Origin of the sequence: Nostoc sp. KVJ20, from assembly GCF_001712795.1 — a bacterium.
Classification (GTDB): domain Bacteria; phylum Cyanobacteriota; class Cyanobacteriia; order Cyanobacteriales; family Nostocaceae; genus Nostoc.
In genome coordinates this window covers 1-57671 of the sequence record NZ_KV757651.1, presented here as the reverse complement: position 1 = coordinate 57671, position 57671 = coordinate 1, and the positions used below count along the sequence as shown (strand labels likewise).

The 57671-nt window shown below is 40.7% G+C and carries 49 protein-coding genes and 4 tRNA genes (1 of these 53 running past the window's edge); 25 read left to right on the top strand and 28 right to left on the bottom strand.

Translation table 11 applies throughout. The features are described from left to right. The 3 genes from A4S05_RS23090 to A4S05_RS23080 form a co-directional block, all read right to left on the bottom strand. Positions 1-94: the beginning of a transporter substrate-binding domain-containing protein gene (locus A4S05_RS23090; RefSeq protein WP_069072129.1), read on the bottom strand. The gene continues 1097 nt to the left of window position 1, outside the view; only the first 94 of its 1191 coding nucleotides appear in the window; the start codon lies at positions 92-94; its stop codon lies beyond the left edge, outside the window. Between the two features lie 138 nt (positions 95-232). Then, the gene (locus tag A4S05_RS23085) at positions 233-1702 is read right to left on the bottom strand and encodes an aldehyde dehydrogenase family protein (RefSeq protein ID WP_069072128.1); all 1470 of its coding nucleotides are present in this window, start codon (positions 1700-1702) and stop codon (positions 233-235) included. A 460-nt stretch (positions 1703-2162) separates the two neighbouring features. Continuing rightward, positions 2163-4160 carry a zinc metalloprotease HtpX gene (locus A4S05_RS23080; protein WP_069072127.1) on the bottom strand — a complete coding sequence of 666 codons (1998 nt, stop codon included), beginning with the start codon at positions 4158-4160 and terminating at the stop codon, positions 2163-2165. 411 nt (positions 4161-4571) lie between these two features. Between A4S05_RS23080 and A4S05_RS23075 the strand changes: the two genes are divergently transcribed. Continuing rightward, positions 4572-5879, top strand: a complete 1308-nt coding sequence (locus tag A4S05_RS23075; RefSeq protein ID WP_069072126.1) for a glutamate-5-semialdehyde dehydrogenase — start codon at positions 4572-4574, stop codon at positions 5877-5879. Positions 5880-5942: 63 nt separating this feature from the next. Here A4S05_RS23075 and A4S05_RS23070 read toward each other — a convergent pair whose 3' ends face one another. Beyond that, the gene (locus tag A4S05_RS23070) at positions 5943-6395 is read right to left on the bottom strand and encodes a GNAT family N-acetyltransferase (protein ID WP_218107972.1); all 453 of its coding nucleotides are present in this window, start codon (positions 6393-6395) and stop codon (positions 5943-5945) included. Positions 6396-6533: 138 nt separating this feature from the next. Continuing rightward, the gene (locus tag A4S05_RS23065; RefSeq protein WP_069072125.1) at positions 6534-7949 is read right to left on the bottom strand and encodes an isochorismate synthase; all 1416 of its coding nucleotides are present in this window, start codon (positions 7947-7949) and stop codon (positions 6534-6536) included. A 310-nt stretch (positions 7950-8259) separates the two neighbouring features. On the opposite strand from A4S05_RS23065, the gene menA reads away from it, so the two are divergent. Genes menA through A4S05_RS23050 form a run of 3 tightly spaced genes read left to right on the top strand, consistent with a single transcriptional unit; the run spans position 8260 to position 11571 of the window. Next, positions 8260-9156, top strand: a complete 897-nt coding sequence (gene menA, locus A4S05_RS23060; RefSeq protein WP_069072124.1) for a 2-carboxy-1,4-naphthoquinone phytyltransferase — start codon at positions 8260-8262, stop codon at positions 9154-9156. Between the two features lie 46 nt (positions 9157-9202). Continuing rightward, entirely contained in the window at positions 9203-10192 is a 990-nt protein-coding gene (locus A4S05_RS23055) for an o-succinylbenzoate synthase (RefSeq protein WP_069072123.1), read from the top strand. Further along, on the top strand, positions 10177-11571 hold the full coding sequence (locus tag A4S05_RS23050) for a 2-succinylbenzoate--CoA ligase (protein WP_069072122.1): 1395 nt from the start codon (positions 10177-10179) through the stop codon (positions 11569-11571). Before A4S05_RS23055 ends, A4S05_RS23050 begins: the two co-directional genes overlap by 16 nt. Here the strand turns inward: A4S05_RS23050 and A4S05_RS23045 are convergent. From A4S05_RS23045 to A4S05_RS23035, 3 genes are all read right to left on the bottom strand, one after another. Next, positions 11564-12010: an acyl-CoA thioesterase gene (locus A4S05_RS23045; RefSeq protein WP_069072121.1), complete on the bottom strand. Its 447-nt coding sequence runs from the start codon at positions 12008-12010 to the stop codon at positions 11564-11566. The genes A4S05_RS23050 and A4S05_RS23045 overlap by 8 nt on opposite strands. Before the next feature lie 237 nt (positions 12011-12247). Next, positions 12248-12706 carry a type II toxin-antitoxin system VapC family toxin gene (locus A4S05_RS23040; protein ID WP_069072120.1) on the bottom strand — a complete coding sequence of 153 codons (459 nt, stop codon included), beginning with the start codon at positions 12704-12706 and terminating at the stop codon, positions 12248-12250. Next, positions 12703-12969 (bottom strand): FitA-like ribbon-helix-helix domain-containing protein, encoded by a 267-nt coding sequence (locus A4S05_RS23035; RefSeq protein WP_069072119.1) that lies wholly within the window; start codon positions 12967-12969, stop codon positions 12703-12705. The genes A4S05_RS23040 and A4S05_RS23035 overlap by 4 nt, the downstream gene beginning before the upstream one ends. A 300-nt stretch (positions 12970-13269) precedes the next feature. On the opposite strand from A4S05_RS23035, the gene A4S05_RS23030 reads away from it, so the two are divergent. Then, positions 13270-14409, top strand: a complete 1140-nt coding sequence (locus tag A4S05_RS23030; protein WP_069072118.1) for a ParA family protein — start codon at positions 13270-13272, stop codon at positions 14407-14409. 49 nt (positions 14410-14458) lie between these two features. Here the strand turns inward: A4S05_RS23030 and A4S05_RS23025 are convergent, their stop codons facing one another. From A4S05_RS23025 to A4S05_RS23015, 3 genes are all read right to left on the bottom strand, one after another. Then, positions 14459-14647 carry a hypothetical protein gene (locus tag A4S05_RS23025; protein WP_069072117.1) on the bottom strand — a complete coding sequence of 63 codons (189 nt, stop codon included), beginning with the start codon at positions 14645-14647 and terminating at the stop codon, positions 14459-14461. An 89-nt stretch (positions 14648-14736) separates the two neighbouring features. After that, positions 14737-14821, bottom strand: a tRNA-Ser gene (locus A4S05_RS23020). A gap of 131 nt (positions 14822-14952) precedes the next feature. Further along, complete coding sequence (locus A4S05_RS23015; RefSeq protein WP_069072116.1) at positions 14953-15873, bottom strand: TIGR04168 family protein; 921 nt, start codon at positions 15871-15873, stop codon at positions 14953-14955. Here A4S05_RS23015 and A4S05_RS42690 point away from each other — a divergent pair. The 4 genes from A4S05_RS42690 (at position 15853) to A4S05_RS23000 (ending at position 17359) form a co-directional block, all read left to right on the top strand. After that, the gene (locus A4S05_RS42690; protein ID WP_181927937.1) at positions 15853-16008 is read left to right on the top strand and encodes a hypothetical protein; all 156 of its coding nucleotides are present in this window, start codon (positions 15853-15855) and stop codon (positions 16006-16008) included. The two genes, A4S05_RS23015 and A4S05_RS42690, sit on opposite strands and share 21 nt — an antisense overlap. A gap of 14 nt (positions 16009-16022) precedes the next feature. Next, positions 16023-16997: a quinolinate synthase NadA gene (gene nadA, locus A4S05_RS23010; RefSeq protein ID WP_069072115.1), complete on the top strand. Its 975-nt coding sequence runs from the start codon at positions 16023-16025 to the stop codon at positions 16995-16997. A gap of 123 nt (positions 16998-17120) precedes the next feature. Then, a tRNA-Tyr gene (locus tag A4S05_RS23005) sits at positions 17121-17206 on the top strand. 81 nt (positions 17207-17287) lie between these two features. Further along, positions 17288-17359 (top strand) — tRNA-Thr (locus A4S05_RS23000). Positions 17360-17737: 378 nt separating this feature from the next. Here A4S05_RS23000 and A4S05_RS22995 read toward each other — a convergent pair. Further along, the gene (locus A4S05_RS22995) at positions 17738-18460 is read right to left on the bottom strand and encodes a group I intron-associated PD-(D/E)XK endonuclease (RefSeq protein WP_176727074.1); all 723 of its coding nucleotides are present in this window, start codon (positions 18458-18460) and stop codon (positions 17738-17740) included. Between the two features lie 68 nt (positions 18461-18528). Beyond that, positions 18529-18601: transfer RNA gene (locus A4S05_RS22990), tRNA-Arg, on the bottom strand. A gap of 357 nt (positions 18602-18958) precedes the next feature. Here A4S05_RS22990 and A4S05_RS22985 point away from each other — a divergent pair. From A4S05_RS22985 to A4S05_RS41895, 3 genes are all read left to right on the top strand, one after another. Beyond that, a complete protein-coding gene (locus A4S05_RS22985) occupies positions 18959-19618 on the top strand; it encodes an Npun_F0813 family protein (protein ID WP_069072114.1) in 660 nt (219 codons plus the stop codon). A gap of 141 nt (positions 19619-19759) precedes the next feature. After that, a complete protein-coding gene (locus A4S05_RS22980; RefSeq protein WP_069072113.1) occupies positions 19760-20611 on the top strand; it encodes a hypothetical protein in 852 nt (283 codons plus the stop codon). A 21-nt stretch (positions 20612-20632) separates the two neighbouring features. Next, a complete protein-coding gene (locus A4S05_RS41895) occupies positions 20633-21631 on the top strand; it encodes a helix-turn-helix domain-containing protein (protein WP_069072112.1) in 999 nt (332 codons plus the stop codon). Positions 21632-21718: 87 nt separating this feature from the next. On the opposite strand, the gene A4S05_RS22970 is transcribed toward A4S05_RS41895, so the two are convergent. Further along, the gene (locus tag A4S05_RS22970) at positions 21719-22660 is read right to left on the bottom strand and encodes an ADP-ribosylglycohydrolase family protein (protein ID WP_069072111.1); all 942 of its coding nucleotides are present in this window, start codon (positions 22658-22660) and stop codon (positions 21719-21721) included. Between the two features lie 394 nt (positions 22661-23054). On the opposite strand from A4S05_RS22970, the gene A4S05_RS22965 reads away from it, so the two are divergent. From A4S05_RS22965 to A4S05_RS22950, 4 genes are all read left to right on the top strand, one after another. Next, positions 23055-23594: a porin family protein gene (locus tag A4S05_RS22965; protein WP_069072110.1), complete on the top strand. Its 540-nt coding sequence runs from the start codon at positions 23055-23057 to the stop codon at positions 23592-23594. Between the two features lie 240 nt (positions 23595-23834). Further along, positions 23835-25751, top strand: coding sequence for a sulfite reductase, ferredoxin dependent (gene sir / locus A4S05_RS22960; protein WP_069072109.1), 1917 nt, complete (start codon positions 23835-23837; stop codon positions 25749-25751). A gap of 88 nt (positions 25752-25839) precedes the next feature. Continuing rightward, positions 25840-26568, top strand: a complete 729-nt coding sequence (locus A4S05_RS22955; protein ID WP_069072108.1) for a 16S rRNA (uracil(1498)-N(3))-methyltransferase — start codon at positions 25840-25842, stop codon at positions 26566-26568. Between the two features lie 64 nt (positions 26569-26632). Then, a complete protein-coding gene (locus tag A4S05_RS22950; RefSeq protein WP_069072107.1) occupies positions 26633-27706 on the top strand; it encodes a tetratricopeptide repeat protein in 1074 nt (357 codons plus the stop codon). 148 nt (positions 27707-27854) lie between these two features. On the opposite strand, the gene A4S05_RS22945 is transcribed toward A4S05_RS22950, so the two are convergent. Then, positions 27855-28379, bottom strand: coding sequence for a hypothetical protein (locus tag A4S05_RS22945; RefSeq protein ID WP_069072106.1), 525 nt, complete (start codon positions 28377-28379; stop codon positions 27855-27857). Positions 28380-28884: 505 nt separating this feature from the next. Here A4S05_RS22945 and A4S05_RS22940 point away from each other — a divergent pair. Then, positions 28885-29520 (top strand): esterase/lipase family protein, encoded by a 636-nt coding sequence (locus A4S05_RS22940; protein WP_069072105.1) that lies wholly within the window; start codon positions 28885-28887, stop codon positions 29518-29520. 62 nt (positions 29521-29582) lie between these two features. On the opposite strand, the gene A4S05_RS22935 is transcribed toward A4S05_RS22940, so the two are convergent. Next, a complete protein-coding gene (locus A4S05_RS22935) occupies positions 29583-30014 on the bottom strand; it encodes a VOC family protein (protein ID WP_069072104.1) in 432 nt (143 codons plus the stop codon). A 514-nt stretch (positions 30015-30528) separates the two neighbouring features. Between A4S05_RS22935 and A4S05_RS22930 the strand changes: the two genes are divergently transcribed. The 3 genes from A4S05_RS22930 to A4S05_RS22920 all read left to right on the top strand — a co-directional run bounded on the left by A4S05_RS22930 (position 30529) and on the right by A4S05_RS22920 (position 35110). Beyond that, the gene (locus A4S05_RS22930; protein WP_069072103.1) at positions 30529-31326 is read left to right on the top strand and encodes a TIGR00297 family protein; all 798 of its coding nucleotides are present in this window, start codon (positions 30529-30531) and stop codon (positions 31324-31326) included. Between the two features lie 350 nt (positions 31327-31676). Further along, positions 31677-32459, top strand: coding sequence for a peptidylprolyl isomerase (locus tag A4S05_RS22925; protein WP_069072102.1), 783 nt, complete (start codon positions 31677-31679; stop codon positions 32457-32459). Beyond that, positions 32408-35110: a type I secretion system permease/ATPase gene (locus A4S05_RS22920; protein ID WP_069072101.1), complete on the top strand. Its 2703-nt coding sequence runs from the start codon at positions 32408-32410 to the stop codon at positions 35108-35110. The genes A4S05_RS22925 and A4S05_RS22920 overlap by 52 nt, the downstream gene beginning before the upstream one ends. A gap of 190 nt (positions 35111-35300) precedes the next feature. On the opposite strand, the gene A4S05_RS22915 is transcribed toward A4S05_RS22920, so the two are convergent. Continuing rightward, positions 35301-35504: a hypothetical protein gene (locus A4S05_RS22915; protein ID WP_069072100.1), complete on the bottom strand. Its 204-nt coding sequence runs from the start codon at positions 35502-35504 to the stop codon at positions 35301-35303. A 1-nt stretch (position 35505) separates the two neighbouring features. On the opposite strand from A4S05_RS22915, the gene A4S05_RS22910 reads away from it, so the two are divergent. Beyond that, complete coding sequence (locus A4S05_RS22910; protein WP_069072099.1) at positions 35506-36183, top strand: SDR family oxidoreductase; 678 nt, start codon at positions 35506-35508, stop codon at positions 36181-36183. A gap of 1 nt (position 36184) precedes the next feature. Here A4S05_RS22910 and A4S05_RS22905 read toward each other — a convergent pair whose 3' ends face one another. The 3 genes from A4S05_RS22905 to A4S05_RS22895 form a co-directional block, all read right to left on the bottom strand. Beyond that, a complete protein-coding gene (locus A4S05_RS22905) occupies positions 36185-37240 on the bottom strand; it encodes an aromatic ring-hydroxylating oxygenase subunit alpha (protein WP_069072098.1) in 1056 nt (351 codons plus the stop codon). 284 nt (positions 37241-37524) lie between these two features. Then, positions 37525-37962, bottom strand: coding sequence for a secondary thiamine-phosphate synthase enzyme YjbQ (locus A4S05_RS22900; protein WP_069072097.1), 438 nt, complete (start codon positions 37960-37962; stop codon positions 37525-37527). A 269-nt stretch (positions 37963-38231) separates the two neighbouring features. Then, complete coding sequence (locus A4S05_RS22895) at positions 38232-39401, bottom strand: pyridoxal phosphate-dependent aminotransferase (RefSeq protein WP_069072096.1); 1170 nt, start codon at positions 39399-39401, stop codon at positions 38232-38234. A 792-nt stretch (positions 39402-40193) separates the two neighbouring features. On the opposite strand from A4S05_RS22895, the gene A4S05_RS22890 reads away from it, so the two are divergent. Further along, on the top strand, positions 40194-40709 hold the full coding sequence (locus A4S05_RS22890; RefSeq protein ID WP_069072095.1) for a hypothetical protein: 516 nt from the start codon (positions 40194-40196) through the stop codon (positions 40707-40709). 216 nt (positions 40710-40925) lie between these two features. Here A4S05_RS22890 and A4S05_RS22885 read toward each other — a convergent pair whose 3' ends face one another. The 5 genes from A4S05_RS22885 to A4S05_RS22865 form a co-directional block, all read right to left on the bottom strand. Continuing rightward, on the bottom strand, positions 40926-41144 hold the full coding sequence (locus A4S05_RS22885; protein WP_069072094.1) for a ssl0294 family protein: 219 nt from the start codon (positions 41142-41144) through the stop codon (positions 40926-40928). Further along, complete coding sequence (locus A4S05_RS41890) at positions 41134-41361, bottom strand: hypothetical protein (RefSeq protein WP_069072093.1); 228 nt, start codon at positions 41359-41361, stop codon at positions 41134-41136. Before A4S05_RS41890 ends, A4S05_RS22885 begins: the two co-directional genes overlap by 11 nt. A gap of 73 nt (positions 41362-41434) precedes the next feature. Further along, the gene (gene nrdJ, locus A4S05_RS22875) at positions 41435-44704 is read right to left on the bottom strand and encodes a ribonucleoside-triphosphate reductase, adenosylcobalamin-dependent (RefSeq protein WP_069072092.1); all 3270 of its coding nucleotides are present in this window, start codon (positions 44702-44704) and stop codon (positions 41435-41437) included. Between the two features lie 351 nt (positions 44705-45055). Beyond that, positions 45056-45877 (bottom strand): alpha/beta fold hydrolase, encoded by an 822-nt coding sequence (locus tag A4S05_RS22870; protein WP_069072091.1) that lies wholly within the window; start codon positions 45875-45877, stop codon positions 45056-45058. A 56-nt stretch (positions 45878-45933) separates the two neighbouring features. Continuing rightward, positions 45934-46326, bottom strand: coding sequence for a carboxymuconolactone decarboxylase family protein (locus A4S05_RS22865; protein WP_069072090.1), 393 nt, complete (start codon positions 46324-46326; stop codon positions 45934-45936). Positions 46327-46506: 180 nt separating this feature from the next. Between A4S05_RS22865 and A4S05_RS22860 the strand changes: the two genes are divergently transcribed. Then, positions 46507-46926: a (2Fe-2S) ferredoxin domain-containing protein gene (locus A4S05_RS22860; RefSeq protein WP_069072089.1), complete on the top strand. Its 420-nt coding sequence runs from the start codon at positions 46507-46509 to the stop codon at positions 46924-46926. 181 nt (positions 46927-47107) lie between these two features. Here A4S05_RS22860 and A4S05_RS22855 read toward each other — a convergent pair whose 3' ends face one another. The 3 genes from A4S05_RS22855 to A4S05_RS22845 form a co-directional block, all read right to left on the bottom strand. Beyond that, positions 47108-47770 (bottom strand): nuclear transport factor 2 family protein, encoded by a 663-nt coding sequence (locus A4S05_RS22855; RefSeq protein ID WP_069072088.1) that lies wholly within the window; start codon positions 47768-47770, stop codon positions 47108-47110. Between the two features lie 427 nt (positions 47771-48197). Next, positions 48198-53624 (bottom strand): trifunctional serine/threonine-protein kinase/ATP-binding protein/sensor histidine kinase, encoded by a 5427-nt coding sequence (locus A4S05_RS22850; protein WP_069072087.1) that lies wholly within the window; start codon positions 53622-53624, stop codon positions 48198-48200. Positions 53625-53798: 174 nt separating this feature from the next. Then, a complete protein-coding gene (locus A4S05_RS22845) occupies positions 53799-54335 on the bottom strand; it encodes a nucleotidyltransferase family protein (protein ID WP_069072086.1) in 537 nt (178 codons plus the stop codon). A gap of 194 nt (positions 54336-54529) precedes the next feature. Here A4S05_RS22845 and A4S05_RS22840 point away from each other — a divergent pair, with 194 nt between their 5' ends. Together A4S05_RS22840 and cobO are read left to right on the top strand one after the other, a co-directional pair. After that, complete coding sequence (locus A4S05_RS22840) at positions 54530-55798, top strand: plasmid pRiA4b ORF-3 family protein (protein WP_069072085.1); 1269 nt, start codon at positions 54530-54532, stop codon at positions 55796-55798. 819 nt (positions 55799-56617) lie between these two features. Next, on the top strand, positions 56618-57295 hold the full coding sequence (gene cobO, locus A4S05_RS22835) for a cob(I)yrinic acid a,c-diamide adenosyltransferase (protein WP_069072084.1): 678 nt from the start codon (positions 56618-56620) through the stop codon (positions 57293-57295). The last annotated feature ends 376 nt before the right edge of the window (positions 57296-57671 follow it).

Below are 57671 nucleotides of genomic sequence, written 5' to 3'. Positions count from 1 at the left end.
AACGCCTGGTTTTGTTTTTCCGGTCATATCTGCCAATTGGGGTTTTTCTCCCAGCTAGAAGTTGGCGAAATCTAGTAGCGATCGCATTTATCATCAGAATTGTTTTGGGGTTGTATGCATAATCTATTTATCATGCCCACCCCATATCAAATATCACAATTATCATCCCCCTAAAACTGATTTTTTTCAGATTTAGGGGGATGAACATGGTTAAAGCTAGATTCAAGTCGAACTACAATTTGATGGTAACGGTCTTAACTTCGGTATATTGCTGCAAGCCATATTCGCCGAGTTCTCGACCAATACCAGACTGTTTAAATCCACCAAAGGGTGCAGCAGCATCAAATACGTCGTAGCAGTTTACCCAAACAGTACCTGCTCGAAGATTATTCGCGATCGCATGAGCTTTGGTGATATCCTGAGTCCAAACCGCAGCGGCGAGTCCGTACATGGTGGCATTCGCCCGTTGAATTACTTCGTCGATATCTTTGAATTTGATGATGCTCATCACTGGGCCAAAGATTTCTTCTTGAGCAATCTTCATGTCATCGCGGACATCTGCAAAGACTGTGGGGGCGATAAAATAACCCTTGTCGCCGACTCGATTACCGCCACATAGCATCTGTGCACCTTCGCGCATTCCAGATTCGATATAGCTCATCACTCGATCAAATTGGTCTTTGTCTACTTGCGGCCCTTGTTCTGTGTTCGCATCGAAAGGATTACCGACAACTCGCACTCTCGCTCTTTCTACAGTTCTAGCAACGAACTCGTCATAGCATTTTTCTTCGACAAATAGCCGCGAACCAGCACAACAGCACTGCCCTTGGTTAAAGAATATGGCATCGTGGGAACCTGCGATCGCTGCATCCATGTCAGCATCGGCAAAGACAATGTTAGGACTCTTACCACCAAGTTCTAATGTGACGCGCTTCAGATTACTTTTGGCCGCCGCTTCCATAATTAGATGACCGACTTCAGTGGAACCAGTAAATGCCACTTTGTCAATATCCATGTGACGAGCGATCGCAGCCCCGGCGGTTGGGCCATATCCTGATAAAATATTCACCACACCAGGGGGGAAACCTGCTTCAATAATTAACTCACCTACCCGCAGCGCTGATAATGGTGTTTGTTCCGCTGTTTTAAGAACTACAGTATTACCAGTTGCTAAAGCTGGCGCTAGCTTCCACGCCTGCATCAATAGGGGAAAATTCCAGGGAATAATTTGACCAACTACACCCACAGGTTCATGGCGAGTGTAGCAGAAGTATGGGCCGTTAATCGGAATAGTTTTGCCTTGTACTTTGTCTGCCCAGCCTGCATAGTAACGATAGCAGGCGATGACTAGACCCAAATCACCTAATGAATCTTGTAATGGTTTGCCGTTGTCGAGAGTTTCTAGCTGCGCCAACTCATCGATATTTTGCTCAATTAAGTCAGCTAATTTGTAAAGCAACTCGCCGCGACGGGTCGCAGATATCTTTCTCCATTCCCCACTATTGAAGGCGTTGCGGGCCGCTTGGACTGCGTTATCTACATCTGGGGCGTCTGCTTCTGATACTTCGCAGATTACCTCACCTGTAGTCGGGTTGATTGTTTCAAATCGGCGATCGCTGACACTATTTACCCACTCATTGTTAATCAACAACTTGGTTGGGCCAATTTTGACCTGTTGTCCTGGTACTGTTGCTATAACCATCAGGCCCTCCTTAAGCTTTAAAAAAATTTGCTTAAATCGCTTAAATCTACTTATTATGTTTGTTGCTGCACAGCACTCTAAATGGATTTCTTTATCAATTCCTTATTTTAGGATAATAGTTAGAGGTTGAGATAGCTATATTGTGTCTAGTTGACTTTCTAGAAGTCGCGTTTGCAAGACAAACCTCTATGTTTGAGTAATAGTTTTGAGATCAGCTTTTAGCGTACAGTTGGGCTTAAGTAATCAGACAGAATTAATTACACAAGTTTTTCCCTGTAACCTGTAACCTGTTCCCTATCTCCACCAATGAATTTAATTGTGTCCGACTACTTAAGGGTTTCAGACATTACTACAAACTCGTATCACCATAAAAAAGCGGAGGCAGTTACGAAGAACCACCTCCTGACAAATTAAAGCTTGGATGGACTGAGAAATGCTTTGACAGCAGCCTAGAAATTAGCTATCTGCTGCTCAAAAACATAGTCAAGACCACTCCCAGGATAATCGATCCACCGCCAAGGATGAATGACCAGAAGCGATGGTAACTGTTGACAATGGTGCCATTTTCACTCTGGAGTTGAATCAGATCCATCCAAGGTGCAACACCTCGACGGAACCAACCTACAGCCCCAACTTGTTCACCAATTAAGCTTTGGACTCGCTTCATCCCAAACAAGAAATTACCAATGGGGCCAAAGCGTGAGGCGTAATGCAGATAAAGCATCCCGCTACGATCCTGAATTTTTAAATCTGAACCAAATTTATAACCAGCATCGCCACGACCAATGAGTTGACCTTCAAGTTTTGCTGGTTGTCCACGCAACGGACTGGCGTAGGGGTCTGACATTAAGGTGAGAATGTCGGTTTCTGGTGCTTGCTTGTAGTCAGGAAACATCACCAAGGCTTTGACCAGAATTCCTATCCCTAAGCCAATTAGTGGCGCACCTATTACCAAACCTGTGTTTGGAGAACTTGACCACAAAATTACACCCATTACCAAGCCAACAAAGAAACCAATTGTTTCAGCGCCATACAGTACAACATCTAAAAAGAAGTTGCCGTAAAGCCTACTTTTATTAAGATTTTTACCTTCTCCAATAACTCGCCCCATATCAAACTCAGTCGGTAAACCCAATTGTTCGGCATAGTTGCTTAATGCACGAACTCGTTTACCTGTCAATGGGTGAGTTGAATTTAACTCCATCCACCAGCCCCAAGGGTTAAACATATCCCACAGAAAGACACGACCAATTTTTTGGGTATCGGATGAAATGCGGTAGGCGGTTCCTGTGGAAGCGGCGGCTTTATGGTCATAGATACCCAAGGCGCGAGTCCCTTCAATTAAACGGCTGGGTTCTTGTGTGCGCGAACCTTCTTCTAAAATTCCGTAGGCAATCTTCACTAAAGCGCGGGATAATCCATTGGGATTACCTGTACTTTCGGCTGCAAAGTGGTCGGCAAAGTATTCTCGTGTGCGGGAGAGGTACAGCACTAAATATGTACCGATGACATAAAACACGTAGGCAACTAGACCAGCAGTTTGCATCGCATCTTTGATTTTGCTATCGCCACCGCCACGTCCCAATCTTCTGGCTGTAATGTAAATTAGATAGCAAATTTGCACTAAGGTAGAAGCTACTGTCATCACTGCAAAGTCCCAGTGGACGATGTGCCCCAGTTCGTGAGCGTAAACAGTAGCAATTTCATCGTCATCCAAGTATGTGAAAAGTCCTTGACTGACAACTAAACGGGCGCTGTTTGGCAACGAACCATAAGTAAAAGCTGTGGGGTTTTGGTCGTTAATGATTCCCAAACGTGGCATTTTCAGCTTTTTCTGCTCACAGATTTGGCGAATAACTTTAGCTGTCTCTGGACTGAGGGTTTCAACTTCTGCTAACTCTACCCAGCGAGTTTGGTAAAGCCAGCCTTGGGTTAAGTCCATGATGAATGGAGATATGAAAAAGGCGGCGATATTAAAAACTAGGGTAATACCAATGGCGATCGCTAATCCTTGGAGTGGATCATCGCTACCTATAATAAATACCAAGCTCAAACCTAAAGCCAACACCATGCCAAACAGCAAGGTCATGGTGACACCAGAAGCTAATGCCAAACTACCACCCACACCCCCCATCGCTAATTTCATCCCAGTGGTAGCGGCGCGACCAGCTTTTTGGCTGGCGTTAGACTGGGTTGCTGGCGTTTGACGGAAGGATTGACTAGCTTGTTCTGCCCAACTGCGAGCCTGTGGGTTTTCACTCATCATTAACTTTTGGCACAGGGTCTTGGCTTTTTCGGTTTCGCCTGTGGCTTGATAGGCTTTCATCAGCCACATCTGTGCTGAAAGATAATCTGAAGAATCGTGTTCTACACAATCACGGCAAAATTGTTCGAGTAATTCAACCGCTTCTTGATAACGTTTTTGTTTTAAAGCGTCTAACCCAGATTGCAATGACATAGGATCTCCCTAGTGAAGGAGTGGTATTTAATCTATCAATACTCAATAGATCCAGCGATTGTCACTGCAATTTCGTAAAAATTTAAATAATGACAGTATAAATTATCTACTTAAGTAAAAGACTAGAAAAACATAAATTATTATGTCTCTCTAGCCTAGGGAACGCATAAATCATATTTAAGACTTTCAGATATAGACCGTGATAATACTTAGAATATTGCTGGGAATGTAAATTTATTACATTTTACTTATCTGTGTTCAATAATCACAGAATAAATGTTTTGAACCAAGTCTTGCTTCACCCGATCAGAGTAATTATTGATTACCCAGATGGTTCACCCGATTGGAGGAAGACGAATGATGAACATCACCTGAGATTGATAAGATGAAGAAAAGGTAAAGATTTGTACTATGACTATTTTTGATATAGCTTCTCCCCTAATTGCGATCGCAGGACAAACCCGCCAAGCTGCAAGTAAGCTAGCGATTCTCTCCACTGAGGCAAAAAATCAGGCGATTGAGGCGATCGCTCAAGCTTTAGAATCAGCTAGAGATGAAATTTTACAAGCAAATGTTGCTGATTGTAAAGCTGCTACTGCCGAAGGTATTCCCCAACCGCTTTATAAACGCTTGCAGTTGGATGAACATAAATTAAGAGATGCGATCGTTGGAGTCCGAGATGTTGGTAAGCTAGCCGATCCAATTGGTAAAGTGCAGATTCACCGCGAACTTGACACTGGCTTAATTCTCAAACGCATCACCTGTCCTTTAGGAGTTTTGGGGATTATTTTTGAAGCCCGTCCAGAGGCGGCGATTCAAATTGTTTCTTTAGCAATCAAATCGGGAAATGGTGTCATCCTCAAATGTGGAAAGGAAGCGGTGCGTTCTTGCGAAGCGATCGTTAAAGCAATTAAACAGGGATTATCTCAAACTGCTGTTAATCCAGATGCAGTACAGTTGTTGACAACTAGAGAAGAAACTCTAGAACTTTTGAAATTAGATAAATATGTAGATTTAATTATTCCTAGAGGTTCTAATTCCTTTGTCAGATTTGTACAGGAAAATACACGGATTCCGGTACTAGGACACGCCGACGGAATTTGTCATCTTTATATAGATAAAGCCGCCGATATTTCTAAAGCAGTTCCGATTACCGTCGATGCGAAAGCCCAATATCCTGCTGTTTGTAATGCAATTGAAACTTTGTTAGTTCATCAATCAATTGCTACAGAATTTTTGCCAAAAGTTGCTGAGGCTTTGCAAGAACGCCATGTAGAATTAAGAGGCGATCAACGCACCTTGAAAATTTTACCTAACATTGTACCTGCAATAGAAACCGACTGGGAAACAGAATATAGCGATTTTATTTTGTCGATCAAGATTGTAGACTCTATAGAAGATGCGATCGCACATATTAACGAATATGGTTCTCGTCATACCGATGCCATTATCTCTGAAGATTTTGCATCTGTAGAAACTTTCTTTGGACTGGTAAATTCAGCCAACATATTCCACAATTGTTCTACCCGATTTGCTGATGGCTTCCGCTATGGTTTCGGTGCAGAAGTAGGAATTAGTACACAACAAATGCCTCCCCGCGGCCCCGTTGGTTTAGAAGGATTGGTGACATACAAATATCAAATGACTGGCGATGGTCATATTGTCGCTACTTACACCGGGGCTAATGCTAAAGCTTTTACTCATCAGGATTTAGTGTAAAATATCATCAAAAGTATATGCTCTAGTAACGCTAGAAATACACCGGATAAATCGGTGTATTTTTTATGTTAATAGTTTATCTAAGTTGTCAAAAGTTTTAATTGGGCCATGCCATCGATGATCGTTTAAAAAAACCTCGTTAAAAGCTCCATTAGTGTATTGACTAATTACCTTACCCCAAAAAGCTTGTGCGCCTAAGTTCAAAGCAGTTTGCCGTACCTCCCAACTGCCAGGAAACTGATCAAAAATGTGAGTAGCTACCTGTTTACCAATACCCTGACTTCGATACTTCTTGAGGATAAAGAACTCAGCAATAGACATCGCATTGTTATCTTGATAAAGGTAAGTTTGCTGATTAACAAGTACAAACCCTGCCAGTTTCTCATTAACTTTAACCAGAAATGGGTGTCGCTCTGGTTCTGTCCAATAGTAATCAAGATATCGATAGCCAAACAAGCCGCAGATATCTACATCTTTAGCTTCTATATCACTTAAGTCATATTGGTATAGTTCCATTATAATTACACAGCACTGACTTCTGTTGTTGAGTAGCTTTTACTACTTCTATTTTCATAAAGTATCTACGATACTGGAACTAAAAAATATCCTCTCATACAGAGAAATCTTTGGATATTTTTTTATTTGGAACTCTCTTTAAACTAATGCTTTCAATAACGCCTGAAGCTTAAGCTGCACCTCTGCAAACTCTTTGTCAGGATCGGAGCCAGCGACGATACCAGCACCAGCATACAATCTCGCGCGATCGCCATCAATTAATGCTGAACGAATTCCCACAATAAACTCGCAGTTTCCCTGAGAATCTATCCAACCTAGAGGCGCAGCATATAAACCCCTTTCAAAGCTTTCATAACGACGAATTTCGGCACAAGCTACATCTTGCGCTGCACCTGCAACAGCTGGCGTCGGATGCAATTGTCCGACAATCTTTAATGGGTGTATGTCAGCGGGAACCATAGCACTGATTGGTGTCCATAAATGCTGGATATTCGATAATTGTCGCAGTCGTGGTGCTAATATTTGCGGTAATAAACCTAACTGGCATAGTCGTTGTGTAATGAAATCAAGCACTAGGGAATGTTCATGCTTTTCTTTTTCACTATTTAGTAAGCGATTGGCATTAGCTGCATCTTCAGCAGGGGTTTTACCTCGTGGCGCAGAACCAGCTAAAGCATCAGTGATTAACTGTTTATTATTAATACTAATTAATCTTTCTGGACTTGCACCAATAAAATTTTGTCCTTTGCCATTACTTGTAGAGAAGATATAACAATTAGGATGATTTTGTCTAAGATTATTTAATGATTTAACTAAGTTAAAGTGGTTACTTGATTTTACATCTAATATATCTGCTAGGACAATTTTACTTAAATGAGTTGACTGAATTTTTTCCAAAACAGATACTACTGAACGTTTAAATTGAGCAGAGTTGGTGACAGATTTTTTATATAAGTTTGTAGGAAAATAATCAATATTAGCAGAGTGATTTTCTAAAGTTTGGATAAATTCAATTTTATTTTGGATTTTCTCCAACCATCTTTCAATATTTACATTTGGATTGATAATTATATTTGTTACTAATATGCAACGCTGATTTTTTACAGCTACTTGCCAACGTGGAAGAAAAATGGTAGCAGATGGAAATGGATAATCTACTTGGGCATTTTTATCGAAAAAACTGAAATAACAAAAAAAGTGAGGCCCAGAAAAAGGTTGGTTTGCGTTACCAAAATTAATTATATTTTTTAGACAAGATTTGATAAAATATTCTGCTTGATTAAAACGGTCTGAGCCATCAATCTGTAATTTTGCTACAGCATCAATTGCTGCGATCGCTTCTCCTTTACCTCTGTCCTCAAAGTAAAAATTTATTTCATTTGCTTGTGTAAGTTTATCTAATACAAGTAAAGGATCAACTAAATCAATTTCTTGGGAGACACTGACAATTTGTCTGCAATTATTTTTGACGCACTTTTCTTGCACCGCTACCAGAAATTGATATAAATCTTTGTGCTTTACAAACAAGTTACTACGACATGGTGAAACTGTCATGGATCTAACGATAGTAAATTTTTTTTAAGTTAACTTCCTAAAGTGTAATTAATCGTGGTCGTATTTTTACAGGTAACATATTAAGTTGCTATTTCACCAGGGTAGGGTTTGGCTTATTTGTGGTGTTCCCAGACCATGATAAGACAGTTTTGGACTGAGACTGCAACGTAAGTGTGAGTGTTAACAACACAAGGTTAACAAGCCATCATAAAAGTGACAGTTATTTGTATATCGCCCATATCTAGCGTCTCTTTAAATCATAAAATCTAAAGTGTGAGTAATATTCCGGCAATTTAATTAATCACGACTGATGACTACCAAGCAAATTTTATATCCCAACACTAAGTTATGGATGGCAGCGATTAAACCGCCAATGTATAGCGTTGCCATTATGCCCATTTGGGTAGGAACAGCAGTAGCTTATGCCGAAACTAAAATTTTCAATGCTGTAGTATTTTCTACTTTTGTAGCTGCGGCAATCTTAATTCTTGCCTGGGAAAATATCAGTAATGATGTGTTTGATTCTGAAACAGGTATTGATCAAAATAAGCACCATTCTCTGGTGAACTTAACAGGCAATAAGCCATTAATATTTTGGATAGGAAATTTGTGTTTAGGTTTGGGGTTGCTGGGCATACTAGCGATCGCATTTTGGCAACAAGACCTAACTGTGATCGGCATCATCCTACTATGCTGTGGTTTGGGCTATATGTACCAAGGGCCTCCTTTTCGCTTAGGATATCAGGGTTTAGGCGAGATTCTTTGCTTTTTTGCCTTTGGCCCCTTAGCAGTGGAGGCAGCATACTACAGCCAAACCCAAACTTGGTCAATGACAAGTTTAGCAGCCTCAGTAATTGTTGGGATTGCCACAACCTTAATTTTATTTTGCTCACACTTTCACCAAGTTAAGGATGACATAGCCGCAGGTAAGCGATCGCCTATCGTCCGTCTCGGAACCCAAAAAGGGGCCCAAGTCCTAGTTTGGTTTACTGCTAGCATTTATCCCCTCACCTTGCTGTTTGTGCTATTGGGGATTTCTCCAGCTTGGACGTTGCTAAGTTGGGTGAGTTTACCCTTCGCTGTCAAATTATGCCGCCACGTCCAAGAAAATCACAACCAGCCGGACAAAGTTAGTAACTGTAAATTCATCGCCGTAGCCGTGCATTTCTGGGCTTGCTCGTTGTTCGGCTTGGGATTTATTCTTTAGTTGGGCATGGGGCATTGGGCATTGGGCATTTAAACAAAGGGAAATAATGACTAATGACTACAGATTTGAATTTCGTCCATATCAACGAAGATTTTTGCGATCGCTTACCACTAATCATGGTAAGTGGGATATTCGTGAAGGTATTATCCTCCGTCTCACCGATGAATCAGGTAGAGTTGGCTGGGGAGAAATCGCCCCCATTAGCTGGTTTGGTTCCGAAACCTTAGAACAAGCCTTAGATTTTTGTCGCCAACTTCCAGGAGAAATCACAGACGAGATAATTTTTTCCATCCCAGATGAGTTACCAGCTTGTCAATTTGGCTTTGAGTCAGCGTGTGGGAGTGAATTCTTTTCAATGCCCAATGCCCCATGCCCAATGCCCCATGCCCAATCTTTCAGTGGCTTATTACCATCTGGGGAAGCAGCTTTAAATCAATGGGAAACTTTGTGGCAGCAGGGATATCGCACATTTAAGTGGAAAATTGGAGTGTATGCGATCGCTGATGAACTAGAAATTTTTGAGTCATTGATACATACCTTACCAGCCTCTACCAAACTGCGATTAGATGCCAACGGTGGACTCACCTATGAAGAAGCTAACTTATGGCTGCGGACTTGCGACAATCTCAAAGCAAATGCAGAACTACCCATAGAAATTGAATTTATCGAACAACCGTTACCCGTTGAGCAATTTCAGCAGATGTTGGAATTGAGTATGAGTTATGAGACTGCGATCGCTTTAGATGAATCTGTCGCCACGCTTAAACAACTCGCTGTTTGTTATCAACAAGGTTGGCGAGGGATTTTTGTCATCAAGCCTGGGATAGTCGGATCGCCATCTCGTCTGAGAAAGTTTTGCCACCAGCATCAAATTGATACTGTATTCTCATCAGTATTTGAAACTGCGATCGCTAGACTTGCAGCACTCCAACTAGTAAGAGAATTATCCCAAAATAACCGGGCAGTTGGTTTTGGCATCGACCATTTTTTTGAACAAGAAGAAACGTGGCTTCAAAGTTTATGGAACGACCTTTAGACTGTCTTAATAACCTAGCTCAAAATGATTGGCTTATGGGTTATAGCAGCCATCAATTTAATCAAATAGCTCAAGAATTATATTTAGAACTAACACAATTATCAGCGTGCGGAACACCACCAAAAATCATCTTAGCTGAACGTGAACCATTACGATTTTTAGCCAGTTTTATTGCCGCTTGTGCAGCGAATTGTCCAGTTTTTCTTTGTAACCATGATTGGGGAAAACAAGAATGGCAACAAGTCTTTGATTTAGTACAGCCAGATATTATTTTGGGAATGGGGAATAGGGAATGGGGAATAGGGAATGGAAATAATTACCAATGCCCAATTCCCAATGCCCTATGCCCACTGATTATGATTCCTACAGGTGGTTCATCAGGACAAATTAAATTTGCCATTCACACTTGGGAAACTCTCATCTCATCGGTACAAGGATTTACAGAATACTTTGAACTAAAACAAGTCAATTCGTTTTGCGTATTGCCCTTATATCACGTTAGTGGTTTAATGCAATTTATGCGCTCATTCACTACCGCAGGTAAACTATCTATTCAACCATTTAAAGCTGTAGAATCAGGTCAAATATTAAATATTAAACAATCAGAATTTTTCATATCTTTAGTGCCAACACAGTTACAACGCCTCCTGCAAAATCCAGAATTAACTGAATGGCTATCCCAATTTAATGCTGTACTTTTGGGAGGTGCGCCAGCATGGAACGAACTACTAGAAAAAGCCAGATTTCACCGTATCCGGTTAGCACCTACTTATGGCATGACAGAAACCGCCTCTCAAATTGCTACCCTCAAACCAAATGATTTTCTGAGAGGTAAAATTAGCAGTGGTCAAATTCTTCCCCATGCAAAAGTAACTATTCGCAATCAGCAAGGCGAAATTTTAAATTCCAATCAAATAGGAAATATCACCATTCATGCTCAATCTTTAGCCCTTGGTTACTATCCTAAAATTAGAGAAAGTCAAAGTGATTTCCAAGTAGATGATTTAGGGTTTTTAGACGAACAAGGACATTTAAATATAGTCGGACGTAACAGCGACAAAATTATTACAGGTGGAGAAAATATTTATCCAGCAGAGATTGAATCAGCTATACAATCAACTCAAATGGTTGCCGATATTTGTGTCATCGGCATTCCAGATAAACACTGGGGGCAAGCCTTAACAGCGATTTACATCCCCAAAAAATCAGATACCTCTGCCTTAAAAATCCAAACTCTACTCAAAGACAAACTCAGCAAATTTAAAATCCCTAAATATTGGATTCCCCAGCAAAACTTACCCCGTAACTCTCAAGGTAAAATTAACCGCCAACAGCTACAGAAAATTGCCACAGAATTCCTCCATAATTCCATCACATAATCTCTCTCGACTTTCTTCTCTCTACGCCTTCAGCATCTCTGCGGTTCGTTTCCAACCATTGGATTATCTCTTCAGATAATTCCTGCTTACTTCTACTACTCACATCAATACAAACATGACGAGTAATAGCCTTAGCAACTACCACCTCACTCACTGTAATCTCGTAAGTAATTTCAAACTTATCAACACCTATTTTTTGGGGAATTAAGCTAATCAGCAACTTGTCCCCAACAAACATAGGGCGCAAAAAATCAACACTAGCATGAACAATCGGAAACCCCACAGACGGATTAGTAAAAAAATCTTTGAGATTAATACTTGATGCTTCTAAAGATTCTTCATAAGCTTCATGGCAAATACCCAAAACGTTAGCAAAATAAACTACCCCAGCAGCATCAGTATCTTGAAAACGAACCGTGCGGTTATAAGTAAAAGACATTTTTGACAATTGAATATTAAAAAACAGCAGGTTTATTCCCTGCTTTACAAACTAATTTTATTGCAACTAAGATAAGTCAGTGATAAAAATTTAATTTCCCCAATTCTGAGTTCCTATCGATTTGTTTAGCCTCATTCAATGCTTTGGGGTTGAATATATGGTGAGGAAAGCGTAGGCATAGCCCGTCGAAGACATCGCTTCTACATAGACTCTAATAGCCCGTCGAAGACATCGCTTCTACATAGACTCTAACGGCGGAACCTCGAAGTCATTAAACGAGGAAACATTGTAAGACGAACCAGCTAAAGCCTTTACCAGCTTGCCGTCTAGAGTCTGCAAAGCAGCACCTACCTGCTGTGAAAGTGCGACATAAGAACCATCGTAGGCGGAGATTCCATAATTTAATGCGATCGCAACTGCATCCGCCATCAAGTCAGCTGTGGAGACAACATACAAAGGGAAAGCTTTGAGACTAGCTAAATTCCCCTGAATCAGAGAAACATCGTAACTACCTGCACGGGCATACTTCCACAAAACATTTGCACACTCAATATAAAATAAGTCAGGTACAAAGATTTCTGTCTGAGGATAGGCAAGGTGAGCAAACAGTTGATTAACCTTGGCTGTTAGCGGATCAGGAATAAATTGCTTAACGGACACACTGGCATCCACGACGCACCTAAGAGGAATTGTCATCTGTCCCGATCTTCTCTAATCATGGCAGTGCTATCAGGCCATTCGATATCAGTTGGTAGCTTTTCACGGCGAAGACGGATTTCCTCTAAAAGTTTTGGGACATTCTTTCGTCTTTCGTCTTCCGTTTGCTGTGCTTCAGTTTTTAAAGCTTGTTCTAACAGAGTTATAACTTGGGCGTTAATGGAACGGTGTTCAGATGCCGCTAACTCTTGCAGTTTTGCATACAAATCATCGGGTAAATTTCTTACATAAAGGGTAGCCATCGCTTTACCTCAAAGTAGAATTTACCAAAATGATAGCACAATGCAAGCAGAAGGGGGGTGTGATCGCACAGTGAGTTTCTAATCAGCCGAAGTTAGAAACTGGATTTATTCGATATTTTGCTTACTTAGTATCAATCATTGCTATTGAATGGCAAACATTACACTAACATGAGCTATTTTTCGTAGTATAATAAATAACATTAATTTTTAAATAAAATTAGTTTTTAATGAAACACTAAAACAAAATTAGAACAATTAATTCAGTAATTCGAGATTTAAGTTTCCAAATAAAGGAGAATTATGGACACCAAAATTATTTCAATTTTTAATAACAAAGGTGGAGTTGGTAAAACAACTACTATTTTTAATTTGAGTGCATCACTAGCAACAGCAGGCAAAAGAGTCCTCGTTATAGATTTTGACCCCCAATGTAATTTGTCTTTAATAACAATTGGTTATCAAGAGTTGGCTAAGTATCTTGAACAATCAACAGAATATCCCTTAGCTAGAACAATTAGAGCTTACGCACAATCATATGTCCAAAATCAAATCCCCAAGGTTTACATTTATCAGCCTAAATATACTAATTTGCTTAGTAGTCTAAGAAAAGGAAAAAGTAATGATTATGAAATATTTATGAAAGATAGCTTTTTTGAAAAGCAAAATAGGATTAAAAGTCAAGTAATAGATGTGGTATTGGGTGACTTTTGGCTAAATCGCCATGCTGATTCACTTGATGTAGGTAATGATTTAACACTAGGTATAGGGTTGAGAAAATTCTTAATTCCTTCTCTTTTAGTCAACACTCTTAAAGAAGAAGGCAAAGAATATGATTATGTATTAATTGATTTACCGCCTGCATTTAATACACTTGTTCGTTCTGCTTTATACTGTTCAGACTATTTTTTAGTCCCCTGCACGGCTGATTTATTTTCTGCTTATTGTATTACTTTAATTGGCGCTATGTTGCCAAAGTTTATTAATGAATGGGAATTAGGAGAACGTAGTTATAAAGAGTCCAATAGTTTTGATAATTTTATTCCATCCAAGGGTAAGCCAAAATGGGGTGGTTGGATTTACAATGGGTTTGATAGTATTAGATTTCCCTCCCTTCGTGAACGTAAAGAAACTGTGATTGATGAAGTACATTTAAAAAATGTCCAAGAAGAAGTAGAAAAGCAACTAATTCCTCAATTGCAGGCTAAGATTCCTTATCAATGTGTACCTGATTTTGTCAATTCAGAGCCAATAGCAAAAATTGAGGATCTAAATAATGGAGCTAGCCATATTCAACACTTAAATCTTCCGCTGAAATATTTGGCTATGACAAAAAAGCCAAATAAAACTTCACGTAAATGGTCAGACTCTCAGCAAGATTTAATGGATAGAATGGATAAAGAGTATGACTCTTTAGCACAATATATAATTAATAAATTTTAAAGTTAAATCGCTGAAAAATTTTATACTGCTGTTGCTGTCTAGTAAACGTTCACTCTGGTAATCCAAATTTTTTCCGTACTTCTTGTGCAGAAATAACATTACTAGCTTTGCTATCCGCTAGTCCAGCTTCAGCAGTTTGCCGAACATAAATTTGGTACATCAAATCATCCCACGTAGAATTTTCTGGCAACTTGTCAATCAATTTGCGAGCTTCTTCTTTAATATTTAGATTTTTCATCAGTAGTTAACCAAAAACTGTTTGTGCATCAATTTGGATATATTGTAGATGCAAAACAGGTGTACTACTTGATAACAACATTCATTCAACGGAGAGGGGGAGATTCGAACTCCCGGAGGTTTTAGCCTCATCCGATTTCAAGTCGGACGCAATCGACCACTCTGCCACCTCTCCAGTAAATCTGTCAAACTTGTGCTGATCCTAGTTTCAGACGCTATTCAGGCGCTTTTGTTGGTTAGCACTAAACTTGACAGATCATACTATACCCTATTATCTACGCAGATTGCACTACTGGATGCGAATGTCTACGACACAATCCGCGATCGCTCGTACAAAATTTCCCCCTTAGCCACTTGAAAGTCATTCCCTACCCAAACTAGGGAAACTTGCGAAACCACACCTGCCTCTAGGGTGACAATGGAAAAATTACGCAACTTCTCGCTGTCATTTTCCACAATCCTGGGGACACTAGCCGCATTCAAGTAAATTGTCCCCTCTGGACTTCTAAAGATGGGTTTGCGCTGCACCTTCTTGGTATGGCGTAAATCTCGGTGCATGTGACCAAATGTCACCAGAGGAATGGTTTTACCAGCAGTCAAGGCATGAGAAATCGCCTCGCCAAAGTCTGGATCGCCAAAGTCGCCGCCAATTGGGTGCCAGTCTTTGCCGCAAGGGTCTTCGGGGCGATCGCCTAACCCACTCGGCCCATTGTGACCCAAAAATATAATCGTCTCGTAAGCGGCGCTTTTGATCGCTTTCACAATGCGATCGGCGGATTCTTCCAAACTCGTCACACCGTAACGTTCTTGACAGATTTCCGCGAATTTCCACTCTGGGCCACCCCAGGTAAAAGGACGACCCCCCACTACAGTTAAATTCCAAGCGGGAAAATCTAGCTTACCGTAACCGACATGGGACGGGCCTAATAAATCGAGTTGTTCCTGTACCCAGTCTTCCTTAGAGCGGTCATAAGGAGCCTTTTTGCGTCCCCATTCGGTGGCGGTGTACCAGGCATCGTGGTTGCCCATTACGGCTGCTTTGGGAATATCGAGAGATGCGATCGCTCTGACCACTTCCACCGACTCGTTGCCAAAATCCCCAACAAACAGCGCTAAGTCAACACCCAGATGCTTGAGTGCAATACCATCTTCCACTTCCCATTGGTCGTGAACATCTCCAATTACAGCAATTTTGAGGGTTATCGATTGAGTTTTCTGACTGGTCATGCCACTTTCCTTGCCGTCTATCTCCAGGATATGAAACTCAGCCGGATTTGGACACAACCCCAAAATATCAACCGTCCACTATTTTTGGTAAAAACTACTATAATTGATTCCACAGGACATAAATTTGCAATTTAAAGCACCCCCTAACTGTGTTTACTACTGCACTAGCTCAACGAGAAAAAACCCAACCGGGTGAACTACCACTAGATTTGTTTGCCGCGATTCAGAGTCTCAAAAAAGAACTCAACGCAGTTATCCTGGCGCATTATTATCAAGAGCCAGATATTCAGGATATTGCAGACTTTATTGGGGATTCATTACAACTAGCAAGAGCCGCCGAAAAAACCAATGCGGATGTGATCGTCTTTGCTGGTGTCCATTTCATGGCAGAAACAGCAAAGATACTCAATCCCGATAAATTAGTACTTTTACCAGATTTGAATGCTGGTTGTTCTTTAGCCGACAGTTGTCCACCAGAGGAGTTTGCAGCTTTTAAAGCAGCGCATCCAGATCATCTGGTGGTGTCTTACATCAACTGCTCTGCTGATATCAAGGCGATGAGTGATATTATTTGCACCAGTTCCAATGCTGTGAAGATTGTGCAGCAGATACCGAAAGAACAGCCGATTATTTTTGCCCCAGATCGGAATTTGGGGCGGTATGTCATGGAACAGACTGGACGAGATTTGGTGCTATGGCAAGGTAGCTGTGTTGTCCATGAAACCTTCTCGGAAAAGAAAATTGTCCAGTTAAAAATTGCCCATCCCGAAGCAGAGGCGATCGCACACCCAGAATGTGAAAGTAGTGTATTGCGCCACGCCAGCTTTATTGGCTCCACAGCCGCTTTACTCAAATATTGTCAAAGTAGCCCTACTAAAGAATTTATCGTTGCTACGGAGCCGGGAATCATTCACCAAATGCAAAAACTAGCTCCTGAAAAGCACTTCATTCCTGCACCACCGATAAATAACTGTGCTTGTAACGAATGTCCGTTTATGCGGTTAAACACCCTAGAAAAGCTCTACTGGGCAATGAAAAATCGTACTCCCGAAATTACCATGTCAGAGGATATTCGCCTTGCTGCACTGCGACCAATGCAACGAATGCTGGAAATGAGCGTGTAACCAGTATTTTTATCCAGATGGTAGAGACGCAGTTTTGTTGCGATCTCTACCCAAAAGTTATTTTTTCTAATCACTTGCAATTTATAAAACATGGTGCTAAGATTTTAAATCGTGAGACAAATCGGGTCGGTGTCCGAGTGGTTAATGGAGACGGACTGTAAATCCGTTGGCTTGCGCCTACGCTGGTTCAAATCCAGCCCGGCCCACCACTTACGAAGTTATAAGTTATAATGACTGGGAAAGCATCAAAACTCCCAGCATTTTAACTTCTAGCTGAAAAATCAAATTTCGCCCGTGTGGCTCAGTGGTAGAGCACACCCTTGGTAAGGGTGAGGTCACGAGTTCAATCCTCGTCACGGGCTTTTTCCAGAGATACTTAGCAGTCCTAAAACATCCTAGATTATCCTAAATGTGTCTTAGAGGATGTTTGAAAAGTCATGATTGATGTATAAAATTTTTTTACCCCACCCTAGCCCTCCCCTTTATAAGGGGAGGGAACTGGATTTTATTGTTTCCCCCCTTTATAAGGGGGGACTAAGGGGGGTAATAATTCGATTAAAATCACAACATACTACTTTTCAAACAACCTCTAAAGGAACAGTAAGTGTTGAACATATCTGAGCAAATTGCAAAAGGTGTTCTTACTGCTGTAGTTGCAAAATGGTGTGATAATTCAGTGGATGTTATAGAAAAAATATCTTGATGCTAAACTTTTAGACCAACTTAAACCGCTTTAGTATTCAGAAATTCACATCCTTACTCAGGCTAAGGTCAGGACTTGTTTCCTCCTCGTTATGGGCTGTTAACTGTTCTTCCACTTTTACATAAGCTTTCTTCACCCAATACCCTCTGGGTGGCTTTTCTACCCCATAAGCTTTACACCACTTTTCTACAGCCTTATCAGACACGCCAAAATCTCTCCCAATTTGTGCAGTTGGCTTTTCCAAAACTAGTTTTCCTAGTTCTTCTTTCGATGGTCTTTCAACTTTTCTGGTATGAATCCTAGAGTCTGGGTTAACCTTTCTGGTTGTTAAATCAACGCCAAACTCCTTGTAGGTTCGCTTAGATGCTGCTTCAGTAAATTCTGTAAAATCCTCCCACCAGTAAAACGGTGTAGCTGAATTAGGTATCTGGGTAGTTATGTAGCAACCATCAAAGTTAATTGATGGATAAACAACTTTATCTATATCAGGCAGATAAACAGCATAAAATTCAAAGTCATTTACTTTGTACTTCTTTTGATGAGTCCCATTTTTATCTACCCAAATAGTTTTATTGACTACCCTATTGTCTGCTGCGTATTTAGCTTGTATTTTGTAAAATTTATCGTCTTTGTAGACAACAAAATCAAAAGGTAAATGTTCACAAACAAGTGGCGTGAGAATCAAGTATCCTTTAAGCGTTAGATCGGCGATCGCTTTGGTTGCAGCAATATCGCCCTTGTTCTTAGTATGATGCAGCAAAACGAACCCTCAAATGTAGAAATGATCATATCACTTGACGGTGCTTGAGGGTTCATATTAAGTTAAAACGAGCGCGGCAGGGTTCGAACCTGCGACCGATTGCTTAGAAGGCAATTGCTCTATCCACTGAGCTACGCGCCCAAAACAAAATAATGGCTCCCGAAAGAGTCACCTACATTATTATATCGTCTTCACCTACCAAGAAGCAATCAAAAATTGCAGATTTACCACTAGCAAGGCTAAGATGCTAGTCGCTAGTTAGTTCATCTACACCCAAAACGAAACAGATGGGGTATTGGTTTAGATATATTGTGTTGTCAAGGGGTTATTTGCCCGTTAGCGCCAACGCCCTCTGGGCGGCTACCTTCGGGAAGGATTTGGCGATCGCTAGGCTCATTTCCAAAGTATGCTAGGTAATTTCAGCCTTGGCGATACTGCCAAATGCCATTATATATTCCATATTAAGAGTGCCCCTGTGAGGAGTTATTTGCTAGTGCCATGTTTATTCTCAAACGGCAGGATGTTGAAATATCAAGCATTCAGCACCCAAAAAAGGATCAGCAGGTGCCGATTCTCAGTTATCAAGGGCAGACTTTTCGCTTGATTAGTGTTTTCAAAGCTAGTCAAGAGGAAGAAGCTAGAGCCTTATGGAGAGAATTAACGGATAACCGAGGTAAAGCCTGTGTTTTACTGGAGGAACCGGAACGTTTTAGCGTTTGGGGCAAAATCCGTTTAGAGCAGCTGGATAGTGATACAGGGGGTCATGGCAAAACGGCGATTTTAATCCAAGCCGGTATTTTGCTGTTGCAGGGTGTTTCTATCGACATTGAAGAGTTTTTAGGTGCTAGGCAAGCTGCATTATTTGAGAAAGATATTGCAGAAGTATTACAACAGAAACAATTTCCTCAAGCATCTTCCCTAGAGGCAGTGAAATATTTAGTATCTACTAATCCTTTGCCGGCAGCCAAAATACCTGATTGGCAAGAAAATCATGTAGTTATCTTGTTACAAGAACTGCATCGATTAGGAAAGGCCTATTTTGGCAATGCCAATTTTACCAAACAAGTGATTTATAAGCTAGAAGATATGCCAGAAGCCGAGCGATCGCTGTTTATCAATTGGCTAAATCAATCGCCTCTGGGTAAACTATGGCAGTAGCATGGAAATTTTTTAACAAAATTCCTGCCGCTGGCACTTGCTTTTGGTGTCAGGTTGTGTATTACCTAATAGACACACTGCTAGATATACAGTCATTTAACTCAAAATACTGCCAGAGTGCATCTACATAAGTCAAGTCCTATGAATAACTCTTACGAGAATTCGTTCCTTTCTAAATCAATTTTTACCACTCAGAACATTGTCTTAGCTAATATTGGCTGGGCCGTACTGGCGCTGCTATACTTTTTATTGTTTAGTGCCAAAGTTCCCGGAGCGGATGGCATAGAAAGCCGAGCCGAGTGGTATGTGATTGGCACAAATATTTTTGAAGCTTTAGCTTATTTGGGTGCCAGTATCTTATGCTTGAGGAACTGGCTAAGTCCGCAAATCGTCAGTGGACGGAATGTTTGGCTCTTAATTGGGTTAGGTATGCTTTCCTATTTCGTTGGGGGGATATTTTTCGGCTATACCGAAATAATTTTGAAAGATGAACCGGATGTGTCTTTAGGCGATATATTTTTTGTACTTAGTTATCTATTACTTGGCGCAGGAATGATTTTAGCTGTGGCTTCCAGGCGAATCAATCTAGAAAAATGGCAGTGGCTAATTGTGTTAGCAATTGCAATGTTCGGTAGTTTGTTGGCATGGTGGATTTCTATGCAACAAGAAACACCCTCAGAACTGCTAGTCGCTATTTTGAATTGGTTTTACGTAGTTAGCGATGTGGTTTTGTTAATTATTGCTACCACTCTGTTGCTAGCCTTTTGGGGGGGAAGAGTTTCTCAGTCTTGGCGAATGATTGCGGCGGCGGCTTTTTCGCTCTACATTGCAGATATGTGGTTTAAATACGCCCAAGACCCCAATTATCAAAGTGGGGAAATATTAGAAGTGTTTTGGGTGTTTAGTGGAGTGTTATTTGGACTGGGCGCTGTCTTAGAATATGACGCATCACTAAGACGAACGCGGCGTACCAGTGGACGTAAACGAGCTTAGTAAAGATTTTTGGTATCTACCGTGAGAAAATTAACAGACTCTGACAAGCAAGAAATTCTTAAGTTATATCGAGAGACTGCCGAAACAACCTCAACTTTGGCAGACCGCTATGGTGTGAGTAATTCGACAATTAGTCGCCTGCTCAAAAGCACGTTGCCAGAAGATGAGTATGAATACTTAGTCTCTTTGAAACGAGCTGCGAGAACTCCTGAGGGAAGGGCACAGGTAAGCTATGAGCAGTTACCACTGCTAAGTCAACCAGAGCCAGAGATAGAAGTTCCACCTATAGAGAGCCACCCTGTGGAAGTACCAAAGGTTGAGCCACTACCACGTAAGATAATTCGTGTAGAGCAGGAACTTTACTCAGAGGAAACGGCGGAGTCAATTGCCGCTAGTAGACGGGTACGGCGACGCCCTTCGGCGGCGGAAAAACCCAAGCTCCGAGTCACAGAGAAATTAGAAACTCCAGAGCCAAAGCTGCCGGAAATAGTCAGCATCCCCATCCCACCCCTCAAGAATGAACATCCAGGAGCAGCCGTCATCGCGCACATGCTGGGCGATGATTTGCTAGATGAATCAGAGGATTTAGATGATTTAGATGATGATGATTTAGAAGATGACGACTTTGAGGAAGAAGACTTTGATGACGATGACCTGGATGAGGACAGACCTTTAGTCACAAAAAGAAGACCAGGTGAAGCATCAGTTCAAGTTTTACCTCTGTCGATAGCCAATTTGCCGAAAACTTGTTATTTGGTAATTGACCGTTCCTCAGAATTAATTACCCGACCTCTGAAGGACTTTGGTGATTTGGGGCAAATTCCCAGCCTGGAAACCCAGCAAAGAACTTTACCAGTGTTTGATAACCATCGCGTCGCCAAGCGTTTTTCTACGAAGCGCGATCGCGTGATTAAAGTTCCCGATAGTAAAATGCTCCATAAGGCTCGTACTCATTTGGAAGCTAAGGGCATTACGCGATTGTTGATTGATGGTCAGGTCTATTCTTTGTCTATGGTTTAAGATTGGGCGATTCCATTTTGGATTTTGGATTTTGGATTAAATTTCAATCTAAAATCCAAAATCTAAAATCTAAAATTCTTACTCCTTTCAACTGTAGACAGCCCTTGCAAAACGCTCTGCTAAGTAGATAATGTCTTGTCTACGAGCAATTTGATTCATCCATTGTTTGGGAATATTTTCCACCCCATAATAAATTCCCGCTAACCCACCGGTGACGGCGGCGGTTGTATCAGTATCTCCGCCTAAATTGACAGCTTTCAACACCGCTTCCGAATAAGACGAGCTATTTAATAAACACCACAGGGACGATTCCAAAGTATCAATCACATAGCCCCCAGAATTAATCTCTTCAACTGGTAATTTGGCAATCTCACCACTGAAAACTCTGCCAAAATGCGGCTTCTCTAACAAAAATTCTCGGATGGAATATATCGTTTGGATATCTTGCAATCCTTGTAAATAAGCTGTTTGCGGGTCAGCCCCTTCTAAGAGTGCCACTGCAATACTAATATAAATGCCACAGGCCATTTGCGATCGCGCGTGAGCATGAGTAATCGCCGAAACATCATGCACCCGCGCCAGCAATTCGCCTAAGGTGAAGCTTCTGTGACAATAAGCCATTGGCAAGATTCTCATTAAAGAACCATTGCCATTACTATTTTCAACTTTACCGCCCGCCTGATGGGGAACCACTCCCTGCTTTAGGCGCATAATTGCTGTGTGGGTAGTTTGACCAATATCAAAGACATCGCCACGAGGAGTCCAGTAAGCCTCCTTGTACCAGCGCCAGAAGGAATTGGCTATGGCATCCAACGAATACCCCCTACAAAGGCATTCCGCCAAGCAAAAGCTTAAGGAACTATCATCTGACCAAGTTCCTGGTGGTTGATTCCATGTGCCATAACCAAGCATTGTTGTCACTGGAGATTTTACTCGTTCAGCACGGCTAGTAAACTCCACCGGCACACCCAACGCATCACCGACACATAAACCCATCAGACCAGACAACGTTTTTGCAGCGGTTAGCATTATTCAATCTCCACAAGAATTGCTCAAAATTAACTTTATAGATTCCCTCTATAGCTTGTTGCAACAGATGCTACAGCCTACTTTTTCATCATCTGTGAAAAGCTCGGCAAAAAAATGTTAACCGGATATTTTATTTGCCATGTCCCAACTTAGTTTTAGTTCCAAATATTGTGACAGTTTTAAAAGCGTCTATTTTGGACTAAATAACCAAGATGAAAAGACATTTAAATTTAATTATAACAACTCATTTATAAATTCCAGTATTAGTTACCCTGTAAGCCTTATGCATCAATAACAACAGTTATTTAAGAAAATTTGAGAATCATTTGGAACATTCTCGCATGATTTTCGACCTTGAATATATAAGTAAAAAATACAAAGTTTGGTGAAAATTATGAAACGCTTACTCAAGTCTTTCTTGACAATTTCTGCATTGTCTTCCTTAATAGTTGCTCCTTTTGTTCTATCAGCTGGTCAAGCTTCTGCTCAAACCAAAAAGGGTACTGATGCTAGTTATGTTGGTGCTGGTGTTGCAGCTGGCGTTACCAGTGGCGGACAAGGTATCAACGATGATGCCACATTTGGTGGTAATGTCACAGGTCGCTTGAAATTAGGAACTACCCCGTTTTCTGCACGCGGTAATGTCCTCTGGAGTGACCAGACGAGTGCCATTATTCCAGAACTTTCTGTGGATGTACCCATCGCTAATAGAACTAACGCCTATTTAACTGGTGGTTATTCTTTTGTAGAAAAAGATGGTTCAGCAACTCCTATAGGTAACAAAGATTCTGTAGTGGTAGGTGCTGGTGTTGAATCGGAAGTTGCTAACAATTTCCTCGTCTACACTAATGCCAAAGTCGGAATTGGTGCTTACCAAAATAGCGATGCTTCTGCTGTTAGCATTAATGGTGGTATTGGCTATCGCTTCAAATAAAAGATTATTGAGTCCTCAGTCAGTTTATACTTTACTTAGTACTCAGGACTCAGCACTAAAAAATCACTACTCCTCAAAAGCTGGTTTTGCTAAGTATTACATCACTGACAAAGCCAGCTTTTGCCGTGGTAAAATTAAAACATTCCTCATTATTCCGGCCGGATTACCGGGGATCAAGTAGCCGAAGGGTGCTGATTCGGCGTCTACTTAATGCTTTATTGAGAATACTATACAAGTCTAATGGTTAAATCTGCTCCTTCCCCCATCGCTAGCCGTAAACCTTCCAAAGTAGAAGGAATCAAGGAAAATAGTAATTTTTTGCGTGAACCTGTAGCAAGTGAAATTCTTCAAGACACTACCCATTTTACTGAAAATGCGGTACAGCTTTTGAAGTTTCACGGTTCTTACCAGCAGGATAACCGCGACAACCGCACCAAGGGACAGGAAAAAGATTACCAGTTTATGCTGCGGACAAAAAATCCGGGTGGTTTAGTACCGCCAGAGCTATATCTGGCTTTAGATAAAATAGCTGATGAGTATGGCAACCATACGTTACGAGCCACTACCCGTCAAGGTTTCCAACTGCACGGAATTTTAAAGAAGAATCTAAAGTCAGCAATTGCCACCATTGTCAATAATCTGGGTTCAACTTTAGGTGCTTGCGGCGACATTAATCGCAACGTGATGGCACCACCAGCCCCCTTTAAGAATCGCCCAGAGTATCAGTATGCTTGGGAGTATGCCCAAAATATTGCTGACTTGCTGTCACCACAAACGGGTGCTTATTACGAAATTTGGTTAGATGGGGAAAAGGCAATTAGTGCTGAAGAGAACCCAGAGGTAAAAGCAGCGCGACAACGCAATGGGAATGGCACAATTATCCATGACAACGAAGAACCGATTTATGGCACTCACTATATGCCCCGCAAGTTTAAAATTTGCGTAACAGTGCCAGGAGATAATTCGGTTGATTTGTATTCCCAAGACCTGACGTTGGTAGTGATTACCAATAAAAAGAAACAGTTAGAAGGATTTAATATTTTTGCTGGTGGTGGTTTAGGTAGAACCCACGGTAAAGAAGAAACTTTCGCTAGGTTAGCAGACCCCATCGGTTATGTGGCGAAGGATGACGTTTACGACATCGTGAAAGCGATTGTTGCTACCCAAAGAGATTATGGCGATCGCACTGACCGTCGTCATGCCAGACTAAAATATCTAATCAACGATTGGGGTGTAGAAAAATTCCGTACCCAAGTTGAAGAATATTTTGGTAAATCAATTGAAGCCTTCAAACCACTGCCAGAGTTTAAATTTTACGACTTCCTCGGCTGGAATGAACAAGGTGATGGCAAGCTATTCTTAGGAATTTCCATTGACAATGGTCGAGTCAAGGATGAAGGTTCGTTTCAACTGAAAACCGCCTTGCGGGAAATTGTCGAACAGTTCAACTTACCCATCCGCCTCACATCCAACCACAACCTGATTTTTTACGATATTGAACCAGATAGCAAGCAAGCTATTCAAGACATTCTCAGCCGTCACGGTGTCGGAGACGAACCCAATAAAATCGAACCTTTAGTGCGGTATGCAATGGCTTGTCCGGCTTTACCCACTTGCGGCTTGGCAATCACGGAATCAGAACGAGCAATACCAGGTATTTTGGAGCGGATTCGCGCTCTGTTAGATAAATTAGGTTTACAAAAAGAGCATTTTGTGGTAAGGATGACAGGATGCCCCAATGGGTGCGCTCGTCCCTACTTGGCTGAATTGGCCTTTGTCGGTAGCGCTCCAGAATCTTACCAATTATGGTTAGGGGGTTCGCCAAATCAGACTCGACTGGCACAACCTTACATAGAAAAACTGCACCATAATGACTTAGAAAGCTTCTTAGAGCCGATTTTTGTTTACTTTAAGAAATCTCGGAAATCTAAGGAAAGCTTCGGTGATTTTTGCGATCGCGTTGGTTTTGATGCCATCCGCGAATTTGCTGCTAGCTATGAACCCCAAACAGCTAATGGTGCAAACAAATCGCGCCACCGAGTAAATTTGAAAGAAGAGGTTTATGGCAAATTGAAAGAAGTAGCAGAAAGCCAAGGTAAGCCGATGACTCAGTTAGTGACTGAAGCGCTAGAAGCTTACTTCCAGAATCTTTCGTAAGCCGAATAAGTAATTAAAGGATAAATGGACACAGATGGACTTATCTGTGTCCATCTTTGACTTGATATTCTTGAAATTCCAAAATCCCATGTCTCAACTGCAAAGAATTGCGATCGCACCTTCCCAACTCCAACAAGGGCAAATTTTGCTCACAAAAGAACAGCAACATTATTTGGAGCGTGTGTTGCGCTTGCGTGAAGGCGATCGCTTTATTGCAATGGATGGTAAAGGAAAATCGTGGTTAGCGCAGCTAGCAGGGGAACAAGCACAGGTTTTAGAACCACTTTTAGTAGAAACTGAATTACCTGTATCGATTACGCTGATGGTGGCGTTGCCCAAAGGTAATGGATTTGATGAAGTGGTGAGGTGTTGTACAGAGTTGGGAGTAACTTGTATTGCACCAGTATTGAGCGATCGCACTTTACTTCATCCTAGTCCTCAAAAGCTTGAACGCTGGCGGCGCATCGCTGCGGAAGCCGCCGAGCAATCAGAGCGTTCTTTTGTGCCGACAATTTTAGAGCCTGTTACTTTTAACACGAGTTTGTCATTTGCAAATAGCCAGCAATATATCTGTGTAGCGCGTGGCGAGTTTCCCCACTTAAAAGATTGCTTACAGCACAAAGGACAAATGACAAATGACATAGGACAAGAAACAATTGTCATTGCTACTGGGCCAGAGGGAGGATGGACAACACCAGAAATTGAGAATGCGATCGCATCTGGATTTCAACCTGTTTCCCTTGGTCGCCGCATTTTGAGAGCAGTTACGGCCCCAGTAGTAGCATTATCCTTGATTACCGCAGCTTGTGAAGTATAAATGATGTATAGCTCACGCAAAAATAATTTTGCATGAGACATCACTCCACTGTTTATTTAAAGTGATGATTGAGCAAGTTGCGATCGCCTTTGAGCATAAAGATTATCAAACAGCTGCTAAATTACTCAAACAGCTGCTAGTAGAATCGCCAGAACATCCTTGGGTACAATATTATCTCGGCCGGCTGCATGAAGTATCTGGAAAGCGCCAGGATGCGGACAATGTTTATCGGCAACTGCTGCGAGATACAAGAAATACCAAAATAATAACCCTTGCACGCGAAGGTTTGCGACGACTACAAGAAATGGAGCTTGAAGAAAGACAAAGAGCCATTTCTCAAGCAAAATCTGAACCGAATAATACCGAACTTGGCGTATTAGTTTTAGAGCCTCTCAGTAACGAGATTAAAACAGAAGCATCTCTAAAATTTGCCCAGATTATGCAGCTAGACCCCTACACTGCACGGTTGATACTGCCAAGTCGTGGCTGGAGGTTGTACCGCACTGGCCAAGTAGGAGAGCTAAAATTTTACGGCAAACAGCTACAGCAAGCTGGTATTCCTTGCTTTTGGGCAACAATAGCTCAAATTAAGCAAATTCAAGTTTATCAAGTCAAATATTTTCAAGCATCTACCCCACAGGCTACAGTTGTTTGCCGTAACGAGGCAAATCAACTCGGTTCTCTCACTTTTGACTGGTCAGAAATCACAGCAAGAGTAGTGGGACTGTTGCCCATTTTCGAGGAAGTGGTAGATCGAGATGTGCGCGGTAAACTGGAACGGAAAACTCAAACACAAGACTATGCCCAGTTTTGTGATTTACACATACCAGGTAGACATTGTATTCTCCGATTTGATGATAGCGGCTATGAATTTCAGGAAGGTTTAGAAATCATTCCTCAAGCTAGCCAAAATACAATCAGAATTAATTGGAATATTTTATCGAGTTGGATTGACCAGCAACTACCTAAAGTCAAAATTTGGTCAGATTTCACGTCCTTTGCGGATACAACATTAGATCAAACAGAAATGCTGAGTCATATCAAGTCTCACATTCATTTGTTGCGTAGAGAACAGACTAATTGGGACTCAGCTTTTCAGCTATATAGTGGACTGGTGTTACTTAAAAATACTAATTAGTTGTGCAAATAAACCAACCCTAAAAAATGCAGTTGTAGTGGAGAAAATTAAGCGATCGCTCCTAAATTGGAGAGTTCCCCATTTACAACTGACAAAGTTATCTTAACCTTATAATCTATAGAAACCGTAAATTTACGGTCTCTATCAATTATTTAGGTGTTTTAACCTGACGTGCCATCTCTAAATAAGCACTCATATTCGCCCCTGGACGCCGACGACCATTAGAGCTTGTAGTCGAAGGAGCAAGATATTTTGGCGCAAAGGTTGTTTCAGTTGGCTGCTCTTGGATTACTTTGGCTGCTGCGGCTTTTGCATTTTTGCCAGGTTCAACTTTAAGACCCTCAGCAGTTTGGACTAGTTGAACATCAGCTGGTTTGGGATTTTTAGCTGATTTTGCCTTACCCTTACTTGCAGCGGTTTTTGTTCCGTTCAATGAATCTGACTTGGATGGAGTTGGTGCTTCTGAGGCAATTGTTGCCGTTACTTTCTTAGCGTTTGATGCAACTGTCTCTGCTACTTTTTTCGCGTTCGATGCTACCTCTTTAGCAGCATCTTTGGCAGCATCTTTGGCTTCGTCCAATTCTAAGAAGTAGCCGTTGCTTTTCTTCTTCCCTGGTAAAAGTCCGGTAATGAAACCCAGAATACCCGAAATTAACTTTTTGATAAAATCCACTACAATTACTCCTGCCTGTTATAGTTGGAACTCGACCGTAATTGTTAAAAATTACGACAAAATGTTACATTTTCTACTTTGCGTCACCGCGTTTTGGTGACAACCCTTATAGGTTTGTGCTTAATTAACATTGTAGTAAAACTACAGGACAAATGTTCTCTTACAAGCATTTGCAACCTGCATACACCGAGAACTAATTATTAAATTTTACTGTAACTAAGAGCAAGATTCTGAAAGCAAGCTTTACAAAAATTAACATTTATTTGTTTAGTAAATACTTATGCAATTGAAACAAACAGTTTACTCTCAACCAGTGGGAGGAGTGTCATAGCCTATTGGCAAATGGTGAGCTTAATTAGTTAAATTTTATACAAATTGTTTTTGAGTGCATTTCAGTTTTGCAAAAATATCTTTTAAAGAATCCGAAAAGCAATAGCTTCAGTTTGTAGAGCAGTATGTACCTACAAAAGTGAAATACACCCCTTACTTCAACCAGATTTTGTAAATGAACACCGAAAATCAGCAGCGCAATCCCGTTTTGTTAATACACGGCATTGACGATACGAGGGCAGTTTTCCAGAAAATGGCGGTTCACTTAGTATTACAAGGTTGGTCTGTACATTCTCTGAATCTGGTTCCTAATAATGGTGATGTGGGTCTTGATGAATTGGCAAAACAAGTAGGAGATTATGTTACAGCCACCTTTGCACCAGAACAACGCCTAGATTTAGTAGGCTTCAGTATGGGAGGAATTGTCAGTCGCTACTATGTTCAGCGATTGGGAGGAATTAACCGCGTGCAGCGGTTTATCACCATCTCTTCGCCCCATCATGGAACTGTCGTTGCTTATGGTTCCAGGCGTCCTGGTTGCGTACAAATGCGACCTGACAGCATTTTTCTCAAGGATTTAAATTCTGATGCTGTAATATTGGGGCAGCTAGATTTTACATCTATCTGGACACCTTATGATTTGATGATTGTCCCAGCAAATAGTTCGCAAATGTCCGTAGGAAGTGAAGTAATAGTACCAGTTGCTCTACATCCTTGGATGCTAACAGACACGAGAAGTTTAGCAGTAGTGCAAGCAGCTTTAACAGAAGGTATTAAGCTGCCCTTGCTAAAGAAAAAATCCAGTCAGTAGCTAGAATAATCGCCACGCTGGATTTATTCATCTTTAATTACGAATTACGAATTACGAATTACTTAAGTCTTATCCCCAATTTGTGTATGTTCGTAACTCCCAAAAATCGCCTCTGGGTGACGATAATACTTGAACTCCATGAGGTTATAAAAGGGATCTTCTAAAAAGAAAGTGCGATGCTCAAGAGGAGAACCAACAAAGCGATTTTTGGTTTCTTCCCGAAAAAGTAGCTGTTGTTGTTGCGCCCTTTCGAGTAAGTCTTGCCAGTCACGTTCTTGGGTAAAAATTAGCCCAAAGTGTCTGGGATATATGGTATGTTGCGGTATCAAGGGTTCTTTGGTGACGTGAGCCACTAGTTGATGACCGTAGAGATTGAGAATCAAGGCATGGTGGTTTTCACGACCAGGAATGCAGCCCAAGCCATCTACATAATATGCTTTTGTCTGGGCAATGTTAGTTACAGGAAAAGCCAGATGGAATAAAGTTTGGCTCATAGCTTGTGTGGAAAAGATTTGTAGTTGATGCTATCTACAATCTATGCTGTTAAATCTTGATTGTGGTCAACTTGAACACAGTTATAATTCAATACAGTTCAGAATGAGCAACAAAACACTTGTAGAGACGGCGATTCATCGCGTCTTCAAAGAAAAATTATCTACACCAGTAATCTTAACTGAACCGTATTGGATTTAGGGGATCTAAAATTTTTGATACCGACAAGAGGACTTTTCAAACATCCTCTAAGCAATTTATAGGACTCATATTTGATTTCTGAAAAAACTCAGTACAACTAAGAAGCCTTCTTGACTGTAGCAAGATTGCCTATTGCCTATTGCCTATTGCCTATTGCCTACCTACGCAAATTAGTTCAGACATCAAAGCGGATTCCTATAGTTAATAATACAAATATATTACTTTAGCTGGAGAGGTTTCAGAAATTAAGCACGAAGTATGACAAATTCGTTATTCTGTTGATATTCAGACAAAATTACTCATGATTAATTGCTGATGTCATCCTTAATTGATTCTGTTAATCCCTGGTTAGTAGCAGTTGTATTAAACACAATTTTATTGGGTGTAGCTTGGATTGCTCCGAAAAAGTTACTTACCCCTGCTGGATTATTCCATGCCTGGTTCCTGGCTATCTTAATTTGGGTAACTCTAGGCTGGCAAGGATATGCAGTAGTAATGTTCTATTTTCTGGTTGGTTCTGGCGTTACCCGCATTGGTATGGCGCAGAAGGAGGCAGAAGGAATTGCCGAAAAGCGTTCTGGGGCAAGAGGCCCAGAAAATGTTTGGGGTTCGGCTTTGACTGGGGCGCTGTGTGCCTTGGGAGTAGGAATAATAAATTCGGGATTCCTTGTACCTACTTCGCAGTCCCTAATCCCTAATCCCCAGTCCTTATTATTATTAGGCTATGTAGCGAGTTTCAGTACCAAGCTGGCTGACACCACCGCCAGCGAAGTTGGTAAAGCTTATGGTAAAAGTACCTTTTTGATTACCACACTCCAACCAGTGCCACGAGGTACAGAAGGAGCGATAAGCTTGGAAGGAACTCTAGCTGGGATTGTCGCTTCTGTAGCGATCGCATTTATTGGTTGGGGAGTTGGTTTAATTGATCTATTAGGAGTCGTTTGGTGTGTACTGGCAGCATTTATTGCCACTAACTTAGAAAGTGTAATCGGGGCAACACTGCAATCTAAGTATAATTGGCTGACTAATGAAGTAGTAAATATTTTTAATACATTAATCGGTGCGATCGCGGCTATGCTACTTGCTTGGACATGGATAAGTTTCATTAAGTAGACCAGCAAGAATAAACAATTACTCGTTTAGGTAGTGGGGCATTGGAGGAAACGAGTCATAGAAGTTAGATTCCCAACTTAGCACTGGCTCAACGCCCTGCTATCCATGTACAGCACTCACCACTCCTGAATACTCTGTCCTACTGTTGACATTTTCAATCCTGTTTTGTCCCCGCTAGACTGTAAAAGTGATCGGGGGAAATTATATTATTTACTAGCTATATAATTTTTTTACCATCCAGATGTAATTAGTTCATGGAATCTTTATCATATTTATCAATCAACAACCAGATGATTTCTATATGATTTAAAAGTCCTATAAGTGTTTAACCATTTTCACATAATTAGTTCATGGAATCTTTATCATTTTTGACAATTAATGACCAAATAATTTCTATTGAGGAAGCAGTAAAGTACCTGCAAGCCTCTGGAAAATTGGGACAGTTCATTGGGGATATTCTCCGTCAGTACGTAATTGAGTCAGAAATCCGAACACGAGACGATATTGAAATTGGCACTGCAATAACTGAACAGTCAATTATTGACTTTAGGCTGAAAAATCAACTGACTGATCCCCAAAGTTTTCAAGAATGGTTACAGACCAACAACACAGATTACGCTACCTTTCACACATCGGTTACTTTTGGTTACAAGCTAGAAAAGCTGAAAGCTGTAGTGACGGAAACAAAACTCCAAGAATATTTTATTGAGCGCAAGATTTTTTTGGATCGGGTAGTACTTTCTAGAATTGTTGTTGATAATCGAGAACTGGCAGACGAACTACACACGCAAATTGAAGAAGGAGGTAGTTTTGAGCAACTAGCTAAAGAGTATTCACTTTCAGATGACCGAATTGTGAACGGCATGATGGGAATAGTCAGCCGAGGAAGTATGCCAGATATATTACGGGCAGCTATTGATGTGGCGAGTCCTGGACAATTAGTAGGACCAATAGAAATCGTTGGCAAAGACTCTCCCCAAGGAGAAGGACCTTATGGTTTGTTTCGAGTAGAACAATTTCTGCCAGCGTCTTTAGAAGATACTCAACTAAAGCAAGCACTACAAAATGAGTTATTTGAAAAATGGCTAGCAGAGAAAATTCAAAAACTGACAGTCAAGTTACAAGTGAGTTAAAAATTCTGGATAATGAATCTTTACGATTAAAAGTGCTAGCTTCTTTGCCTTGGAATCAGCCACCGCTATGTTGGCTGACTCCAGAACAACAGTCCCAATTAGAAAATGAGTGCCAAACCCGTCAATATCGTCTTGGAGAAAAAATCTGGTCAAACGATGTCGGCGGTTATCAATTCTTAATTGTGGCTGGGAAAGTTCGCTTACGAGAAGAGGGTGTTGGCAAACCTTTAGCAGCCCTCGATGCGGGGGATTGGTTTGGTGACTTACAAAAGCTATCTGCGGATTTTAAAGCTGTAGCTGCTAGTAAAGAAGTAGTAGTAGTGTGTTGGGATACTGCGCTGTGGGCAGGATTTTCTCACCCACAAATTCAGGAATTCTGGCAAGTGTTACCAGTGGACATGGAGGGAGAGAGAGAGACATTTTCCTTCTCTTCCACTCCTTCACTAGCGCCAGCCTCAGAAGGGACTTCCAGTCCCCACAGCCTTCAACCCCAAAGAGGACTCCCAGCCGCCAATTTAATCGTCTCAAATTATCCGTTTGTTGCCAGTTGGAACACCGCTGCTGCTTGTTTAACAATGGTGGCGCAACAGTTAGAAAATTCTGTGCAACTGGAATGGGTGCAGCGTCAACTCAGAGGACAACGCCCAAAACAGGTTGTGGAAGCAGGAGAAAAATTAGGGTTAGTGTTGCGGCGCTTACAAGTGAGTTGGGGTGAGTTGCGACAGCTGTCATTTCCAGCTTTATTACTGTGGAATTCTGACTCACCTCAGAGTCCATCCTGGGTGGTAGCTTATGGAGTTAAAGGCGATCGCTTAATTATCGCTAATCCTTTAAATCCCGAACGGACTTGTGAAACCTTACCGCAGTCCATAGTTGAGGCGTCTTGGGATGGACAATTGTGGCAAGTAGAACTGATATCTAAGCAAGAAACATTTAACCTGAGTTGGTTCACCCCAGCAGTTTGGAAGTATAAGGGATTGCTAACAGAAGTATTGTTAGCATCTTTTACCTTGCAGCTTTTGGGTTTAACAACACCACTAATTACACAAGTTGTCATTGATAAAGTGATGGTGCAAGGGAGTTTGCCGACTCTCGATGTTATGGCGATCGCACTTTTATGCGTAGCCATATTTGAGTCCATACTTGGCATTCTCCGTCTATTCATCTTTACCCATACAGCTCGTCGTCTGGATTTGAGTTTATCAGCACAGCTATTTCGCCATCTGATGCGTCTGCCTTTGGCTTATTTTGAGTCGCGGCGCGTCGGAGATACAGTAGCACGAGTCCAGGAACTCGAACAAATTCGTCAGTTTCTCACAGGTACAGCATTAACTGTAATTCTAGATAGCATCTTTGCTGTGGTGTACCTGGCATTGATGTTTTACTATAACGTCCCACTCACCTTTGTAGCTTTAGCAGTACTACCGCTATTTGCCACATTAACGATAGTTGCAACACCAATTCTGCGTAACTGGCTAAACGAAACTTTCAACCGTTCTGCCGATAGTCAATCGTTTCTAGTAGAGACAATTACCGGAATTCACTCCGTTAAAGCCCATGCAGCAGAACCAGTAGCCCGCGATCGCTGGGAAGGCTTATTTGCTCGCTTCATTCGCACAGGTTTTAAAGCCTCTACCACCTCCAATATCAGCAGCAATATTGGTGACTTTCTCACTAATTTGTCTACCATGCTGATTCTCTGGTTTGGAGCCAAATTAGTCATTGAACAAAAGCTCACAATCGGACAGCTAGTTGCATTTCAAATGCTGTCTGGTAGAGTCACAGGCCCACTTTTGCGCTTAGTACAGTTGTGGCAAAACCTTCAACAAGTGCTACTTTCTGTAGATCGCATTGGTGATATTCTCAACGTCTCCCCAGAAGCAGAACTGGGAACTGGTCTAGTTTTACCACCCCTGAAAGGACAAGTCACTTTTGAGCAAGTATTTTTCCGCTATCGGCCAAACTTTGAAGCCATTCTGCGGGGAATCTCTTTCAATGCCGAACCAGGGCAATTTGTTGGTATTGTCGGACGTAGCGGTTCTGGGAAAAGTACCCTATCTAAACTATTGCAACGCCTCTATCAAATTGAATCAGGACGCATCCTTATTGATGGTTTTGATATAAAAAGCGCCGATTTAGCTTCACTGCGGCAACAAGTTAGTGTAGTTCTTCAAGAAGACTTTTTATTCAACGGTTCCATTTTGGAAAATATCACTCTCGGTAGTCCCGACATTACCGCAGAGCAAGTAGTAGAGGCAGCAAGACTAGCAGTAGCACACGACTTCATTAGTCAATTACCCTACGGTTACGAAACAAACGTGGGTGAACGCGGTACAGCTTTATCTGGTGGACAGAGACAACGTATTGCCCTAGCAAGGCTATTTCTTTCCCAAGCACCGATTTTGGTTTTGGATGAAGCTACCAGCGCTTTGGATAGTGAAACTGAACAACAAGTACTACAAAACCTGCAAAAAATTTCCGCTAATCGTACCGTGTTTCTGATTGCTCACCGCTTTGCTCCTCTCAAACGTGCTGATTTGATTTTGGTGTTAGAGCAAGGTGTGATTGCCGAGCGTGGTACTCACGCACAGTTGTTGCAACAAAAGGGTTTGTACTGGTCACTATATCAACGCCAGCAAGCAAATATATAGTAAATTGAACTAGCTCAAAGCTTGTGGTTAGTACAGCAAAGACAAGTAGGGGCAATTCATGAATTGCCCCTACTTGAGCAACTTGTTAAAAGTAGGTAAACTTCCTTCACAGTCTACTAAATAAAAGATAAACGCCTAGAAAGTAGCGTAAGGATGCTCTTAGGCAAATGGCAATACTTGTCGGTTAAGCTTATACCAATTTGAAAAAGAATGCGACAAATAGACCATTTGTAGAGACGCGATTCATCGCGTCTTTACCCAATGATGTGTTGCAATCATTAATTGAATGGGTATTATTGTTCGCCACCAACCAGAAGAACTCAGTTGCTTGAGGAATTATTAAGTACTGCCAATCCTCTGATAAAATCCTTGGAGCGTAAGTAAGTAAATTCATTATGACAAGTGCATCTTATATTTTTCTGGCTGGAGCAAGTCGCGGTGTTGGTCGAGAAATTGCTCAATATCTGACAGCGCAACAGCTAAAGGTCAAAGCACTCCTGAGAACAGCAGCAGTTGCGGCTGAACTAGAGAAAACAGGTATTCAAGTAGTTGTGGGAGATGCTTTGAATGTTGACGATGTAGAACGTGCAATCCTGACAGATGAACCTATTCACACCGTTATCAGTACAATTGGTGGTTTACCGACAGACGTAGAAAAGCCAGATTACCCTGGTAATAGAAATCTGATCGATGCAGCAGTTAAAGCTGGAGTGCAAAAGTTTATTCTCATATCTTCCATTGGCGCTGGCAATAGTGTTGCTGCTCTGTCACCCCAAGTTTTGGCAGCACTGGGAACAGTTTTAGTTGAGAAAGACAAAGCTGAACAACACTTAATTGCCAGTGGACTTACCTATACAATCATCCGTCCAGGTGGACTCAAGTCAGAACCAGCAACGGGTAATGGCGTTTTGACTGAAGATCCGCAGATTATTGGTAGCATTAATCGTGCAGATGTGGCGCAGTTAGTTGGTCGCTGTTTAAATAGCAATCGCACCAATAATAAAATATTGTCAGCCGTAGACCGAAATATGCTATTCGGACAAAGAGAATTTGCAGAATTTAGTTTGGAGTAATTTAAGCACGCCAGCGGAGTATCTGACCCTTAACAGGATTCACAAATTCTCGTTTTTCAGCGACAGAGCGAGCATACTCTCGCTTCAACTGGTAGTACCACTGCGCTTGCATATCTGAGTCCTTAATCAGCCGTAGTACAGGATTATATTTCAGACCGATCTGCTGTTTTTCCACAACCGTTCGGTCTTGGTCAAGGAAAGTCCGCGCTAGTATATGCATCAGTGGTTTGAAAAATCCCACCCAAGGAAGTGTCCAGTAAAGAGCAAAAGTTACCTCAGTTTCCGTATCTGAAATGGGTGTAACTGCTGTTAAATTAACGACTCGATGCTTACCAATGGTGGTTTCTTCTATTCTGACGCCAGGTAAACGAAAAGAAATCTCCGTTTCCGGGACACCACCGCCAATCAGCCAGTATAATCGACCCCCATTCTCTGGTAATCGGTGTCGTCGCATCGTGAAGCCGTAGGGCGAAGCATCAAATTGCTTCACTTCCTCGTGCAGTTGCTCATTTCGCCACCACCAAGCGCGATGAACATAAGGTGAATGAGCAGGGTCCATCAGACCTACCACTGCATGATCCACAAAACAGGGGAATTTCACAATCTCTACGAATTGGGGCGAACGCTCATCAAACCCTGGAATTACCGGAATTTCCATCTCAGAAGCAGGAGGTTGTGGGTTATCTGGATCGGTCATATATATCCAAATATTTCCTTGGACTTCGCGAATTTCATAAGACTGTACATTGAAGCGACTCAAATCAATCTGCTGTTCTTCTACAAGAGATGGAATTGCAGTGCAACTTCCAACCGGGTTAAAGCGCCAACCGTGATAACAGCATTCCACTTCCTGCCCATCGAATCTACCACAACTCAAGGGCACACCACGATGGGGGCAAATGTCCCGCATCGCAGAGACTTTCCCATCCTGGCTGCGGACTAGCAGCACTGGTTCTCCCAAGAAAATGCGGCTGATCATCATACCTGGTTTGATTTGATCGCTAGGCAAAGCATAGTACCAAGTATTACGCAAGAAAAAATTATCGTTATTGTTCATAACTAATACCAAATTGAGATAGATAGGATGTTGGACATTACTGGAACAGACTTTTGGTAAAGATGTTTAATCTAAAATCCCAAATCTAAAATCCCAAATTGGTATAACTGCGTCTGCTTTTGACACAACGAAAGTCCTGGTTTCTGGAAAGGAAGGTTATGCTTGAAAACATTCTTTCGGGTTTTTAATTGTTGTAAGTAAATTCAACTGATACAATTGTTGGTCATGTTCGTAATTCTCTCAGATTTGGTTTGTTCTGGGAGGATTTTAGCGGTGAAATTGCATTATTCACCAGAAATTTGGATAAATACTGTTCTTTTGCGCGGGCCATCCAACTCAAAAAACAACACAGATTGCCAGGTTCCCAAAGCTAATTTACCATCCACAATGGGAATTATCTCACTAGTGGTCAGCATCATTGCCATTAAATGAGAGTGGGCATTAATCGGTTCATCTTCCGGGACATCTCTTAAATGCAAATCATTATGCAAATAGCTGTCTGACTCAGGTGCTAATTTTTGCAAGAACACTTTTATATCTTCTAACAATCGGACTTCATTTTCGTTGATAGTTAATGCTGTTGTTGTGTGTCGAGAAAATACTAAGGCTTGTCCATTTTTAATTGATGTTGAGGCAATAAAATCTTGGATTTGTGGAGTGATATTATGAATATTTATTTTTGGCTCGGTTTCAATTTCAATTAACTTATTAATAATTGGCATCTGTGGAATTTTATATTTTAGATTACAGACGAGGTACGCTAACACAGCCTAACGCACTCATCAATTTCATATCAACATCTAACTCTGCCAATTTGAGATTTTGGTGCGCTTCTAGCGCAACTTGGATTTTTGAAGAAAAAATCTAATACCATTCAATTAATGATTGCAACACATCTTTGGGTAAAGACGCGATGAATCGCGTCTCTACAAATGGTCTATTTGTCGCATTCTTTTTTCAAATTGGTATAAAATCCAAAATTGAATGACTTTTAATTCCTAACTATAGTTTCCAAACCTTGCACTAATCTTTCTATACCTTCTTTTGCCGTCTCTTTTTGCAGCGCCCCATAAGCAACGCGTAGATAGCATCCATCATCCATGCCAAAGGTTGTACCTGGAATGACTGCTACTTTATGTTCTTGGATCAGTTTTTTAACTAATTCAAAAGCATCCATTTGGGTATGAACTTTGAGGAAAAAATAGAAAGCGCCGTTGGCGGGGGTAATACTACATAAGCCTTGTAGGGGCTTAAGGGAATCTAATACTAGTTGGCGTACTTGAGCAAGCGCTCCTATATTACTCTGCAAATACTCCTCTTTTGCCTGCAATGCCCCTAAAGCTGCATATTGAGAAATGACTGGCGGACAAATCAAAATTGTATCCTGGACTTTTTTGATGGCGACAAGTAAGTGTTTGGGAATCACCATGTAGCCAATACGCCAACTGGCAAAACCGTATGCTTTAGAAAGGCTATAGAGAGAAATGGTGTACTCGCTACTATTATCAAATGCACCAGGTGAAATGTGTTTTACCCCGTCATAGGTAAAGTATTCATAGGCTTCATCGCTGATGTGGTAAATACTACGATCGCCACAAATTTGATTTACTTGGTGCAATGCTGCTTCAGAATAGACAACTCCAGTCGGATTATTCGGTGAAATTGTTACCACAGCCCGTGTTTTGGTAGTGATTGCTTTTGCGATCGCATCTGGACGCAGTTGGTAGTTTTCATCTGTCGCCACTAACACCGGACGACAACCAGCCATTGCGATCGCCATTTCGTGGTTGAAATAATAAGGAGTATTCAAAATAATTTCATCGCCTGGGTTAGTAATAGCAAGAATGGCATTCATAAATCCCATATTGCTCCCTGCTGTCACGACGATGGAGTTTTCCCCATTGATTTCAATGCCGTTGAAGGCTTGCAATTTTTCTGCAAGTGCTGTCAGTAATTGGGGAATTCCCTCAACTGATTTGTATAGATTATTAGTTGGCTCGTCCAGAAATTTGGGCAAAAATTCTCTGGCTTCAGGTGGTGGGCTGTAAGAAACTACACCTTGTCCCAGAGAGATTGTTCCAGGAGAATTTTTAATCATTTCCCCAACCAGAGGAATAATCGGTGACTGTACCGCTTGCATACGAGAGGTTAGGGATTCCATGTTTTGATGCCTATAGACCTGGTATTAGTATCTTTTTATAAGAAGAATTCAGAACTCAGGAGTCAGAATTCAGAATTGAATTCTGTACCACTGGGTAATGAATATTAGTTTAAAACTTTGCCCACAAGTGGTGTGTCAAAACTTGTCGGGTTTTGGGGAAAAGGGGAAAGGGGAAAGAAAAAACCTTTAACCTTTACCCTTTAACCTTTTCCCCAAACCCAATTCCGAGTTCAAAATGCTTTACCCAAGCAGTATTGAGTGGTGTGTTCGCGGTAGCGTTCGCACGAGAAAAAATCCTTGTATCTCAAGGTAGGTAAAAACCCCACCCCGGAGTGTCTGTCTGAGTTTAATTGCGTTAGCGGAGCGGGGCGTTAGCAAGAGTGCGAATTGCGAATTGGATTTAATGTCGCGATCGCTCAAGTAGGGGAAATTCATGAATTGCCCCTACTTGTCTTCTTAATTGAGATAGTACTTAGATTTACGTAGTCCTGTACTAGTATTTTCCCTGATCAATATGATAAGATTCTACGAAATGCTACGTGAACATACTTCTTTGGCAAATAGAAAATAAATTCTTCTCTTCTGCCTTCTGCTCTTTACTTTTCTTCGGTAAAGGTTCAATTCTTCATGCGGAGTTGCTGATATCGTTTCTTTGTGAAGTTGTATATATTTATCCCCCGGCTACGCTGTTCCCCGTTATCAAGGGAAGACTACATCGGGGTCTTATTATGTGTATCTTCACACAGGATTGGTATAAGTCACGGAACCATATAAAACCAAAGGAATAAGAGAATGGGTCTGAAAAAGCTAGTCAGCTATGGAATTTTTGTGCTGGTTTTCGTCATTGGATTCGGTTTCACGTCAATTGCCCGTGGTTTTGACTATCCGCCCCCAACTCCGAAGATTGAGTTTGCCCAAGAGACGAGCGATCTCATGCTCAATACGTTGTTCGCGGCGCTGACGCAGGAGTTCGACGAAACCACAGTGGATAACGTGGAGCAGGGTAAGCATTCCATCTCGCTGATATTTAATGATCAGAACAAGGATATGCGGCTAGTCGGCACTGTTGGCCCACTTCGGCAAAGCGATCGCCCTAGCGACAACTTCGAGCGTCAGGCAAACGCGCTGGCACTGGCGGGACAGGCATACACGTCTGTCCAGCGCGTGGATAGAAAATGGTACTATCGACGCTCAGTCCCCCTCAGCAACTTTAGGGCAGAGTGTGCGCTTTGCCACATCAATTATCCTGCCGGCCCTACATCTGACTTTGTGGGCGCACTTATGCTCAGAGTGCCAATCAAGGATTAAGAAACTTCCAAACAATGCAATAAGTTCTGAGTGCTGTACATGGATAGCGGGGCGTTTAGCCTGTGCTGAGTAAAAACCATGTTTTTTCAAGGCTTTGAGAAATCAATGCTGTCCTAACCTGTGTGACTACGGCTATATAAAGTAGGAGTCAGCGCTGCCGTCGGCAGCACTGACTTCCTGTCTTGTAGTAAATTCAACTATGTATTCTGGGAGTTTTTAGTCAATCGAAATCTGCTGAGGGCCAGTGGCTTTGCCGTTATGCGCGTCCGTTGTGTTGCTGGTGTAACTATTTGAGCGAATCTGTTTATCCAGCCAGCTTTTAACAGGATCGTCTGCAAGGTTGAGGCGAAGTACACCAGAGAAGAACCCACCCACAAATGAAACTGGATGCTGAGTAAATTCTCTGAATATAGGTGACAATTCATTAATGAACATTAAAAGACTCCTGGCACTGCCGTAAAAAATTATTACTTCTTAATTGATCGTAACGTGTTAAGGGATTGGGGATTGGGGATTGGGGATTGGGCATTGGGGATTGGGCATTGGGCATTGGGCATTGGGCATTGGGCATTGGGCATTGGGCAAGGAAGAAGATCCTCCCCTCTGCTCCCTGCTCCCCTGCATCCTCATCTCGCCAGTCCCCATTCCCCATTTCCTATTCCCCACTCACCACTCCCCATTCCCTATTCCCCACTCCCCACTCCCCACTCCCCAGTCATTTCACCTTATGAGCTTGGTTGCTGATCGGGAAACATACACTTATCAGAATCACAACCACTAGGGCCGGCCTCTGACATTTCGCCTAAATCATAGCGGCTTAGGACTGCACAGAAATCATCTGTTTTACGCCGCGCTTTCACCTCTTGAGTTAAGCGATCGTAGGTGGATTTGTCTATTGGTTCAAAGGGCAAACGGGGGAATGATTGCAAATCGTCAAAACGGGCTAAAAGAGCCGCTGAAATATATCCCTCATCATTCTGGATGGTTTCGTAAATGCGCTGTCCCAAGGGTTCGATTTCATCGGAGCGAAGTTCTAAAGTTGCTGATGTGTTGTGAGTCACGTACCAACGTTGAACCTGAAGGACAAAATCAAATTGGGCTAAGACAGAAAACTTAGAAACATCAATTTCATCAGCCCCAGGTAAATCAGCCCAAGTTACAGAAACAGGGATTTCCACTAGCCATTCACTCACCCGTGGATCAAAGGGATCGTTAAGCAAGTTGCCTTGTTCATCTTTGTCTGATTGGGAGGGAATGACGTTGTAACCATAGTCAATACAAGCTAAGGCTACTGGGTCATTTTTACCGAAAGTGATTCGGCGAATGAATCTTTGGGCTTTCGGGGGATGCCATCCTGAACTAGCATTAGTTAACAAAGCCTTAGTACCACTGGGTTGGACTGTGGTGCAACGATTTGGACGCTTGAGATTGTGGCGATCGCAATAATCCCAAACCGCCCGATGTACAATATCTCTCCAAGAACTGAGATATTTCTCTTCCTCACGCTTGAAAGCTAATCCTTGGGGAGTTGCAGGTCTTCCTGCTTCCCACCAGCGCAGCCAATCAACACCAAAAGCATGGACAAAGAAATCAAATAAACCTGTAAAAGAAACTCCTACAATTGGGTCTAATTCACGGCTGTATTGATAGCGTGGTTCCAGGAATTTGTGATTTAAAAGTGCTGCTACAGATAGTGCCCCAGCAGTGAAAGCTTCCTCTTGTTCTTTGTAGTTATGTGGGTCGATTTGATTAAGGTGAACCTCTGACAAATTGCAGTTCCCAGTTAAGGTATTACCAAATACTCCTTTGTGATGTTCTGGTTCATTGAAGCAATAAGTATCGTGTAAACCTGGTAATTCTTCTACACCTCTGACTATTTGCCATTTACCTTTGTATTTGGCATCACGCCCTTTGCTCACATCCAAACGCTGGCAAGGAATTTGTCCACAGTCAGTAATTTGCAAGTAATACAAATCTTGGCTGCGAACACCATAATTAGTTACTGACCCTTTATGAGCGCAGAGATTTAAAGAAGAACGGATACCGCATTTAGTTAGTAATAACTGCACTCGATACGCACGTTCGTAATCAGAAATGTAAATCCTAATGCCATTGCTATGTGTATTTGTGCCATCTGTATCCGCTAAACCAGCGATAAAGTGCAGAATTGCTTGGCGATTCCAACTGGCAATTACATTCAGTGACTCTGGATTTGTTTTTAAACTCTTTAAAAATTCTCCAGAAAAACCTAAGTCTGTTACATCTTTAAAAGTCGGTAAGTAGTCATAATTTCTTTCAGGAGACTTACTTCCGATTACAGATAAAGCTGCTTTCTGTTCGTAGAGCCTAATTTTGGCATTACCATTTTTGTCTGTAGTTCCATCTCCTACAGCTATCCCCAAAGTATAGGCATAACTTGGATCGATATTTAACCCACCTTCATGCTGAATAGTAAAAGGCTCAGTATGAATAGCATATCTACTAACATCCATCAAATCTTTGGTTTGGACTTCTTTGTATTCTTTATCAAATCTATCTTTGATAAAGAAGCGATGATATTCAGTTGCATCCAAGTAAGTACCATCCGCAAATTTGACTCGATACAGCTTGCGTTCGCTACCAGTTTTAAAAGGTGTTACTTGGCTCCATTTTTGACCATTCCAAATCTCAATTTCACTTCCAACAACATCTTTGATTTTATGCATTCCATCTCTAGTGATGAGTAAAGTATCACCACTTACACAGTGGAAATTAGCACCTATAATTTCACCACATGGATTTAAAGCATATCGCTGCAAACGATGTTCTAGCTCATTAGCATCAAGATTGGAATGGCGTTCTTTTAACCACTCTTTTGCTGTTCCTTGTTCATAAGCTTGTAAAAACTCAACTTTCAAAGCTTGTGTTGGCAGCAAATCAATGTTCGATCGCGCTACGGCTTCACCAGCCCATTGAATCGCTCCCTCTCCGCTGTAATATTGTTTGCGGACGGCATCAAGACATTCTTCTAAGGTTGGCTTGCGGTGAAAAACTCTGGTATGATTTGCCATCCTGAGTGCATCGCGCTCTGGATCGATTCGCCAGTTGCCATTTTCATCTTGTTGCCATAAGTTATCTTTAGCGGTGGCTGCTAAGTCATCGCCAGAATCAAACTGACGCATCCCCGCGCTTCTTCGGATATTGCCTGCAACAATTGTTACAGCAGCTTGATCGATTAATAGACAGCATTCAACTGAATTTAATTGTCGTCCTAAAGCTTTATTCAGAATAGACGCACAACGCTGATAAAGTCCGGGCAATTTCACCGGATTAGCAACGCCTCCAAAGCCGTTGAGAGTTTCTCCTGCTTTGCGGACATCGCTGATATCAACTAATACTTCAACTTCTGCTGAAAATTGTTCATCAGTAGAGAGTTCTAATAAGGCTTGATATGATTCAACCCAACCTTCACGGCTATCTCCAACGTGAATAGTGACGTTATTTCCTTCTATATGAGTTTCAGTATATTCACGTCGCTGTTGCACAGGAGTGCTGCCAATTTCACCTTTTACAGTGACATTCAATTGATTACGAATGGGGGGCAACTGGTTAATAAATTGTGGTTCTAGGACGGCTCCAGTACCACAACCCATCATTGCCAGATCCATCATTAAGCCGAAGGCACTCCAGTCTTGGAGATTGGTAGAGGTGCAATTATAAGCCCCGGAAAAGTTCTTTGGCTTAGTTATCCAGTCTGTACCACCAACCCATAGCCAGCGTCCACTGGGCATAGCTTTCAAGTTGCGCTGCATCTTATCCAGTGTGGCAGCTTCTTCTTGAGTTAGCTTTCCCAACTCGACTAAGCCTTGTAGAGTGCGATCGCATACCTCATCCCATGTTTCCCTTAGTCCGGCCTTTGTACGGCGGCTATAGGTTCTAAAAAATACGGGATTAGCAGCCGGTGCTGTTTCGGGAAACCTTGCACTCTGGCGTGTTCTTTCGAGATTCTGAACCATATATTAAGTGTCTTGCGTTCTTCTTGCGTGCGGACAGATTATGACTATACGCCAAGTAGTTTTAGTATTAAAGATTGTCAAATTGTCCACTTTACGCTAGCTCTACCCGGCACTAATTACAACAGAAATTTATGATGTATAATATCCTCTACCCTTGGGTAAGAGATAGATACTAAGTTTTAATTGGCACTATTGTTTTTAAGCAAATTATCTCTATCAACCCATCTTCAGGCTGATGATCGCTACTCAGTAATGGCTCAACGCTTCGCTACCGCTAACTGTACTCAGGATTATTTGTGATTATTTGAGATTTTCCAAACAGGGTTTTGGCAAGGAATTTAGAATCCAACTTTAAAATCCCGAATTGGTATAAGCTAGCTTCAACTTCCCCAGAAAGTTGAGCATGGCTGAAACTACAGCATCCGGCGACTCAATCAAGAAGCCGTGACCACCACGTTCGATGACCACAAGTTCAGCATTGGGAATACCTTGAGCAAGTTGTTGGGAAAACTTTAGCGGGGTGAGAATATCTTGTTTTCCAACCATAACTAAGGTAGGACAATGAATTTGTTGGAGGCGGTGTAATGTGTCACTACTAAGGATGGCTTGACTGTGATGATAAAGTGAATGAGTTGCTGGTGGGAAAGGATATCTGATCGCAAATTCAATCAGACCTTCAATCATGTCAGGAATTGAGTAAAACGCATCTGTAAATATCCAGGGCAATATAACCTTTTCATAAAGTTTTAAATCTACATTACTAGGAAGTTCGCCCCAAGTCTCGATGATGCTATTGAATAATGCATCACCTTTTGCCAAAGATGAAAGTAGTGTCAGACTTTTTACCTTTTCAGGGTGTGCTAACACTAGTTCTTGGGCTATCTGACTACCCATTGAATGACCAGCTAGATGCACCTGATTAATCCCGATGTGATCGAGCAATCCTGCAACGTCACCAGCCATCTGTTTTAGACCATAGGGACTTTCGGGAGCAGAACTTCTCCCCATACCTCGGTTATCCAAGCGAATGACTTGATATTGCGAAACCAGCGATGGCATAATCAGCGACCAATAAGCATGATCGCAAAGAAAGCCAGCTATTAATAGCAAAGGCTCACCCGTTCCCTTAATGTCGTAGAACAAATCAATCCCGTTAATCTGAACCTTGGGCATAGTAAATAATTCTGCTAAACCTTATTTTTAAGCAGGGTATAGACGAGGCGATACTTCTAAGTCTTGAATTTCTCGTCTACCGGAATCTGATAGCCGTTGGCGAGGCGATTGGTCATGTTGGCTGTGGCTGCGATCGCCATTAGTTCCCCAAACATAGTATCATTCATACCCTTGGCACGCGCCGCCGCTGTGTGGGAGGCGATACAGTACTCACACCCATTGGTCGCACTCACGGCGATATAAATCAGTTCGCGCATCAATGGATCAATCTCACCAGGGCTGGCCATCACTTCCTTTAGCGTTTGCCACGTTCGTTGTAAAGTGGGGGGATGGTTGGCTATGGCTTTCCAGAAGTTATTGATGTAGTCATTTTGACGTGTAACCCGGATGTCGTCATACACTGCACGCACTTCGTCGCTGGCTTCTTCGTATTCAATCAGCTTAGTCATGTTTTGATTCCATATAGTTTCCCCAGCGAGTGGGAACCCCTAGATTGTAATACTGAGTTGCAATTAAAGATAGTAATATCATGTCTGCTTGGCATAAACTAGCATTTCTTGGACGATCTACTAGAACAGACTAAACAGGAAATTTACACTATCCTGTCAGAGAAATAGGTGGGGTCATCCATGAAGAAATTGATCCAGCGTATTAAAGCATTACTCCGACGTATCCTCAAGGAGTTTTCATCTAATTCTCAGCAACCATCGCCTGTAATAAATTCTCGCCCATTAGAAACTTCCATTCCAACTGTTTCTCCTAGATGGGAGTCTGGTTTGGTACTTGTGTGTTCACAATGTGCCAACGAGCAATCAGGCTCAACTGCTTCGGAAGACTTAGAGAATTGGTTGAAATCTCGTTTGAAATTTGAGGGCTTATGGGGGGAATTTCGGGTCGTTAGCACCAGTTGTTTAGGGGTTTGTCCCCGGATGGGTATTACTGTTGTTCTTGTAAGTAATGGAATTCACGGGAATAGTCCATGCTTAATTGTAAATCCGCAGAGCGATCGCGAACTTCTCTATTCATACATTAAACAGAATCAAGGCTAACTGCAAAAATTTGTGAAAGCTTCCAATTATTGAAATCAAACTGAATTTTACCTTGCACTATGTTTCAATCAAGTGGCAAAGAAAAAAGGGGTGAATATTTAAATTCAACCCTTTTTCTCTGTTATTAAGGAGGTAAAGAAGACTTATCCAACCCGTATTAATACCATTCTGGTCTGAAGAATTATTCTTTTAAACGAGGTATATTTGGTCTTACAAAGGTAGCAGAAGAATTAGTGCTTCGGGCATTAGTGCTTGAGGAAGCAGTAGTTGGGGAACTGAGATTCAAGAAATCGATAAGTTTGAGAGTACGATTACGAATTTTCCAACGCCCATTTGTTTTGATGAGTTTATCTTCATAAGTGCCATTAGCGACATCAATGCTGGTTTCTGAACGTTTATGAGTCGCATGGAGATAAGAGGTAGCTGTTGCTTTATTATTCTCAATTGAAATGTTTATCGTACCTATTAAGTGTTGGGTAGCTTGATATCCATTTCCTTGAAATACTGAATAGACAAAATCTGCCCAAGAATCTGTTCCATAACGTGTTTCACTTGCGCCATCAGGAAAAATAGCAGTGAGGACTGAATCTTGAGTAAAACAATCCCGATAAATATTTTTTCCTTCTAGTAGATTTCCTCTACCAATAGCGTCAGTTCCCAGGGCGTAACAGGATGTTAATTTTTGAATTTCTAATTCTGCGTTAGGTTGATTTGCGCTTGCTATTTCAAACCTACCTCCAATAAACAGCACAAGAGCAACTGCAATCACAACCAGAGTTATTCGATTTAAAAGAAACGAGATAGCATTTGTAACTATTCGCCCATTGTCTCTTCTTTTTTCCACAGTATATCCACCTTAATTTTTACTATTTCCGCATCTTGCACTTTACCATAAACTAAAACTTTGGCTAATATTTTTAGCTCATTGAAAACGGCTAAAATATTTGCATACTTTGCTAGCAATTACATTTTGTGTAAGCCAGAAAATCTGTTTTATAGTAAATGATAAAACTAGGACACGATTTGATGTATACAACTAGTTATAGCAGGTGTTTGACCAATTTTAAGTGTTAATTATAACTAAGTTTGTGTTGATTTGATTAAGTAATAGACTTACTACTTACATAGTTTTATGAATCGCCAGATAAATTTGATTTTACCAAGGACTAAAAATCAAATATAATCACTATATCAATCCTAAATAATTCTTGATAAGTTCCCCGAAATCTTAAAAAAATCGGGGTTCTGCGGCTACAACTATCAGAAGTTACCTATTCTCCTAAAATGGGAATAGAAATTATAAATTGTGTTCCTTCTCCTAAGACAGATTTACAAGTCAAACTTCCAGCATGATTTTCTACTATAATTTGCCGACTAATAGATAATCCTAATCCCGTACCTTTTCCTACAGATTTGGTAGTAAATAAATTCTCAAAAATAGAGTTTTTCACTTCTTCTGTCATGCCTTTGGCATTATCTTTAATATTAATTACTACGTTTTCATTGTCTACTTGTAGATAAGTTTCTATAGTGATAATATTAGGATGTGTTTCTTGGATTTCTAAAAAGCTACGACCTATATTTGCTTCTTCTAAAGCATCAATTGCATTAGCAAGAATATTCATAAACACCTGATTCAATTGTCCTAAGTAGCATTTTACTGATGGAATATATGCATAGTTTTTAATGATTTGAATGGCGGGACGATTATGATCAGCTTTTAGACGATGCTGTAAAATCATTAAAGTACTATCTATACCTTCATGGATATTGGCTAATACTTTATATGTAGTATCGGCACGAGAAAAAGTACGGAGAGATGTACTAATATTCCGAATGCGCTGTGTCCCTACTGTCATACCATCAATCATTTTTGGTAAATCTTTTAGTAGAAAATCTATATCTATTTCTTCAGCTTTTTCTTCAATTTCTACACCAGGATTTGGGAATTTTTCTCGGTATAGTTGCAGATAGTCGATTAAATCTTTAACAATATCTTTTGCTTGGGCAATACTACCTGTAATAAAAGCAATGGGGTTGTTTATTTCGTGTGCAACACCTGCAACTAAATTTCCCAGAGAAGACATTTTTTCACTTTGGATAATTTGTAGTTGCGCCTCTTGTAAATCTTTTATTGACTGTTCTAATTCCCTAGATTTTTCTTGTGCTCTCGTGTATAAGCTGGCATTTTCTATGGCAATAGCCATTTGAGAAACTAAGACTTTTAATACTTCTACCCTTTCTGGAACAAAAGCTCCTGATGATAACTGGTTTTCTAAATAAATAATCCCAGTAAGCTGTGATTGGTACATAATTGGCAAACAAAAGATTGATTTTGTTTGAAATTTCTGAATATAGATATCAAGGTTAAAAGGTTCTGCAAGGATAGCATCATTTAATACAAGATATTGCTGAGTTCGGAAAACATAATTAATGACAGAGAGCGGTAAATCCTGATAGGTTTCAACAGGAATAGAGCGTAAAACTGTCACTGCATTTTCAGCAGCATTTCCAGAAGCTTCGATATACAAATTATTATCTTTAATTAGGAGTAGTACTGCTTTTTGGGCGGCAGCATTTTCTAGTAAAATTTTGATCAACTTGCCTAATAAATTTTCTAAAACAATTTCATTAGTAATCGCTTGGGAAAACTTGATGAATGCATTAAAATCTAAAAAATCACTCAAGCTGCTATTGGTAGTCGTGCTAGTGGTAAGATGAATTGTATCTATTTTTGAAGTACTGTTTTCTATAGGAGTAGTTTGTCCTAATAGAAAAGTATATTTTGATTCTAAGTGTTTAACTTTAGCGATCGCACCCCAGCGAATATAGGCATAATAGGATTTAGTTATATAAGTTTGATGAATTAACTCTTTACCAAGAGATTGATAAAATTTTCCAGCTAACTCATAAGCTAAAGCTTCTTCTTGGAGAAAACCGTTTTCTTGAGATTTTGCAATAGAGTGTTCATAGTAGTCCATTGCTTCAAGCGTTTGCCCTAAAATCTGATACCGTTCTGCCTCCACGAGGTAAAATCTGTGTAAGTGATTCGTGGGAGCATGAGTAGCCCAGAGTTCCATCTTTTGCTGATTAGCTCGGACTTTTTCTAGAATAGCTTGCTTCTCAGACTCTTTAGCAGTATGATATATTGCCAAGTGGGCTAAAGAATCGTAAAAATAAAAGATTGGAACAACAAATAACCCTGTAACACCACCTAAAGAATTTTCTGCGATCGCAGCATTTTCTACAGCTTTAAAATACTCCCCAAATATGTAAGAGAGCATTAGTTTATTAACGAATAAGTGGTTAATTGTGTAAAGATCATTTACTTGCTGATGAATTGGTAGCATACTTTGCTCGTCGTAGGCTTCTCCAATTAAACAGTCCACATTTTCAAAATTTCCTTTCAAGTTCAGAACTGTTTGCAAATATACTGAGTTCCAAGTAAAAGCGACTTGTTGCTTGATTTTTTTCAGCGAATCACAATAAGCTATCAGTTCTTTTTCTAGAAGCCAAAGTTCCTTACCCAGCCAAAATGAATGATAGGGATAAATGTAACCACAATAGCCAGCATATTCTAAATCTCCAGTTTCCAGACCACTAGAATATCCTGCCATTGATGATGTTAATGTCTCCCTAACATGCTCTTTCCAATGCATAACATGAGCGCTAACAACCGTCAGAATTTTCGCCTTGAGTTCTTCAGCATTAAATTGTGATACCAAACGTGAAGCTAATTTACCAAATTCATAGCCAGAATCAATTTCTCCTTGAACTCCACAAAGAAGTAATCCATAAAGACTATAACCATAAGCAGATACAGCCGTATTTCCATATCTTAAGGACAAATTGACCATTTTACAGACAATAATTGGCATCATTGCAGGAGCAGTTTGAAAAGCCGCCGGGAGAACTCCCATTAAGATTCTCATAGCTGCAATCTTGTTAGGATCAGTCATTAATGGTAAGTTAATTAAATCTGCAATGGCTTTACCTTTCAAAGAAGCCGCGATTTCATCCATCCCCTGCTGAATATCAGTTGATGTGGGTTCGTCTGGAAAACTTGTTCCTAACAATTGCAGAATTGATACAGCTATCTGAATGGCTTTCAGTTGTTTGCTTTGAATGATAGAAGCGATAATCTGTACTTCATAGACTTTCACTTTATCTAGAAGGACTTTGGCTTGTTGCTGCACCACCTCAGCCCATTGTTGCATCTGCTCAAAATCACCGCCAAGATAAGCTACCTCTGCGGCTCCTTCATATAAACCAATAGTTAAGGTATATTCAGTTTCCCAAGCATCTATATTTAAAAGTTTTATCCCATTTGTGAAGTATTTCAGAGCCGCTTCGTAAGCTGTAGAAGCTTTAGCTTTTCGTCCTGCAATTAAATTTAATCGTGCCAATTCAGTTTTTTCAGATTGCTCTATCAGGTTAAGAATACCTACATTCAACTGATTGACGATATCAAAAATATTAGCTTCTATTTCCTCTTTAGGTGTATTTTGGAGAAGCAATTGCCCAATTTTCAGGTGAGTAGATTTTTTGAGTTCTTCTGGAATCAATGAATATGCTGCTTGCTGTACTCTGTCATGTAAGAACTTATAACCTACCCGTGAAGTGTCGAGATTTAAATTAACTGCTTCTTCTTGATTAAAAACTAAAGGAATACGGTAAGCTTCACTTAAAGGTAGAATTAATCCCGCTTGCAAAGCAGAGTGTAAATCATTAGCTGTCAAAGAAGGTGATTTTTCATTGACTATCGATAAAACATCCAGACTAAATCTGTCACCCACACAAGCTGCTAATTTTAAAACATCTTGGGTGAAACTTGGTAGTTTTTCAACTCTACTGGCAACTAACTCAACTACATTTTTATCAGTAATTCCAATTGCTTGTATATCCTCTAGACTCCATTGCCATCTAGCATTAGCAAAGTCAAATTTTAGTAATTTTTCTTGATAAAGTGCCTGAATTAGTTGTGTTATAAAAAATGGGTTTCCACCTGTCTTATTATAAATCAGTTCGGCTAATTGAATAATTTTATTGTTAAATACTCTAATGCCATCATCCTGTTTAGGTTCTCCTTCTTGGAGTGTTTCGGCAACTAGCTTAGTTACATTTTCTAAATTTAAAGGTTGTAAGATAATATTATTAACTACCGTGCCACTATCTTTAATTTCTTCTATTTTTTGAATTAAAGGATGTGCCGAATTAACTTCATTATCTCTATATGCTCCGATAAATAGAAAATATTTGCTATCGGCATCAGTTATGAGCAGTTGGATTAAATTTAATGTGGCTGAATCTGCCCATTGTAAATCATCTAAAAATATGACTAAGGGGTGTTCTTTTTGGGTAAAAACTTGGATAAATTCTTTAAAAACATGATTGAAGCGATTTTGTGATTCTGTTGCCCCAATTTCGGCAACCTCCGGCTGTGTACCAATGATTAATTCTACTTCTGGAATTACGTCAGTAATAACTTTTCCATTTGTTCCTAAAGCTGATAGTATTTTATTCCGCCATATTTCTATCTGCTCATTATTTTCTGTCAGCAAATACCGCATCAAATAAGCAAAAGCTTGAATTAAAGAAGCATAAGGTATATTTCGCTTTAATTGGTCAAATTTACCAGAAATAAAGTACCCTTGTCTGCGAGTAATGGGTTTATTAACTTCATTCACTAGAACTGATTTGCCAATACCAGAATAACCAGAAACTAGCATCATTTCACTAGTCCCAGATGTAACGCGCTCAAATGCAGCTAACAGTTCAATAACTTGTTCTTCACGACCATATAATTTTTGAGGGATTAATAACTGACTCAAGATATCTAAACGCCCTGGAACAAAATCAGTAATTATTCCCTTGCTTTCTAACTGGTTGAGACATGATTCTAAATCTGCTAATAATCCTGTAGCACTTTGATATCTATCTTCCGCATTTTTTGCCATCAGCTTCATCACAATTTCAGAGACGGCGGTAGGAATTTGTGAATTTAATGATTGCGGGTTTATCGCTTGAACTGCAATGTGACTATAAACTACTTCTAGGGGGTCTTGGCTAAAAAATGGTGTTTTATCAGTTAACATTTCATATAAAGTCACACCAAGGGAATAAAAGTCAGTACGATAATCAAGAATGCGATTCATTCTCCCAGTTTGTTCAGGAGACATATAGGCAAGTGTGCCTTCAACGCAGTTAGGGTTATTAAATTGGGGATTTTCCTTATTAAGACGGGAGGCTATACCAAAGTCAGTGAGTTTAACAATATCTGTCTGGGAGTTAATTATGATGTTATTAGGTTTAATATCTTTATGAATAATCTGATTTTTATGTAAATAATCTAAAGCTTTAGTCAGTTGAATAGCAATGTTTAAATGGTTAATCAAGTCAAGTTTTTTTGTTTGTAAAAATTGCGCTAAAGACTGACCTCCAAAGTCTTCCAACAACAGTCCTACACGATTTTGAAAGGTTTCTAGACTAATAGCTTTAACTATATTGGGATGGTCTAAACCTTGCTGAATTTGATACTCATTTTTAAGGCGAGTAAAGGCTTCGAGAGTCGGATATTCATTTTTAAGCAGCTTGATGATAACTCGCTGTTGCGTCTTTGGCGTTTGTGCTTGATAAATAATTGTTTGGATTCCTTCGTGGAGAGTCGAGTTGATTTGGTATCCAGTACGATTTGGCATTGATTTTCGACTATAAAGTTACAAAACTAGCATCAACCCCGTTTGGGGTTCTAGTTTAATATTCCCAATACGTAGAAAATTATTAACATTGCGCTTCTGTATCCAAGGGTTATAAATTAAAAAGCGATTATTTCCTTGTGACGAAAACTAGTGGCTACAACCCGACTGTAACTTTTACGCCAACCGCAGATAAGGACACTTTTGCAAAAATCCAGAGGCCTTATTGTGGGCATCTAAGTTATGAGTATGCGTTGGCGTAGGTCGAATAATGCCACCAAATAGGTCATCTAATCCGTAGGGTGTGAAAAATTGCCATTGACCTTGGGTATCTAGTCGAACTCCCACAGCAGTGGCGGTGTGCAGCCAATCTGTGATGCCATCCTCTGTACTAGTGTAGGGTCTGCTACCAAGACGCCAACGAGCAAAACTAGCTTGATTTTTGACATCAAACTCGTCATGAGGAAATTGTTCTGTGAGATTCGCCTTTGCTGCTAGTTCTTGCGAACGGTTTCCCTCTATATCAAAGAATGCAATATCAAAATCTTTAATCCCTAACCCACAGTCATTGCCAAAAATTGAAGACCAAACGGTGTTTCGGACTGCACCACCGGCTAACCACCAGTTCGGTAGATTTAGTTGAGCGATCGCAGGTAATACTGTATTAATACGTGTATCAGCTAAAATGATCTGTAGGCGAGTGTTACTATTCATATCAAATTCCTGGGATTGTCAAGTAGAAGGTGAAAATATTATCATTCACATTTCATTAAACTTACGGTATTAATAGTCCTGTTGTGACACTTGGTATGTCAATATTTATCAGGTGAACTTCTGTAGTCATAGTATAAAGAAAACAGGTTACACAGAAGGTTAAGTTGTGAATTTAGAATTTAGAATTTTTATTTATGGAAGATTTATTTGCGCGACTAGAACGCACACTCAATCCTGAACTGCCTTCTATAACAGAGTCACAACAACAACTCCTACAAAAACTCAGTATTGATGAAAATAAACCCGGTACAATTCTGCATGACTTTCAAATTCTGATAGATTTCTTACAACCAAATGGAGTAGAAGTTAGTAGTGTTAATAACCTTCTACCGCTAAAAGTCCTATCAGAAGTTAATTCTCGGTTAAGTCACCCAATTGAAATTAAACTCAAACGCCCCGTACAGAAATCATACCCATACATTAATGGACTATATCTGTTATTACGCAGTTCTGGAATAGCCCAAATTAGATCCCAAGGGAAGAAGCAGTTTTTAGTTTTAGACGCAGCAACTTTACAATCCTGGTCAAGCCTCAATCCAACAGAACGCTATTTCAACTTATTAGAAGCCTGGTTGATTTGGGGAAATAACGAAGTTTTGGGTGAACATCAAGATTCATTAGGGAATTTATTTAGATGTATTCAACTTTGGCCTCGTGTCTCAGATAAAGGTTTAAAATTTTCTAAATATGAAGATCAAAACAATATTAGTTATTACCCAGGTTTGCATAATGTTGCCCTGTTAGAGTTATTTGGATTTTTATCTATCAAACATGGGAAACCACAAGAAGGCAAGGGATGGCGCATAACTAGTTTACAACGCTTGCCCTTTGGAGATGCTCTGTTGCAATTACTATTTCCATTGGGGATACGAGGAGAACTACAGGATGATGTAAATGTGAATTTTGGAAAATTGCAGTCACATTTGCAACCCTTTTTTCCAGAATGGAAACACAATTTACTTGTTCCCAAGCAAGGCTTCACCGATGGGATTTATATTTTCAAAGTATCCCTTTTTAAGGCTTGGCGACGCATTGCTATCCCAGCAAAAAAACCATTAAGCTGGCTAGCAGAGATAATTCTCGATGCTTTTGACTTTGACTACGATCACCTGTACGAGTTTAGTTATAAAGACCGTTTTGGCCGCATAATAAAAGTTGGTCATGCCTATATGGAAACACCCCCATTTGCAGACCAAGTGCAAATTGGTGATGTGTCTCTCGAACCAGGTGGTAAAATGACCTATCTTTATGATTTTGGTGACAATTGGAAATTTGATGTGCAGTTAGAAGCAATTAATCCACCTGATAACAAAATCAAAAAACCGAAGATTTTAGAAGTTCACGGAAATGCACCTCAACAGTATTGGAGTGAGGATGATGAATTGGATGAAGACGAAGAATGAGGGAGATATTGAAGGAGGCAGGAGGCAGGAGGTTTTTTCACTTATAGGATTCAAACCCCTCCTGAAAAAGAGCCACCAAATTGAAAATTTGGAGTTCTTGTCTTAAACCCTTGCTCCCTATGGTCGCGGGCTGTTACAGATAGCGCAGCGGTAGCTCATATTGGAGCGTCGGGCAGTTTTCCTCCTGCCCTCTGCCTCCTGCCTTCTTCGATAAAGTTTGGGTGATAATTTCATACCAAAGCATCAATAAATCTATAACTCCCGATATCAGATATAGGAATCCGCTTTGATTCCTGAAATTATTTGCGTAGGGAGGGAACAAGGAACAAGGAATAAAAGTGTACTGAGTTTTTTTCAAAAATCGTAATAATTCAGCACCTAGAAGTCAGAAGTCAGAATTTAAAAGGAGTACAGCATGATTAGTACATTTATGTATCAAATTTTCTCCTATTTTTTAACTATTCTGAATTCTGAATCCTGACTCCTGAATTCTTACCGCAAATCAAATATGAGTCCTATAGTTAACTGATGACTGTATCAAAAGAGAGAATAAGAAAGTTTTCTTGGTAAAGTGCTTTAATGAACATATTAAATTATTTAAAACAGTAATATTAAACTCAAATTATAACTTCAGTTTGTATATTATATAGATTTACATACTTATATGCAAATCATCTTAAAAAGACTAAGACATGATCAATATTTTTCTATAAAATATTAGTGGAGATATCCAAATTATGTGATTTAGCTAAAATAAAATTATAAACATAATTTTGCTTCCTTTTCAACACTTTTAACAGTTATTTGCATACTAGCTTGATGAAAAACGATACACCACCAGAATTGAACCAAGACCAAGAGATTGGGCGCTTGATTGATGAGGTAATGTCTTCATCTCTAACTGATGAACAGTACCGCAAAAAGATGCAGCGACGCAAAGAAGTGCAAGACAAGCGCATAGCAGCCGCGGTACCAGAAAAAGGGTTAATTATTGTAAATACTGGTAACGGGAAGGGTAAAACTACTGCGGCTTTGGGGATGGTGTTGCGATCGCTCGGTCATGGGTATAAAGTAGCGATCATCCAATTTATCAAAGGTAGCTGGGAACCTTCCGAAAAAAGGGTTTTTAGCTATTGGGAAGACCAGATAGAATTTCACGCAATGGGCGAAGGCTTTACCTGGGAAACTCAAGACCGCGATCGCGATCTTGACAAAGCTAGCGCCGCATGGGAGAAATCATTAGAATACATCCGCAACCCAGATTTTCATCTAGTCTTGTTAGACGAAATCAATATCGCTCTCAAAATGGCTTACTTACCAGTAGAAGACGTTTTAGCAGGTTTGGCGCAAAAACCAGCTAATAAACACGTTATTCTCACAGGTAGAGGCGCACCGGCTGCTTTAATTGAGCGTGCTGACTTAGTAACCGAAATGACTCTAGTTAAGCACCCATTCCGCGATCAAGGTGTGAAAGCGCAACCGGGAATTGAGTATTAAATCAGAATTCAGAATTCAGGATTCAGAATTCAGGATTCAGAATTCAGAATTCAGAATTGTTAAAAAACCAGGTTTCCGACTCAGCAGAGATCAGAAATCTGGTTTTTAATTTTCGGATGTCAAGCTAGTTTTGAGGGTTTGTAGTCAGCACCTAGCACTTTGCTTTACAAAACAGGGAGTAGGGAGTAGGGATAGAAAAACATTAAAAACTTTAGTTGTGGGTCATTGCCCACTGTTAGGAAAAGATTTTTGCTCTTATTGCTTGCAATGAGGCATAATGCGTCCAAATTTTCAATCCCACGCCTGGTTGGCGTGGGTTCCCTACCATTGGTGTCAACTTAACGCGAAACCGCATGTCCGCCAGGGATTGTAAATC

What these genes read in the sequence shown, in the direction of transcription:
- A4S05_RS22955 (WP_069072108.1), top strand. Translation starts at nt 25,840, where the DNA reads ATGTCTCAACTGCAAAGAATTGCGATCGCACCTTCCCAACTCCAACAA.
- A4S05_RS22840 (WP_069072085.1), top strand. Translation starts at nt 54,530, where the DNA reads ATGGAAGATTTATTTGCGCGACTAGAACGCACACTCAATCCTGAACTG.
- A4S05_RS22950 (WP_069072107.1), top strand. Translation starts at nt 26,633, where the DNA reads ATGATTGAGCAAGTTGCGATCGCCTTTGAGCATAAAGATTATCAAACA.
- nrdJ (WP_069072092.1), bottom strand. Translation starts at nt 44,704, where the DNA reads ATGGTTCAGAATCTCGAAAGAACACGCCAGAGTGCAAGGTTTCCCGAA.
- A4S05_RS22850 (WP_069072087.1), bottom strand. Translation starts at nt 53,624, where the DNA reads ATGCCAAATCGTACTGGATACCAAATCAACTCGACTCTCCACGAAGGA.
- A4S05_RS22925 (WP_069072102.1), top strand. Translation starts at nt 31,677, where the DNA reads ATGGAATCTTTATCATTTTTGACAATTAATGACCAAATAATTTCTATT.
- A4S05_RS23025 (WP_069072117.1), bottom strand. Translation starts at nt 14,647, where the DNA reads ATGAAAAATCTAAATATTAAAGAAGAAGCTCGCAAATTGATTGACAAG.
- A4S05_RS22860 (WP_069072089.1), top strand. Translation starts at nt 46,507, where the DNA reads ATGAAGAAATTGATCCAGCGTATTAAAGCATTACTCCGACGTATCCTC.
- A4S05_RS23080 (WP_069072127.1), bottom strand. Translation starts at nt 4,160, where the DNA reads ATGTCATTGCAATCTGGGTTAGACGCTTTAAAACAAAAACGTTATCAA.
- A4S05_RS22905 (WP_069072098.1), bottom strand. Translation starts at nt 37,240, where the DNA reads ATGAACAATAACGATAATTTTTTCTTGCGTAATACTTGGTACTATGCT.
- A4S05_RS22890 (WP_069072095.1), top strand. Translation starts at nt 40,194, where the DNA reads ATGGGTCTGAAAAAGCTAGTCAGCTATGGAATTTTTGTGCTGGTTTTC.
- A4S05_RS22985 (WP_069072114.1), top strand. Translation starts at nt 18,959, where the DNA reads ATGTTTATTCTCAAACGGCAGGATGTTGAAATATCAAGCATTCAGCAC.
- A4S05_RS22940 (WP_069072105.1), top strand. Translation starts at nt 28,885, where the DNA reads ATGAACACCGAAAATCAGCAGCGCAATCCCGTTTTGTTAATACACGGC.
- A4S05_RS23055 (WP_069072123.1), top strand. Translation starts at nt 9,203, where the DNA reads ATGACTAATGACTACAGATTTGAATTTCGTCCATATCAACGAAGATTT.
- A4S05_RS41890 (WP_069072093.1), bottom strand. Translation starts at nt 41,361, where the DNA reads ATGGGGAATGGGGACTGGCGAGATGAGGATGCAGGGGAGCAGGGAGCA.
- A4S05_RS22915 (WP_069072100.1), bottom strand. Translation starts at nt 35,504, where the DNA reads ATGAATTTACTTACTTACGCTCCAAGGATTTTATCAGAGGATTGGCAG.
- A4S05_RS22935 (WP_069072104.1), bottom strand. Translation starts at nt 30,014, where the DNA reads ATGAGCCAAACTTTATTCCATCTGGCTTTTCCTGTAACTAACATTGCC.
- A4S05_RS23035 (WP_069072119.1), bottom strand. Translation starts at nt 12,969, where the DNA reads ATGGCTACCCTTTATGTAAGAAATTTACCCGATGATTTGTATGCAAAA.
- sir (WP_069072109.1), top strand. Translation starts at nt 23,835, where the DNA reads ATGGTTAAATCTGCTCCTTCCCCCATCGCTAGCCGTAAACCTTCCAAA.
- A4S05_RS22900 (WP_069072097.1), bottom strand. Translation starts at nt 37,962, where the DNA reads ATGCCAATTATTAATAAGTTAATTGAAATTGAAACCGAGCCAAAAATA.
- A4S05_RS22865 (WP_069072090.1), bottom strand. Translation starts at nt 46,326, where the DNA reads ATGACTAAGCTGATTGAATACGAAGAAGCCAGCGACGAAGTGCGTGCA.
- A4S05_RS23070 (WP_218107972.1), bottom strand. Translation starts at nt 6,395, where the DNA reads ATGGAACTATACCAATATGACTTAAGTGATATAGAAGCTAAAGATGTA.
- A4S05_RS22910 (WP_069072099.1), top strand. Translation starts at nt 35,506, where the DNA reads ATGACAAGTGCATCTTATATTTTTCTGGCTGGAGCAAGTCGCGGTGTT.
- A4S05_RS23050 (WP_069072122.1), top strand. Translation starts at nt 10,177, where the DNA reads ATGGAACGACCTTTAGACTGTCTTAATAACCTAGCTCAAAATGATTGG.
- A4S05_RS23045 (WP_069072121.1), bottom strand. Translation starts at nt 12,010, where the DNA reads ATGTCTTTTACTTATAACCGCACGGTTCGTTTTCAAGATACTGATGCT.
- A4S05_RS22970 (WP_069072111.1), bottom strand. Translation starts at nt 22,660, where the DNA reads ATGCTAACCGCTGCAAAAACGTTGTCTGGTCTGATGGGTTTATGTGTC.
- A4S05_RS22870 (WP_069072091.1), bottom strand. Translation starts at nt 45,877, where the DNA reads ATGCCCAAGGTTCAGATTAACGGGATTGATTTGTTCTACGACATTAAG.
- A4S05_RS23030 (WP_069072118.1), top strand. Translation starts at nt 13,270, where the DNA reads ATGGACACCAAAATTATTTCAATTTTTAATAACAAAGGTGGAGTTGGT.
- A4S05_RS22930 (WP_069072103.1), top strand. Translation starts at nt 30,529, where the DNA reads ATGTCATCCTTAATTGATTCTGTTAATCCCTGGTTAGTAGCAGTTGTA.
- A4S05_RS22920 (WP_069072101.1), top strand. Translation starts at nt 32,408, where the DNA reads ATGGCTAGCAGAGAAAATTCAAAAACTGACAGTCAAGTTACAAGTGAG.
- A4S05_RS23040 (WP_069072120.1), bottom strand. Translation starts at nt 12,706, where the DNA reads ATGACAATTCCTCTTAGGTGCGTCGTGGATGCCAGTGTGTCCGTTAAG.
- A4S05_RS22895 (WP_069072096.1), bottom strand. Translation starts at nt 39,401, where the DNA reads ATGGAATCCCTAACCTCTCGTATGCAAGCGGTACAGTCACCGATTATT.
- A4S05_RS22965 (WP_069072110.1), top strand. Translation starts at nt 23,055, where the DNA reads ATGAAACGCTTACTCAAGTCTTTCTTGACAATTTCTGCATTGTCTTCC.
- menA (WP_069072124.1), top strand. Translation starts at nt 8,260, where the DNA reads ATGACTACCAAGCAAATTTTATATCCCAACACTAAGTTATGGATGGCA.
- A4S05_RS23085 (WP_069072128.1), bottom strand. Translation starts at nt 1,702, where the DNA reads ATGGTTATAGCAACAGTACCAGGACAACAGGTCAAAATTGGCCCAACC.
- A4S05_RS23015 (WP_069072116.1), bottom strand. Translation starts at nt 15,873, where the DNA reads ATGACCAGTCAGAAAACTCAATCGATAACCCTCAAAATTGCTGTAATT.
- A4S05_RS23075 (WP_069072126.1), top strand. Translation starts at nt 4,572, where the DNA reads ATGACTATTTTTGATATAGCTTCTCCCCTAATTGCGATCGCAGGACAA.
- A4S05_RS22980 (WP_069072113.1), top strand. Translation starts at nt 19,760, where the DNA reads ATGAATAACTCTTACGAGAATTCGTTCCTTTCTAAATCAATTTTTACC.
- A4S05_RS23065 (WP_069072125.1), bottom strand. Translation starts at nt 7,949, where the DNA reads ATGACAGTTTCACCATGTCGTAGTAACTTGTTTGTAAAGCACAAAGAT.
- A4S05_RS22885 (WP_069072094.1), bottom strand. Translation starts at nt 41,144, where the DNA reads ATGTTCATTAATGAATTGTCACCTATATTCAGAGAATTTACTCAGCAT.
- A4S05_RS22845 (WP_069072086.1), bottom strand. Translation starts at nt 54,335, where the DNA reads ATGAATAGTAACACTCGCCTACAGATCATTTTAGCTGATACACGTATT.
- cobO (WP_069072084.1), top strand. Translation starts at nt 56,618, where the DNA reads ATGAAAAACGATACACCACCAGAATTGAACCAAGACCAAGAGATTGGG.